General features: G+C 58.5%; 48 protein-coding genes and 1 pseudogene (1 of these 49 running past the window's edge). 26 read left to right on the plus strand and 23 right to left on the minus strand.

The annotated features are described in order from the left end of the window. Window positions 1-199 precede the first annotated feature (199 nt). A complete protein-coding gene (locus ERE07_RS11180) occupies window positions 200-697 on the plus strand; it encodes a hypothetical protein (protein ID WP_130008921.1) in 498 nt (165 codons plus the stop codon). 228 nt (window positions 698-925) lie between these two features. On the opposite strand, the gene guaA is transcribed toward ERE07_RS11180, so the two are convergent. After that, a complete protein-coding gene (gene guaA, locus ERE07_RS11185; RefSeq protein ID WP_130008922.1) occupies window positions 926-2515 on the minus strand; it encodes a glutamine-hydrolyzing GMP synthase in 1590 nt (529 codons plus the stop codon). A 165-nt stretch (window positions 2516-2680) separates the two neighbouring features. On the opposite strand from guaA, the gene ERE07_RS11190 reads away from it, so the two are divergent. Then, window positions 2681-3904 carry a YbfB/YjiJ family MFS transporter gene (locus ERE07_RS11190; RefSeq protein WP_167670848.1) on the plus strand — a complete coding sequence of 408 codons (1224 nt, stop codon included), beginning with the start codon at window positions 2681-2683 and terminating at the stop codon, window positions 3902-3904. After that, window positions 3901-4695, plus strand: coding sequence for an alpha/beta fold hydrolase (locus ERE07_RS11195; RefSeq protein ID WP_130008924.1), 795 nt, complete (start codon window positions 3901-3903; stop codon window positions 4693-4695). Before ERE07_RS11190 ends, ERE07_RS11195 begins: the two co-directional genes overlap by 4 nt. Window positions 4696-4711: 16 nt before the next feature. Here the strand turns inward: ERE07_RS11195 and guaB are convergent, their stop codons facing one another. From guaB to ERE07_RS11240, 9 genes are all read right to left on the minus strand, one after another. Beyond that, on the minus strand, window positions 4712-6172 hold the full coding sequence (guaB, locus tag ERE07_RS11200; protein WP_130008925.1) for an IMP dehydrogenase: 1461 nt from the start codon (window positions 6170-6172) through the stop codon (window positions 4712-4714). Between the two features lie 107 nt (window positions 6173-6279). Further along, window positions 6280-10332 carry a phosphoribosylformylglycinamidine synthase gene (gene purL / locus ERE07_RS11205; protein WP_130008926.1) on the minus strand — a complete coding sequence of 1351 codons (4053 nt, stop codon included), beginning with the start codon at window positions 10330-10332 and terminating at the stop codon, window positions 6280-6282. A gap of 74 nt (window positions 10333-10406) precedes the next feature. Beyond that, the gene (greB, locus tag ERE07_RS11210; RefSeq protein ID WP_130008927.1) at window positions 10407-10964 is read right to left on the minus strand and encodes a transcription elongation factor GreB; all 558 of its coding nucleotides are present in this window, start codon (window positions 10962-10964) and stop codon (window positions 10407-10409) included. Window positions 10965-11013: 49 nt separating this feature from the next. Further along, complete coding sequence (locus ERE07_RS11215) at window positions 11014-11844, minus strand: 3',5'-nucleoside bisphosphate phosphatase (RefSeq protein WP_280634372.1); 831 nt, start codon at window positions 11842-11844, stop codon at window positions 11014-11016. An 89-nt stretch (window positions 11845-11933) separates the two neighbouring features. Beyond that, window positions 11934-12884: an alpha/beta fold hydrolase gene (locus ERE07_RS11220; protein ID WP_245153655.1), complete on the minus strand. Its 951-nt coding sequence runs from the start codon at window positions 12882-12884 to the stop codon at window positions 11934-11936. 98 nt (window positions 12885-12982) lie between these two features. Continuing rightward, the gene (locus tag ERE07_RS11225) at window positions 12983-14479 is read right to left on the minus strand and encodes an FAD-dependent oxidoreductase (RefSeq protein WP_130008928.1); all 1497 of its coding nucleotides are present in this window, start codon (window positions 14477-14479) and stop codon (window positions 12983-12985) included. 7 nt (window positions 14480-14486) lie between these two features. Further along, window positions 14487-15941, minus strand: coding sequence for a dihydrolipoamide acetyltransferase family protein (locus ERE07_RS11230; RefSeq protein WP_130008929.1), 1455 nt, complete (start codon window positions 15939-15941; stop codon window positions 14487-14489). Window positions 15942-15943: 2 nt separating this feature from the next. Beyond that, window positions 15944-17032, minus strand: coding sequence for an alpha-ketoacid dehydrogenase subunit beta (locus tag ERE07_RS11235; RefSeq protein WP_130008930.1), 1089 nt, complete (start codon window positions 17030-17032; stop codon window positions 15944-15946). A gap of 2 nt (window positions 17033-17034) precedes the next feature. Beyond that, the gene (locus tag ERE07_RS11240) at window positions 17035-18270 is read right to left on the minus strand and encodes a 3-methyl-2-oxobutanoate dehydrogenase (2-methylpropanoyl-transferring) subunit alpha (RefSeq protein WP_130008931.1); all 1236 of its coding nucleotides are present in this window, start codon (window positions 18268-18270) and stop codon (window positions 17035-17037) included. A 400-nt stretch (window positions 18271-18670) separates the two neighbouring features. Between ERE07_RS11240 and ERE07_RS11245 the strand changes: the two genes are divergently transcribed. From ERE07_RS11245 to ERE07_RS11275, 7 genes are all read left to right on the plus strand, one after another. Next, window positions 18671-22495, plus strand: coding sequence for a nitrate reductase subunit alpha (locus tag ERE07_RS11245; protein ID WP_130008932.1), 3825 nt, complete (start codon window positions 18671-18673; stop codon window positions 22493-22495). Next, window positions 22492-24033 carry a nitrate reductase subunit beta gene (narH, locus tag ERE07_RS11250; RefSeq protein WP_130008933.1) on the plus strand — a complete coding sequence of 514 codons (1542 nt, stop codon included), beginning with the start codon at window positions 22492-22494 and terminating at the stop codon, window positions 24031-24033. The genes ERE07_RS11245 and narH overlap by 4 nt, the downstream gene beginning before the upstream one ends. Beyond that, the gene (narJ, locus tag ERE07_RS11255; protein ID WP_130008934.1) at window positions 24034-24723 is read left to right on the plus strand and encodes a nitrate reductase molybdenum cofactor assembly chaperone; all 690 of its coding nucleotides are present in this window, start codon (window positions 24034-24036) and stop codon (window positions 24721-24723) included. A 66-nt stretch (window positions 24724-24789) separates the two neighbouring features. Next, on the plus strand, window positions 24790-25476 hold the full coding sequence (narI, locus tag ERE07_RS11260; RefSeq protein ID WP_130008935.1) for a respiratory nitrate reductase subunit gamma: 687 nt from the start codon (window positions 24790-24792) through the stop codon (window positions 25474-25476). A gap of 16 nt (window positions 25477-25492) precedes the next feature. Beyond that, entirely contained in the window at window positions 25493-26290 is a 798-nt protein-coding gene (locus tag ERE07_RS11265) for a peptidylprolyl isomerase (RefSeq protein WP_130008936.1), read from the plus strand. A gap of 72 nt (window positions 26291-26362) precedes the next feature. Further along, window positions 26363-27601: an MFS transporter gene (locus tag ERE07_RS11270; protein WP_130008937.1), complete on the plus strand. Its 1239-nt coding sequence runs from the start codon at window positions 26363-26365 to the stop codon at window positions 27599-27601. 117 nt (window positions 27602-27718) lie between these two features. Further along, the gene (locus tag ERE07_RS11275) at window positions 27719-28126 is read left to right on the plus strand and encodes a ribonucleotide reductase subunit alpha (RefSeq protein WP_130008938.1); all 408 of its coding nucleotides are present in this window, start codon (window positions 27719-27721) and stop codon (window positions 28124-28126) included. Between the two features lie 33 nt (window positions 28127-28159). Here the strand turns inward: ERE07_RS11275 and ERE07_RS11280 are convergent, their stop codons facing one another. The 4 genes from ERE07_RS11280 to ERE07_RS11295 form a co-directional block, all read right to left on the minus strand. After that, window positions 28160-30859, minus strand: coding sequence for a DNA internalization-related competence protein ComEC/Rec2 (locus tag ERE07_RS11280; protein ID WP_130008939.1), 2700 nt, complete (start codon window positions 30857-30859; stop codon window positions 28160-28162). A 116-nt stretch (window positions 30860-30975) separates the two neighbouring features. After that, complete coding sequence (locus ERE07_RS11285; RefSeq protein ID WP_130008940.1) at window positions 30976-31782, minus strand: TatD family hydrolase; 807 nt, start codon at window positions 31780-31782, stop codon at window positions 30976-30978. 78 nt (window positions 31783-31860) lie between these two features. Beyond that, the gene (gene lolD, locus ERE07_RS11290; protein ID WP_130008941.1) at window positions 31861-32574 is read right to left on the minus strand and encodes a lipoprotein-releasing ABC transporter ATP-binding protein LolD; all 714 of its coding nucleotides are present in this window, start codon (window positions 32572-32574) and stop codon (window positions 31861-31863) included. After that, complete coding sequence (locus ERE07_RS11295; RefSeq protein WP_167670850.1) at window positions 32567-33838, minus strand: lipoprotein-releasing ABC transporter permease subunit; 1272 nt, start codon at window positions 33836-33838, stop codon at window positions 32567-32569. Before ERE07_RS11295 ends, lolD begins: the two co-directional genes overlap by 8 nt. 39 nt (window positions 33839-33877) lie before the next feature. On the opposite strand from ERE07_RS11295, the gene ERE07_RS11300 reads away from it, so the two are divergent. Together ERE07_RS11300 and recJ are read left to right on the plus strand one after the other, a co-directional pair. Beyond that, on the plus strand, window positions 33878-34807 hold the full coding sequence (locus ERE07_RS11300; RefSeq protein WP_130008942.1) for a hypothetical protein: 930 nt from the start codon (window positions 33878-33880) through the stop codon (window positions 34805-34807). Next, window positions 34789-36504: a single-stranded-DNA-specific exonuclease RecJ gene (gene recJ, locus ERE07_RS11305; RefSeq protein ID WP_130009089.1), complete on the plus strand. Its 1716-nt coding sequence runs from the start codon at window positions 34789-34791 to the stop codon at window positions 36502-36504. Before ERE07_RS11300 ends, recJ begins: the two co-directional genes overlap by 19 nt. A 27-nt stretch (window positions 36505-36531) precedes the next feature. Here recJ and ERE07_RS21685 read toward each other — a convergent pair whose 3' ends face one another. Then, entirely contained in the window at window positions 36532-36993 is a 462-nt protein-coding gene (locus tag ERE07_RS21685) for a VOC family protein (protein ID WP_167670864.1), read from the minus strand. A 96-nt stretch (window positions 36994-37089) separates the two neighbouring features. Further along, window positions 37090-37482, minus strand: a pseudogene (locus ERE07_RS22175) (YybH family protein); the annotation flags it as partial. 190 nt (window positions 37483-37672) lie between these two features. On the opposite strand from ERE07_RS22175, the gene ERE07_RS11315 reads away from it, so the two are divergent. Together ERE07_RS11315 and ERE07_RS11320 are read left to right on the plus strand one after the other, a co-directional pair. After that, entirely contained in the window at window positions 37673-38359 is a 687-nt protein-coding gene (locus ERE07_RS11315) for a winged helix-turn-helix transcriptional regulator (protein ID WP_130008944.1), read from the plus strand. Between the two features lie 140 nt (window positions 38360-38499). Beyond that, window positions 38500-39105: a phosphatase PAP2 family protein gene (locus tag ERE07_RS11320; RefSeq protein WP_167670852.1), complete on the plus strand. Its 606-nt coding sequence runs from the start codon at window positions 38500-38502 to the stop codon at window positions 39103-39105. Window positions 39106-39139: 34 nt separating this feature from the next. Here the strand turns inward: ERE07_RS11320 and ERE07_RS11325 are convergent, their stop codons facing one another. Continuing rightward, window positions 39140-39355, minus strand: coding sequence for a putative signal transducing protein (locus ERE07_RS11325; RefSeq protein ID WP_130008946.1), 216 nt, complete (start codon window positions 39353-39355; stop codon window positions 39140-39142). A gap of 111 nt (window positions 39356-39466) precedes the next feature. Here ERE07_RS11325 and epsC point away from each other — a divergent pair, with 111 nt between their 5' ends. Beyond that, window positions 39467-40399 (plus strand): serine O-acetyltransferase EpsC, encoded by a 933-nt coding sequence (gene epsC / locus ERE07_RS11330; protein ID WP_130008947.1) that lies wholly within the window; start codon window positions 39467-39469, stop codon window positions 40397-40399. Window positions 40400-40402: 3 nt separating this feature from the next. Here the strand turns inward: epsC and ERE07_RS11335 are convergent, their stop codons facing one another. From ERE07_RS11335 to ERE07_RS11355, 5 genes are all read right to left on the minus strand, one after another. Continuing rightward, entirely contained in the window at window positions 40403-41098 is a 696-nt protein-coding gene (locus ERE07_RS11335) for an aspartate/glutamate racemase family protein (RefSeq protein WP_130008948.1), read from the minus strand. Between the two features lie 122 nt (window positions 41099-41220). Further along, window positions 41221-42060 (minus strand): type 2 periplasmic-binding domain-containing protein, encoded by an 840-nt coding sequence (locus tag ERE07_RS11340; RefSeq protein WP_245153657.1) that lies wholly within the window; start codon window positions 42058-42060, stop codon window positions 41221-41223. 2 nt (window positions 42061-42062) lie between these two features. Then, on the minus strand, window positions 42063-42836 hold the full coding sequence (locus ERE07_RS11345) for an ABC transporter permease (RefSeq protein WP_130008949.1): 774 nt from the start codon (window positions 42834-42836) through the stop codon (window positions 42063-42065). Between the two features lie 97 nt (window positions 42837-42933). Further along, a complete protein-coding gene (locus ERE07_RS11350; protein ID WP_130008950.1) occupies window positions 42934-43929 on the minus strand; it encodes an ABC transporter substrate-binding protein in 996 nt (331 codons plus the stop codon). 147 nt (window positions 43930-44076) lie between these two features. Further along, complete coding sequence (locus ERE07_RS11355) at window positions 44077-44937, minus strand: ABC transporter ATP-binding protein (RefSeq protein ID WP_130008951.1); 861 nt, start codon at window positions 44935-44937, stop codon at window positions 44077-44079. A 289-nt stretch (window positions 44938-45226) separates the two neighbouring features. Here ERE07_RS11355 and ERE07_RS11360 point away from each other — a divergent pair, with 289 nt between their 5' ends. The 11 genes from ERE07_RS11360 (at window position 45227) to lysS (ending at window position 56870) form a co-directional block, all read left to right on the plus strand. Further along, the gene (locus tag ERE07_RS11360) at window positions 45227-45784 is read left to right on the plus strand and encodes a hemerythrin domain-containing protein (protein ID WP_130008952.1); all 558 of its coding nucleotides are present in this window, start codon (window positions 45227-45229) and stop codon (window positions 45782-45784) included. 150 nt (window positions 45785-45934) lie between these two features. After that, complete coding sequence (locus tag ERE07_RS11365) at window positions 45935-47059, plus strand: ABC transporter ATP-binding protein (protein ID WP_130008953.1); 1125 nt, start codon at window positions 45935-45937, stop codon at window positions 47057-47059. Continuing rightward, window positions 47056-48120, plus strand: a complete 1065-nt coding sequence (locus ERE07_RS11370) for an ABC transporter substrate-binding protein (protein ID WP_130008954.1) — start codon at window positions 47056-47058, stop codon at window positions 48118-48120. The genes ERE07_RS11365 and ERE07_RS11370 overlap by 4 nt, the downstream gene beginning before the upstream one ends. Continuing rightward, entirely contained in the window at window positions 48105-49433 is a 1329-nt protein-coding gene (locus ERE07_RS11375; RefSeq protein WP_245153659.1) for an ABC transporter permease, read from the plus strand. The genes ERE07_RS11370 and ERE07_RS11375 overlap by 16 nt, the downstream gene beginning before the upstream one ends. 6 nt (window positions 49434-49439) lie before the next feature. After that, a complete protein-coding gene (locus ERE07_RS11380) occupies window positions 49440-50285 on the plus strand; it encodes an ABC transporter permease (protein ID WP_130008955.1) in 846 nt (281 codons plus the stop codon). Window positions 50286-50426: 141 nt separating this feature from the next. Next, window positions 50427-51428: a TRAP transporter substrate-binding protein gene (locus ERE07_RS11385; protein WP_130008956.1), complete on the plus strand. Its 1002-nt coding sequence runs from the start codon at window positions 50427-50429 to the stop codon at window positions 51426-51428. 78 nt (window positions 51429-51506) lie between these two features. Next, the gene (locus tag ERE07_RS11390) at window positions 51507-52055 is read left to right on the plus strand and encodes a TRAP transporter small permease (RefSeq protein WP_130008957.1); all 549 of its coding nucleotides are present in this window, start codon (window positions 51507-51509) and stop codon (window positions 52053-52055) included. Continuing rightward, a complete protein-coding gene (locus ERE07_RS11395) occupies window positions 52052-53329 on the plus strand; it encodes a TRAP transporter large permease (RefSeq protein WP_130008958.1) in 1278 nt (425 codons plus the stop codon). Before ERE07_RS11390 ends, ERE07_RS11395 begins: the two co-directional genes overlap by 4 nt. A gap of 148 nt (window positions 53330-53477) precedes the next feature. Continuing rightward, window positions 53478-54582, plus strand: a protein-coding gene (gene prfB / locus ERE07_RS11400) for a peptide chain release factor 2 (protein WP_130008959.1) whose coding sequence is annotated in 2 segments (ribosomal slippage) — window positions 53478-53558 and window positions 53560-54582 — 1104 coding nt in all. Because the reading frame shifts where the segments join, the coding sequence is not laid out codon by codon here. 2 nt (window positions 54583-54584) lie between these two features. Beyond that, complete coding sequence (locus ERE07_RS11405; protein ID WP_130008960.1) at window positions 54585-55337, plus strand: SDR family oxidoreductase; 753 nt, start codon at window positions 54585-54587, stop codon at window positions 55335-55337. A gap of 12 nt (window positions 55338-55349) precedes the next feature. Further along, window positions 55350-56870, plus strand: coding sequence for a lysine--tRNA ligase (gene lysS, locus ERE07_RS11410; protein WP_130008961.1), 1521 nt, complete (start codon window positions 55350-55352; stop codon window positions 56868-56870). Between the two features lies 1 nt (window position 56871). Here the strand turns inward: lysS and ERE07_RS11415 are convergent, their stop codons facing one another. Further along, window positions 56872-57671, minus strand: partial view of an alpha-2,8-polysialyltransferase family protein gene (locus ERE07_RS11415; RefSeq protein WP_130008962.1) — the 3' end only. 2815 nt of this gene lie beyond the right edge of the window; only the last 800 of its 3615 coding nucleotides appear in the window; the start codon falls outside the window, past its right edge; the stop codon is at window positions 56872-56874.

Raw genomic sequence — 57671 nt, forward strand, 5'->3', positions numbered from 1 at the left:
GCCATGATCGATGGCCAGCGAAGCCAACGCGACATTACCCTCCAGACATTGGGCGACCAGCTCTGCCTTGAACTGCGGGCTGTAAGTGCGCCGCACCGGACGCGGGGGAAGAGAGTTTATGACCATATCGTGTCCACGATAAATAAGCGGATGCTTATCCTCTCTTATTCAGGCAGTCGACTCAATGTGTGTTCACCGGATGCATACCGTTGAGAAACGAGGCTTCTACTTTCATGGGAACATCAAACGGAAGGACGCTTGGAAGCCCCACGAGCAAGGCAAGGCTGAATCGCTAGCCCTTCTCGCATTAAGCATCGCCACAAAAATTTCCATGAAGGCAGCAGAGCCAATATTCGCTCCGGAATTAAAGAAACGCCACTTTGAAGACGCAATGCGCACGGGAGCCAAAATCGTGTTCGAGATAAAATTCAAATTCCGAGAACCAGAGGAAGTGTTCGACCGAGAGAATGAAATCAACATCAATATGCCTGGAACAAAAGTAACACCTCGATCTGCATTCGCGGTTGCTCAGCATTTTCTCCATGTATTCCAACACAATCAGCCCGTATCAGCTCTACGCGAGGCGGAATGTTCGGTTCAGGGAACCGGGGAAAAGGTATTCAACCTTACATTTCATCCCATCAGGGATGGTGCCGGAAAGGCCACATCAGAAAAATCTGCTGATGCTTCAGGCTGATGAACTGTCGGTCTTCTCAATCCAACACTTCCTTCTGTTGTTGGGTTAGACGTGCGCTCGGGTAAGAAATCTAGATGCCATGCCCGTACTCCTCGCCCAGACATGGTATCGGAACATATTGTCATGATATTGCTTTCTACATACCATGAAAAATGCCATTGATAATGCAAAAAGCACCATCAATGGCATTTATTTTATTTAATTAAATCAATTAGTTAAGAAACACCCTCACTCCCACTCAATCGTAGCAGGCGGCTTGCTCGACACATCGTAAGTCACTCGATTGATTCCCCGCACTTCATTGATAATGCGTGAAGACACCTTCTTGAGCAGTGCATAGGGCAGTTCTGCCCAGTCTGCTGTCATGAAATCCGTGGTCTGCACTGCGCGCAAGGCCACCACATAGTCGTAAGTGCGGCCGTCGCCCATGACACCCACGGACTTCACCGGCAGGAAGACAGCAAAAGCCTGAGAAGTAAGGTCGTACCAGTTCTTGCCACTGGCGCTGTCGACCGTATTGCGAAGCTCTTCAATGAAAATGGCATCGGCGCGGCGCAGCAAGTCGGCGTATTCTTTCTTGACTTCGCCCAAGATGCGCACGCCCAGGCCAGGCCCGGGAAAGGGATGGCGATAAACCATGGCCGGCGGCAAGCCTAGCGCGATGCCCAGCTTGCGTACTTCGTCTTTGAAGAGTTCTCGCAAGGGCTCGAGCAGCTTGAGGTTCAGCGTGTCTGGGAGCCCGCCTACATTGTGGTGCGATTTGATCGCGACGGCTTTCCCTGTCTTGGCGCCGGCCGATTCAATCACATCCGGATAGATTGTGCCTTGAGCAAGCCAACGAGCGTTGGACAGTTTGGCGGCTTCAGACTGGAACACCTCAACGAACTCTCGACCGATAACTTTACGTTTGGCTTCTGGATCAGACACACCGGCAAGCTTGCTCATGAAGGCATCTGTGGCGTCTACATGGATGACCTTGATGCCGAAGTGGTCGGCAAAGGTGGCCATGACTTGCTTGGCTTCGTTCAGGCGCAACAGACCATGATCGACGAACACGCAGGTAAGCTGGTCTCCAATGGCCTTGTGGATGAGCGCTGCGGCAACCGAGGAATCGACACCCCCCGACAGCCCAAGGATGACTTCGTCGCTACCGACCTGGGCACGTATGGCGGCCACGGCTTCGTCAACATAATCAGGCATGTTCCAGTCGCGTGTGCATCCACATATTTCGGTGACGAAACGCGCAAGAATGGCTTCGCCCTGGGCGGTGTGCGTGACTTCGGGGTGAAACTGCAGGGCATAAAAACCGCGCGCTTCGTCTGCCATGCCCGCAATGGGGCATGGCGCGGTGGACGCCATCAGCTTGAAGCCTGGTGGCAGCGCCGTAACCTTGTCGCCATGGCTCATCCAGACTTTAAGCATGCCGTGGCCTTCGTCTGTGGAGAAATCCTGCAGGCCTTCGAGCAGACGCGTATGGCCGTGCGCGCGGACTTCGGCGTAGCCGAATTCGCGATGATCGGACCACTCTACCTTGCCGCCCAGTTGCGACGCCATCGACTGCATGCCGTAGCAAATGCCTAGCACAGGGATGCCTAACTCGAACACCGCAGAAGGCACCTTCAACGACGCTTCGGCGTAGGCCGAAGCATGGCTCCCCGACAGAATAATGCCTTTGAGCCCCTCGCGTTGGGACTCGAAAAACGCGTTGTCAATGTCCCCGGGGTGAATTTCGCAATAAACGCCCGCATCGCGAACGCGACGGGCAATAAGCTGTGTGACCTGGGAGCCGTAATCGAGGATAAGAATGCGCTGGTGCATGATGAACAGAAAAAAGGGAAATCAAGGCGTTAATGTACCGTATCGGGCGGGATTACGCTGGCGCGCCAGGGCGACTGACGTTACAGTATCTCTCAGGCGGAAATGGTGCGATGCCTCAATATGCACTGCTCAGCGTCCTCCATCCTGTACACGGCAAAACCAACAATGCATCAACAAACGCAATCCTCAACAACCGCTCTCGCCCTGGCCGGCTTTATCGCACTGGCAGTTTGCATGGGCATAGGCCGATTTGCTTTCACGCCCCTTCTACCCATGATGCAGCAAGACGCTGACCTGCAGATCGCTCAGGCAGGTTGGCTGGCCAGTGCCAACTACTTCGGCTATCTTGCTGGCGCATTGGTGGCTGGCGCAATTCCGTGGGAAACCAGAACGCAATTGCGGGTAGGGCTTTGGCTGGTCGTCATTACGACAGGACTGATGGCGCTGGGCCATTATTGGCCTCTCTGGGCGGTCTGGAGATTCATTGCGGGCGTGGCCAGCGCCATTGGTCTGGTCGCCGTGTCAACGCTCTGCCTGTCGCGCCTTGCTGCGCTGGGACAACCGCATAAAGCAGGGCTGATGTTTACCGGCGTGGGTTTTGGCATTGCGCTGGCCGGCCTGCTCTGCATGGGGCTCAGTCTCGCTCATGTTTTGTCGGCCACAGCATGGTTGGTGATGGCAGCCGTTGCGCTTCTCGGTCTTGTTTGCACGCGTTGGCTTTTGGCTAAGGCCTCCTTCCATGCCGCTCCCCCAGCAAGTGATCACGCTGTCGCCAACAGCACTACCTCTACTTCTGAAAAACAAAGCATGATCCGACACGCCCGGCTTATTTTCTGCTACGGCTGTTTCGGATTCGGCTATATCCTGCCCGCAACGTTTCTCCCAGCCCAGGCTCGCCTGTTGGTCAGCGACCCCTCTATTTTTGGGTTGGCCTGGCCTTTGTTTGGTTTGGCGGCAGCGGCCTCCACACTGATAATGAGCCGCATCCGTCGTAACTACTCACGCCGTGCGATGTGGGTTATCACGCAACTCGTCATGGCGTTGGGCGTGTTGATTCCGGCCTTGTGGTCCAGTGTCACAGCCATTGTGATTGCGGCGCTGTGTGTCGGTGGTACGTTCATGGTCGTAACCATGATGGGTATGCAAGAAGCGCAAATCCAGGGCGGCGCTAATGCGCGCCAGCTCATTGCCGCCGTGACCGCTGCCTTTGCTACCGGGCAGCTTGCAGGCCCCGTTGTATTCAGTCTGATGCACGATTACCTGGGCACAAGTCTGGAGGGCGCCCTGGTACTGGGCTGCGCTATTCTGCTGTTAAGCTGCGCCCTGCTGCTGCGTCCCTTTCCCGCACTTAACGGCGCATCGTCACCCATCGACAGGAGCCAGGTATGACCTCCACACACGGCATCGAACGCCAACCAGACACCACCGCCGCAACGTTTGTGCTCGTGCATGGCGCATGGAATGGGGGCTGGTGCTGGTCGCGCGTTGCCGAACAGCTGCGCCAGTCTGGGCATAAGGTGTATACCCCCACCCTCACCGGACTGGGCGAGCGCAGCCATCTATTGACGCCAGACATTGATCTACAGACTTTCATACATGATGTCGTCAACGTACTTGTCTGGGAAGATCTGAACGATGTCATTCTGGTGGGTCACAGCTTTGGAGGGGTGGTAATCAGCGGTGTTGCGGATGTTGCTGCCGACCGAATCCGCCAGCTGATTTATCTGGATGCATTTATTCTGGAAAGCGGTGTGTCAACCATGGACACCCTCTCGCCCGACAACCAGGAAAAGCTTCGACAAGGCATGGAGCGCACAGGCGGCGCGGTGCCAGCCCTGGCGCCACCCCGCCCGCAGAGCCTGGGTATCACAGACGACGATGATGTTGCCTTTGTGCAAGGCCGATTAATGCCGCAGCCTTACAAGAGCTATACCAGCGCGCTGGCATTGCAGCATCCCCTGGGCAACGGCTTACCCTGTTGTTATGTGCAATGCGTCAACCCAGTATTTCCGGCGGTTGCCGCAAGCGCGAACTGGGCGCGAGAACAAGATAATTGGCGCATTGAACCGCTGGTCAGCAGCCATTGCGCAATGGTTACGGCTCCGCGTAAGCTGGGGGATCTTTTGCTTGAACTGGCAGTGGCTGGGCATCAGTCTGATGCTCCAGCCGGTTCAGTATGACAAGGATGGGGCCAGATCAGTCTGCCCGGTAGTTGGGTGCTTCTTTTGTGATCTGAACGTCGTGAACATGGGATTCACGCACGCCTGCCGAAGTGATTTCGACGAATTCAGCCTTGTTGCGCATGTCTTCGATGGTAGCGCAGCCGCAATAGCCCATGGACGCACGTATGCCACCGATCAATTGATAGATGATGGCAATGACACTGCCCTTGTATGGCACACGCCCTTCGATGCCTTCTGGCACGAGCTTGTCGACGTTATTGGCCGGATCCTGGAAATAGCGATCGGCCGAACCCTCGGCCATGGCCCCGAGGCTGCCCATGCCGCGATAAGACTTGTAGGACCGCCCCTGAAACAGGACAACTTCACCGGGGGATTCTTCGGTGCCGGCAAACATGCCGCCCATCATGCAGGTGGAGGCGCCCGCCGCCAATGCCTTGGCCACGTCGCCCGAGTATCGGATACCGCCGTCGGCAATCAATGGAACACCAGACCCTGCCAGCGCCTTGGCAACATCGGCGATGGCGGTGATCTGCGGCACACCGACACCAGCCACGATACGCGTTGTGCAGATGGAGCCTGGACCAATGCCTACCTTGACGCAATCCGCACCCGCCTCGACCAGCGCCTTGGCCGCGGCTGCCGTAGCGATGTTGCCCCCAATGACCTGGATGTTGGGGTAGTTCTTCTTGACCCAGCGCACGCGTTCGATGACCCCTGCGGAATGGCCATGGGCGGTATCGACGACGATGACATCGACGCCCGCGTTGGCGAGCTTTTCGACTCGATCTTCAGTGCCATCGCCCACACCGACTGCAGCGCCGACACGAAGCTGGCCATGGCTGTCTTTGCTGGCGCTGGGGTGTTCGGTATTCTTGACGATATCCTTGACGGTGGCCAAGCCACGCAGTTGGAAATGGTCATTGACGATGAGTACGCGCTCAAGGCGATGCTTGTGCATCAGGGCCTGGGCTTCGTCCAGCGTGGCGCCCTCTTTCATTGTGACCAGGCGTTCCTGCGGCGTCATGATGTCGCGCAGCGGAAGATCGAGCCTGTCTTCGAAACGCAGGTCGCGATTGGTGACAATGCCGACCAGCTTGCCGCCTTCTACCACCGGCAAGCCCGAAAAACCATGCTGGCGTTGCAACGCAATGGCGTCGCGCACTTTCATGGTGGGGGTGACCGTGACGGGGTCGATGACGATGCCGAACTCATGGCGCTTGACGCGGGCAACTTCGCGCGCCTGTTCATCGGCGCTGAGGTTTTTATGGATGATGCCGATCCCGCCTTCCTGTGCCATGGCGATCGCGAGGCGTGATTCGGTGACCGTATCCATGGCCGCCGATACCAGCGGAATATTCAGCGTGATGTCGCGCGTAAAGCGGGTGCTGAGAGAAGTGTCGCGAGGGAGGACATTTGAGTACGCCGGCACCAGCAACACATCGTCGAAGGTGAGCGCTTTTTTGATGAGACGCATAAAGACAGGCTCCGTGCAAAGCAAGATTATACGCCAACCGAGGGTATATACCTAGCCATGCACGCAAAATTATCGAACGCCCGTCTATCAGGGAACACTGTCACGCACTAACCCAGCCAGACCCGCGCATTGCGGAACATGCGCAGCCATGGGCTGTATCCACCATGCGGACTATCCAAACCACCGCTGTCCAGGGGGCCCCAGCGCTCCGGCGCCCAAGACAGCATCACGTTGCGTGTGACGCGCTCTGGATGCGGCATCATGACCGTGAAACGACCATCTGCCGTTGTGACGCCCGCCAAACCGCCCGGGCTGCCATTAGGATTGTGGGGATAGCGTTCGGTGCGCGCGCCGTGATGATCAAGATAGTACAGCGCGCCTGCCACCTGGGCCGGGTTGCCCTGCGTTGCGAAGTTGGCGTAGCCTTCGCCATGCGCCACCGCTACCGGCACATGGGTGCCGGCCATGCCCTGCATGAAGAGCGATGGCGACTCGGGTATCTCTACCAGCGAAAGCCTGGCCTCGTATTTTTCTGACAGGTTGCGGGTGAAACGCGGCCAGTGCTCCGCCCCCGGTATCATCCCCGACAAGGCCGCCATCATCTGGCAGCCATTGCAGACGCCCAGCGCGAACACATCGGGTCGCGCGAAGAAAGCAGCAAACTGATCTGCCAGTTGCTGGTTGAAGCGGATCGTACGCGCCCAGCCCTCGCCAGCCCCCAGCACGTCGCCATAGCTGAACCCGCCCACCGCCACAAAACCCTGCATATCCTGAACGCTGACACGGCCTGCCAGCAAGTCAGTCATGTGAACATCGACAGATTCAAAACCTGCTTTGTCGAAGGCCCAGGCCATCTCGACCTGACTGTTGCAGCCCTGTTCGCGCAACACTGCGATACGCGGGCGAACGCCGGTCGAAATAAAAGGCGCAGCAAGGTCTTCTTGGGGGTCGAAGGCTACACGGGGTGTGAGACCAGGGTCGTTCTTGTCGCGCCACAATTCGAACTCGGCCTGCGCGCAGGCCGGGTTATCGCGCAAGGCCATGATGCGTCGCGTGACTTCAGCCCACTGCTGGCCAAGGTCGGCGCGTGCTTTCTGGTAGATGCATTTGCCGTCGCGATAGATCTGGACTTCGTCCAGCGCATTAAGGCTGCCAAGCACGTGTGCGTGCGCCGACAGTCCGGCCTCTCGAAACGCCTGCAACACCGCGTCGCGCTGGCCCTGGGGCACCTGAATGACGGCGCCGGCCTCCTCGGCAAACAAGGCCTTGACGGTGGCTTCGTCGCGTTGCACGGCGACCTGCTCCGGCCGTATCTTGTAGTCGCCCCAGTCAGCAGTATTGGGATCAATGGTCAGCATGTCCACGTTGATGGACACGCCAACATGCCCCGCGAACGCCATCTCGCAGATGGTCGCCAGCAGACCGCCATCGGAACGATCGTGGTAGGCCAGAAGGTGCCCTTGCGCGGCCAACTGACGCACAACCTGGAAGAAAGCCTTGAGGGCAGCCGCATCGTGCATGTCAGGCGCTTCTTCCCCGACTTGACCAAACGCCTGCGCAAGCACCGAGCCGCCCAGACGATGCCGTCCAAAACCGAGATCGATCAGGATGAGCGAGGTAGCGCCCGCATCTGTGCGCAGTTGCGGCGTGAGCGTTTTGCGGACATCGCCGACCGGCGCAAAGGCCGTGACAATTAGCGAGACCGGTGCCAGCACTTCACGCGCGGCGCCATCCTGCTGCCAACTGGTTCGCATGGACAGAGAGTCCTTGCCTACAGGTATGGAGAGGTCCAGTGCCTGGCACCAGTCGCTGACGGCCGCCACAGTGTCATACAAAGCGGCATCCTGACCAGACGCACCGCAGGCGGCCATCCAGTTCGCCGATAACTTGATGTCCTTGAGCGATTGCACATCGGCGGCCGCCAGATTGGTCAGCGCTTCGGCAACGGCCATGCGGCCGGAAGCCGGCGCGTTAATCACCGCGAGCGGCGTACGCTCGCCCATGGCCATGGCCTCGCCACGCACGCCCTCATAATCTGCCAGTGTCACGGCGCAATCGGCAACGGGAACCTGCCAAGGTCCGACCATCTGGTCACGGCTGCTCAATCCGCCGACTGTGCGATCGCCAATGGTGATGAGAAAATTCTTGCTCGCGACCGTGGGATGACGCAAGACGCGGTCTATGGCTTCGCTCAGATCAATACCCACCACGTCGATGCCATCGTGCAAGTATTCAGCACGGGTAACATCGCGCACCATGCGGGGCGGTTTGCCAAGAATGACGCCTACCGGAACATCCACTGGCCGAGGGAGCTCGCCGGCCTTGGTCTGGGTCGCGGACTCGGGCAATCCCTCACCAAAGGTGACACGCAGCTGGCGCTCTTCCGTGGCAATCCCCACGACTGCATAGGGACAACGCTCGCGACGCGCAATCTGATCAAAGCGTGGCAAGTCTTCTGGCTGAACCGCAAGGACATAGCGTTCCTGGGACTCGTTGCTCCAGATCTCTGCGGCAGACAGGCCGGACTCCTCGACGTGAACCTGCTGCAGCTCGAAAATGGCGCCCCGGCCGGCATCGTTGACCAGTTCAGGAAAAGCGTTGGACAAACCGCCAGCACCGACATCATGTATGGCCAGGACGGGATTGCGCTCACCCTGCTGCCAGCAACGGTCTATGACCTCTTGTGCCCGGCGCTCGATTTCGGGATTGCCCCGCTGCACCGAATCAAAGTCAAGCTCGGCGCTGTTGGTGCCCGCGCTCATGCTGGACGCGGCGCCTCCCCCCATGCCGATGCGCATGCCGGGGCCGCCCAACTGGATCAGCAAGGCGCCAGGAGGAATGGGATCCTTGTGCGTGAGCCGGGCATCAATGGAACCCAGGCCGCCCGCAATCATGATGGGTTTGTGATAGCCCCAGTGCACGCCTGCCGAAGTCTGTTCGAACGTACGAAAATAGCCCAGCAAATTGGGACGCCCAAACTCATTGTTGAAGGCCGCGCCGCCGATGGGCCCTTCGATCATGATGTCCAGGGGACTGGCGATGCGGTCGGGCATGCCATAAGGATTGGCTTCCCACGGCTCGACCGCATCCTTGAACGCCAGGTTGGATACCGTGAACCCTGTCAGGCCTGCTTTGGGTTTGGAGCCCCTGCCTGTCGCGCCTTCATCGCGAATTTCCCCTCCCGCGCCCGTGGCCGCGCCCGGAAAGGGAGCGATGGCCGTGGGGTGATTATGGGTTTCGACCTTCATCAGCGTGTGAACGGTGGCCGGATGATGGCGATATACAGGCTCGCTGGCTGTCTGGCCTGCGTGAAACAACGTGGCCTGGCCGCCGCGCATGATGGCGGCATTGTCGGAATAGGCCACCACGGTGCCCTCTGGCTGCGCGGCGTGCGTGGCGCGTATCATGCCGAACAGCGTATTGGGCTGTTCCTGACCATCGATCACCCAGCGTGCATTGAAAATCTTGTGGCGGCAATGCTCGCTATTGGCCTGCGCGAACATCATGAGTTCGACATCCGTCGGGTTGCGGCCCAACTGACGAAACGATGCGTCGAGATATTCGATTTCGTCGATGGACAAGGCCAGCCCGAGCTCCCGATTGGCGCGTTCCAGCGCAGGCTGCCCCTGGCCGATGACGTCAATCGTCTGGATGGGCTTGCCGGGCAACGACGCAAACAGCTCACTGCCGTCGAACGACTCGTCCACCACAGTTTCGGTCATCCGATCGTGCAGGCAGGCGGCGATCCCCGCGAGTTGACTTTCATCCAGCGACTTGGCGCCCAACAGACCCCGCGAAGGTGTTATCAGATACCGTATACCGCGCTCAATACGCCTGACGGCGTTCAGGCCACAGTTGTGGGCGATGTCGGTCGCCTTGCTAGCCCACGGAGAAACCGTGCCCAGGCGCGGAATCACGCGCAGCACGATCGTGGTGCGGCCTTCTTTGGGTGCCTGGTCAGGCAAGGCGCCGTAACGCAGCAACTGCTCCAGACGCTGCTGGCCATCCTGGCCAAGCGCAGCATCCAGCCACACAAAATGCTCATAACGCGCGTCGATATCGCCGACGGGCAGGCCCAATTGAGAAAAACGCTGGAGCAGACGCTCGCGGCGAAAAGAGGATAGGACCGAGGAACCTGGAAAATGCTGGATGGAGTTCACGATACAACGCAGGCAAATGAAGGGAATGAACGCGTCATTTTACCTGTTTGGCGGCTTATGGCCCGCAAGCCCGCCTAAGCATCCGGATAAATGACTTCAATAACGTCCAGTTCATCCAGCCCGGCGGGCGTGCGCAGCGCAATCGTATCGCCCTCACGCGCCTTGAGCAACGCCCTGGCCACGGGAGAAATCCAGCTTATGCGGCCCTGCAGCGGCTCGGCTTCGTCGACGCCGACAATGGTCACGCGGAACTCCTCGCCCGCCTTGTCACAATACACGACCGTGGCCCCGAAGAAGACTTGGTCGCGGTTGGGCTGCAGGGCCGGATCCACCACCTCGGCAATCTCCAGCCTTTTGGTCAGAAAGCGCATGCGTCGGTCGATTTCGCGAAGCCGCTTCTTGCCGTAGAGATAATCGCCATTCTCTGAACGATCGCCATTCGAAGCAGCCCACGATACGACCTGCACGACGGAAGGCCGCTCGACATTCATCAGATGGGCAAGCTCGGCACGAAGACGCTCATAACCCGCCTTGGTGATGTAGTTACGGGTGCCCTCTGGCAACGCAACGGCCTCGGGACCGAGGTCGTCTTCGTCGTCATTGTCGGATTCTTTGACAAATGCCTTGTTCATGTCGTACCACTATCAATAAAATGCACCGGACGCGGGGCAGGCGACAGGTTCAGAGCCAGTCGTGCCAGACGGGAGTCAGTCCCGCAGGCAACGGCGGAATGCCGCCTAAGTCCAGCTTACCCTCTTTTGGGCTGTGAAAGTCGGATCCGGCCGACGCCAAGAAGCCAAAACGCTTGGCAACGCGCGCGTACTCGCTATATTGATCCGGAGTATGGCTGCCTGTGACAACCTCTATGCCCTCGCCACCCAGGTCCTTGAACTGCTCGAAGAGCGCATCGAACTGCATGGGCGTATACAGATATCGGCCAGGATGCGCGATCACGGCACGGCCACCTGCCCCGGTAATCCACCCCACTGCCTGTTCCAGCGTAGACCAGTGCACAGGCACGTAGCCGGGTTTGCCATCTGCCAGATACTTGTTGAACACATCCTGCATGGTCTTGCAATAACCCTGTTCAACCAGAAAACGGGCGAAATGCGTGCGACTGATCAGATCGGGATTGCCCGCGAAGGGCAGCGCACCTTCGTAGCTGTCAGGAATGCCCAGGCTGGCCAGCCTGTCGGCCATTTTGCGGGCGCGTATTGCCCTGCCTCCGCGTATATCAGCGAGCCCGGCATTAAGGGCTTTATCGTGCTCGTTGAGATTGAGCCCAACAATATGCACTGTATGTCCGGCCCAGGTGACGGAGATTTCCACACCGGTAACATATTGCATGCCCAGCGCCCGGGCGGTCTCCCGAGCCTCTTTCAGGCCGGCAAGCTCGTCGTGATCGGTCAGTGCCCAGAGCCCCACCCCGTTATCATGGGCGCGCGCAGCCACTTGCGCCGGCGTGAGAACGCCGTCGGACATCAGGGAATGACAGTGCAGATCAACCTTCAATAATGCTCTCTTGTAGTTTATTTAGCTGTATTTTGATTTATTTCGTTATTTTTTAATTTTTGCTAGTTTACCGGACTTACGCCCGGACGCTACGCCGACAATAGAAACCGGGCCACAGGATCGATCTCGATCGGGTCGCGCAACGTTGGCGCATGACCCACGCCAGCCACTGTATGCAGGCTGGCCCCAGCATTTCGGCGCACCATCTGTTCCGCAGTCTCGGCCGAAAGCAGGTCGGACAATTCGCCGCGCACGATCAGGATAGGATTATTGATACTCTCGTATGCCTGCCAAAGCAAGGCTTCTGAAGCCATCAACATGGCTTTGGACTGCGCAGCCATCGCCTGGGCGATCCGCAGATCATAGTGCTTTACCCATTTATCGCCCTGTTGCACGAAAACGTGACGAGTCAATGCCTGCCAACCCGCCTGATCGTGTTCGCCAAAGCCCTGCGACACGCTATGCACATAGTCTACCGCCTGGTCGAACCGATCAAAAGACATGGGTTCGCCCACGTACTCGCTGATGCGGGCCAGGCCATTGAAATCGAGCGCCGGGCCAATATCATTCAGTACGAATTTCCCGATGGGCAGGCGCAAGTCAGTGGGCAAACCCGCGTCGCCGCGCGCAGGCCGGACACTTGATGACATCGCCAATGTACCCGCCATCCCCATGCCGATCAACCCGCCCATCGACGTCCCAACCCAATCCAGGCTGGCAGGCCGCAAGCGGGCAATCAGAGTGAGTATATCGGCAACATACTGTGGCACCGCATACGTCGCGGGATTAATGAGCCAATCGGACTTGCCGCGGCCAACGATGTCCGGGCAGACAACCCGGTAGTCCCCTGCCATCCGTTGCGCCAGCAAGTCAAAATCCCTGCCTGTGCGGGTCAGACCGTGTACACACAGCAGCACCCTGTCGTTGTTCGGATCGCCCCACTCCCAATAGGCCATGCGGTGTGTTCCAGCAGGGCTGGCGCACATCACGTAATCGAGACGGGGCGCGCAGGCAGTAGTCGACGTAGAGGCTTCAGGCATAAGAGACTCGCATTTGGGTCGCCGGACACCGGCATATTGTCGATTGTACGGCCTTGCGGGACGGGATCCCGCAAGGGCAAATGACGCGCCATGCTGTGCTAGATGTGCAGCGCGTGACCCAACGCCCTGAGCGCCGCCTCCTGCACCGCTTCACCCAGGGAGGGATGCGCATGAATAGTGCCTGCCACATCCTCCAATCGCGCGCCCATTTCGAGCGACTGTGAGAACCCGGCGGCCAACTCTGAAACACCGCGCCCCACCGCTTGCCAGCCGACAATCAAATGGTTGTCACGCCGTGCGACAACGCGCACAAACCCAGCACTCGACCCCAGCGTCAGGGCGCGCCCGTTCGCCGCAAACGGGAACATTGCGGTGATGCAGTCCTGCCCCTGTTTTTTTGCTGTTTCTGGGTCCAGACCGGCGATGACCACTTCCGGATCCGTAAAGCACACGGCGGGTATGGACGCCGGCATGAAATGACGGCGTTTGCCTGCGATCACCTCGGCCACCATCTCGCCCTGCGCCATCGCACGATGCGCCAGCATAGGTTCGCCCGTCAGGTCGCCAATTGCCCAGACATTTCTCATCGAGGTGCGGCACTGGTCGTCGATCCTGAGGGCATGTCCATTGCGGTCCAGCCCCAGCGTTTCCAGACCGAAGCCCTCGGTACGCGGCCTGCGCCCGACTGCGACCAGCACCAGATCAGTCTTCAGTTTTTTCTCGACCCCACCTTCGTCCTCCAGCAAGAGCGCCTCGCCATTCTCGTCCAGGCCCTTCACGGTGCAGGACAAATGCAGATCAACGCCCAGCTTAATGAGAGCATCGGCGACAGGCTTGGCAAGCTCGGCGTCATAGGCGGGCAAAATGCGCGCCTGGGATTCAATGACGCTCACCGCCACACCCAGCTTGCGATAGGCCATCCCCAGCTCCAGGCCGATGTAGCCGCCGCCCACCACAGCCAGATGAGCGGGAAGTGAGCTGGGGGACAGCGCCTCGCTGGACGAAATCACCTTGCCGCCAAAAGGCATGAACGGCAACGCCACCGGCACCGACCCGGTCGCCAGCAGCAGATGCTCGCAATGGATGCGCACCGGTTTGCTGAGGGGCTTTCCCGGGTTTTCGGCCGCGTCATCCCCGGGTATTGCCTGTGTCGCTGGCTGCCCTTCCGGCTCATCCGGCGAGATGCCTGGTATTGGACCATCTCCAGGCTGAAACACCTCCACATTTTTGCCATCGATAATCCGGGCCCAGCCCTTGATCACCTTCACATGATTTTTTTTCAGCAGCGCGCCCACGCCGCCCGTCAGGCGCTTGACGATGCTGTCCTTCCACGCGACGGTCTGACCGATATCAATACTGGCCTGGCCAGCCATGCTTATACCCAGCTCGGACGCACCGCCTTGGGCTGACATGGCATGAAACTGTTCGGCCGCATGAATCATGGCCTTGGAGGGAATGCAGCCTATGTTCAGGCATGTTCCGCCCACATTGTCCGCCTCGACCAGTACAGTGGGGATGCCCAACTGCCCGGCACGAATTGCGGCCACATACCCGCCAGGGCCGCCGCCGATAATCAATAAAGTGGTTGATTGCATATCCGCTCTACTCCACAAACAACATCGCCGGGCATTCCAGGCAGCCTCGTATCCGCTGTATGAACTGTGCAGCATCCATGCCGTCTACCACGCGATGGTCAAACGATGACGATAGATTCATCATTTTGCGCGCAACCACTGCGCCCTCAAGGATCACAGGCCGTTCAACGATACGGTTCACACCCACAATGGCAACCTCCGGGTAGTTGATCACGGGGGTGGACACGACGCCGCCCAGTGCACCCAGACTGCTCAATGTGATCGTGGATCCGGAAAGTTCATCACGTGTGGCGCGGCCCGTGCGCACAGCCTCTGCCAGCCGTGCAATTTCTGCGCCGCAGGCCCACACGTCCATGGCTTCGGCGTGCCTGATGACAGGCACCATCAAGCCGGCATCCGTCTGCGCCGCAAAACCAAGGTGGACAGCGCCATACCGGGTGACGACCCCTTCGTCGTCTTCGTAGCGCGCATTGATCTGCGGAAACTCACGCAATGCGATAACCATTGCCCGCGCCAGGAACGGCAGCATGGTCAGCTTGCCGCGCTGCCCCCCCCATGTCGCGTTAATGCGGGCGCGCAGTTTCTCCAGCTCCGTCACATCCACTTCCTCAACATACGTAAAATGAGGAATGCGGCGTTTGGATTCCTGCATTTTCTCGGCGATCTTGCGCCGCAGGCCAACCACTTTTACTTGCTGCTCATCTTCACGCCGCCCATATACGGACATCCTTGTATTGCCAATGCCCGTTCCCGTGGCGCGCTCCAGATGGCGGTCCAGGTCGGCATGCGTAACCTGGCCGGCAGGCCCTGTGCCCGGGATGTATTGCAATTCAATGCCCATTTCCCAGGCACGCTTGCGCACAGCCGGCGAAGCCAGCGGTTTTTCGCCGTGTGGGCGCGCAATGCCGCCGCCAACACTCTGCGCCGTTTGCGCAGCTGGAGCAGGCGCAGCTGGAGCAGGCGCAGCGGCAACAGGCTGCTGCGTAGGCGCAACCTTTGCCGTGGCCGCATCAGCACTGTCGCTGGGGGCCGAGGGTTGTGGTCCTGCGTTGCCTTGCTCAGTGTCGTCGCGATCGCTCCCCGCGGTCGGCACTGTCTCGGCAGCACCGTCCTTGTCTGTCGCGCCCATCCAATCAGATGGCGTCGGTTGCGATTCAATCGCGCCGCCTGCCCTCTCGGCATGGCCCTTGCGCTGCCGGAACAGGTGCTCGTTGCCCTCGCCCTCGACTTCCAGGCGAATAAGCTCTGCGCCCACCGACATGACCTCGCCGACGTCGCCGCCCAGCGCAAGCACCTTGCCATCAACCGGCGACGGCACCTGAACGGTGGCCTTGTCCGTCATGACATCGGCCAATACCTGGTCTTCAGTCACGGTGTCGCCAGGTTGCACATGCCATTCGACAAGCTCGACCTCAGCAATGCCTTCGCCAATATCCGGCATCTTGATGATATGCGTACCCATGGTCAGCCTCCCCTGCTGTGATTGACGACAAAGCCGCTGTCAGGCTGCCCTGGGGATCCATCCATGACCCGGCGATAAGCATCGCCCACGCGTTGGGGGCTGGGGAAGTAAGCCCACTCGTGCGCATGCGGATACGGTGTATCCCATCCCGCCACACGCTCGACCGGTGCTTCGAGGTGATAAAAGCAATGCTCCTGTATCAGGGTAGTGAGCTCCGCGCCAAAGCCGCTGGTCTGTGTTGCCTCATGCAACACGACGCAGCGTCCTGTCTTGCGTACAGACGTCACGATCGTATCCAGGTCCAGTGGCCACAGGCTGCGCAGATCGATGATTTCTGCGTTGACACCGGTTTCGCGGGCGGCGACTTCGGCGACATAGACCATGGTTCCGTAGGTGAGGACGGTCAGGTCAGTGCCTGGCCGAAAAACCGAGGCCGACTCCAGGGGAATCGAATAATAGCCATCCGGCACATTGCCCAGCGGATGCTTGGACCAAGGCACGACAGGCTGATCATGATGTCCGTCGAAAGGCCCGTTGTACAGACGCTTGGGTTCCAGGAAGATCACAGGATCATCGGATTCAATGGCGGAGATCAACAAACCCTTGGCGTCATAAGGATTGGAAGGCATAACCGTACGCAGGCCGGTAACGTGCGTAAATAAAGCCTCCGGACTCTGACTATGGGTCTGGCCGCCGTAAATGCCGCCCCCGCAGGGCATGCGTATGGTGAGCGGCGCGATGAACTCGCCCGCAGTGCGGTAGCGAAGGCGAGCCGCCTCTGACACAATCTGGTCGGTAGCCGGATAGAAGTAATCCGCAAATTGGATTTCGACTACCGGGCGCAAACCATAAGCCCCCATGCCGACCGCCGCGCCCACAATCCCGCCTTCGGAAATAGGCGCGTCAAACACGCGCTCGCGGCCATACTTGGCTTGCAAGCCTTCCGTGCACCGGAAAACGCCGCCAAAATAGCCGACGTCCTGGCCAAAAACAACCACATTGCTGTCACGCTCCAGCATGACGTCCATGGCCGAGCGCAAGGCCTGGATCATGGTCATGGGGCGTGAACTGGAAGAAGTATGTCTGCTCATGTTCATATCCCCGCCTGCTGGCGCTGCCGGCGCAGATGCCAGGGCATCTCTTTGTAGACATCCTCGAACATGGTGGCGACACTGGACGATTGCCCATTGGCAAGTGTTCCAAAAGCTTCTGCCTGTTTCTGTGCGGCGATGACTTCGGCTTCGATCTGCTTTTGTATGTGGATGTGCTCTTCTTCTGTCCAGGCCCCCACTCGCATCAAATGCTGCTTGAGACGTTCGATGGGATCGCCTAGCGGAAAGCGCGACCAATCATTGGCAGGCCGATACTTGGATGGATCGTCTGACGTGGAATGCGGGCCAGCCCGGTAACTGACCCATTCGATCAACGTAGGGCCCAGATTGCTGCGTGCCCGCTCTGCTGCCCACTGTGACACCGCATAGACTGCAAGAAAGTCGTTGCCATCCACGCGCAGCGACACAATGCCCGTACCAGTGCCGCGCGCCGCGAACGTGGTGGCTTCACCGCCGGCTATAGCCTGGAAGCTGGAAATTGCCCACTGATTATTAATAACATTGAGAATGACGGGTGCCTGATAGACGTGCGCAAAAGTCAGCGCCGTCTGGAAATCGGCTGCGGCAGTCGCGCCATCGCCTATCCAGGCCGATGCGATCTTGGTATCCCCTTTGATGGCAGAAGCCATCGCCCAGCCTACCGCCTGGACAAACTGCGTGGCCAGATTACCGGAAATCGAGAAAAACCCATGCTCGCGCATGGAATACATCACTGGCAACTGGCGCCCTTTAAGTCTATCCCGCTCATTGGAAAACAGCTGGCACATCATGTCCACCAAGGGCACGTCCTGCGCAATCAGCAGGTTCTGCTGGCGGTAGGACGGAAAGCACATGTCACCCTTTTGCAAAGCCAGCACCTGCGCCGTGCCGATGGCTTCTTCGCCCAAGCTTTGCATATAGAAGGACATCTTCTTTTGCCGCTGCGCGATCAACATGCGCGCATCATAGATGCGGGTCTTGATCATGGCTATCAGCCCCTTGCGCAACAGCTCTGTGTCGACGGCTGGCTCCGCCCAGGGGCCAACGGCGTTCCCTTCATCATCCAGCACACGGACGAGAGAGTAGGCGAGATCGGCGGTATCGGAAGCGGTGGCGTCCAGCGCTGGCTTTCGCGCTTTGCCGGCGGGAGCGAGCCTCAGATAAGAAAAGTCGGTAGCGTGGCCTGGCCGACCTGTGGGCTCCGGAACGTGAAGCCTCAGTGGGGATGTTTGTCTCATGTCTGCTTCTTGAAAATGTCTTGTGGAATTTTCTTTGCTACTTGTCTATGCCCGGCCTTTTGGGCCAGAAATACCCGCCTTGTGAGTGGGTTAAAAGTATTATCGCCGATTCCGCACGATGTGCAAGCTGGCCCGAGGCAGCTCCATCCGGATAGTCCCAGCAATATTGATATTTCTCAAATAACGGTCGACTCAAAGTATTGATAGTTGATATGAGTGGTCCTATCATGGCTACACGCTACGTTGCTGGATCTGCACATCATTGGATGTAGCGCCAGTCAGTGCGCAGGCTGAAGCAAGTCCTGGCATATCCTGTTTGCGGCACCGGAGGAGCTATGGTTTTCAAGTGTTGTCCGCCGAACGCGGCCCCCGTACAAACCTGTCATAAAAAGGCCGCACCATGAGTCATTTCATCGACCGGCTCAAGTATTTTTCCACGGCGCGGCCCGAATTCTCAGACGGCCACGGCGTAACCCTCAAAGAAGACCGCAAGTGGGAAGAGGCCTACCGGCAACGATGGCAGCACGACAAGATCGTGCGTTCCACGCACGGCGTAAACTGTACGGGCTCCTGTTCCTGGAAGATTTATGTCAAAGGCGGCATCGTCACCTGGGAAACGCAGCAAACAGATTACCCGCGCACACGCCCCGACATGCCCAATCACGAACCCCGGGGCTGTTCGCGCGGGGCTTCCTATTCCTGGTATCTTTACAGTGCCAACAGACTCAAATATCCGCTCGTTCGTAGCGCCCTGCTCAAACTATGGCGCGACAGGCGGACAACACTGTCACCGGTCGACGCCTGGGCCGCGATCGTCGACGACGCCGAGTCGCGGTCATCGTATACCCGACGTCGAGGTCTAGGCGGTTTCGTCCGGTCCACCTGGGACGAAGTCAACGAAATCATCGCCGCATCCAACGTACATACCATCAAGCGCCACGGGCCGGATCGCATCGTCGGCTTTTCGCCCATTCCGGCCATGTCGATGATCTCATATGCCGCAGGCAGCCGTTATCTTTCGCTGATTGGCGGGGTCAGCCTCAGCTTTTACGACTGGTATTGCGATCTTCCGCCCTCCTCCCCACAGACCTGGGGGGAACAGACCGATGTCCCAGAATCCGCAGACTGGTACAACTCAACCTTCATTATCATGTGGGGCTCCAACGTCCCGCAGACGCGTACACCCGATGCGCATTTCATGACAGAAGTGCGCTATCGCGGCACCAAGGTCGTATCCATCTTCCCGGACTACGCCGAAGGCGCCAAGTTCGGCGACCTCTGGATGCATCCCAAGCAGGGAACCGATGCGGCATTGGGCCTGGCCATGGGACACGTGATTCTCAAAGAGTTTCATGTCGCCGGCAAAAGCGATTACTTCGCCGATTACTGCAGGCGCTACACCGATATGCCCATGCTGGTACGCATCGTCAGGCAAGGAGACCACTACGTGCCCGAACGGATGCTGCGGGCCGATGAGTTCGAGGATGCGCTGGGGCAGCAGAACAACGCAGCCTGGAAAACGGTCGTACTGGACGAAATCAGCGGCGAGCCTGTCGCGCCCGTGGGATCGATCGGCTTTCGCTGGGGCCAGAAAGAAGGCGGCGACGCGGGCAAGTGGAATATCAAACAAGAAGACGCACAAGGCAACCCAATTCGCCCGCAGCTGTCGCTGACACACACTCATGACGAAGTCATCGAGGTTGCCTTTCCTTACTTCGGCAACACCGAAACCACCCACTTCACCCATACCGGCCACGATAGTGTGTTGCCACGCCGGATAGGCGTGAAAAGGATGGCCACGCGCAACGGCGAAGTGCTTGTCGCCACGGTCTATGACTTGTTTATTGCCAACTATGGTGTGGACCAAGGATTGGGCGGCGAGAACGTTGCCGCCAGCTTTGACGATGATCTCCCCTATACCCCCGCCTGGCAGGAAAAGATCACCGGCGTAAAACGGCAGGACGTCATCGCCGTCGCGCGCGAGTTCGCGGAAAATGCGCACAAGACGGAAGGCAAGTCGATGATTATCATCGGTGCCGGCCTGAACCATTGGTTCAATATGGACATGAGCTATCGCTCGGCCATCAACCTGCTGGTCATGTGCGGCTGCGTAGGCAAATCGGGTGGCGGCTGGTCTCATTACGTTGGGCAGGAGAAACTGCGCCCGCAAACAGGATGGCTGCCCCTCGCTTTTGCCACAGACTGGCATCGCCCTCCGCGATTCATGAATGGCACATCGTTTTTCTATGCCCACACCGATCAGTGGCGCTACGAAACCATGAAGGTATCCACGCTGTTGTCGCCCCTGGCCGACAAACAGGCCTTCCCTGAAAACCCGATCGACTATAACGTGAAGGCCGAACGCATGGGATGGCTGCCGACTGCGCCGCACTTCTGTACCAATCCGCTGGACATCGGCAAGGCATCAGCAACCGAGGATGCCGCCGCCTATGTCGCCAACGGACTCAAGAGCGGCGCCATCAGGATGGCCTGTACCGATCCCGACGCACCGGAAAACTTTCCGCGCAATCTGTTTGTCTGGCGCTCCAACCTGCTGGGCTCTTCCGGCAAAGGCCATGAATATTTTCTCAAACACTTGCTCGGCGCGGAGCATGGCGTACAAGGCAAGGATCTGGGTACCAGCGGGGGCATACAGCCACAGGAGGTGGTGTGGCGCGATCCTGCCCCCCAAGGCAAACTCGATCTGGTTGTGACACTGGATTTCCGCATGTCTACCACCTGCCTGTACTCGGACATCGTGCTGCCGACCGCCACCTGGTACGAAAAAGATGACATGAACACTTCCGACATGCATCCGTTCATTCATCCCTTGTCCACCGCCGTCGATCCAGCATGGCAGTCAAAAAGCGACTGGGATATCTACAAAGGCATTGCAAAGCGTTTTTCCGAACTAACGCAAGGCCATCTTGGCGAGGAGCGCGATGTGGTGCTCTTTCCGCTTCAGCACGACAGTGCGGATGAAATAGCGCAGACAGGCAATATTGCGGATTGGGGTTGCGGCGAATGCGAACCCGTGCCCGGCAAGACCATGGCCAATGTCGTGACTGTCGTACGCGACTACCCGAACACCTACAAGAAGTTCACATCCGTAGGGCCCTTGCTGGACAAGCTGGGCAATGGCAGCAAAGGCATAAGCTGGAAAACGGGCGAAGAAATCGAATTGCTGCGCGGCCTGAATCATGTCGTGCAGGAAGAAGGCATATCAAAAGGCCGGCCGCAGATTTATTCTGGCATCGATGCAGCGGAAGTGGTGCTGTCCCTCGCTCCCGAGACCAACGGCGCGGTCGCCGTCAAGGCCTGGCAGGCCGTGTCCAAAGTGACCGGGCTGGATCATACTCACCTGGCCCGCAGCCGCGAAGACGAAAAAATTCGCTTTCGCGATATACAGGCTCAGCCGCGCAAAATCATTACTTCACCCACCTGGAGCGGTATCGAGTCCGAGCACGTTTCCTATAACGCAGGCTATGTGAATGTGCATGAGTACATTCCATGGCGCACGCTTTCCGGTCGACAGCAACTCTATCAGGATCATCGCTGGATGCGCGATTTCGGCGAATCGCTCTGCGTCTACAAACCGCCTCTGGATACGCGCAGTACGCTGGGCATGGAAGGCACGCGATCGAATGGCAACCCCGAGATTGCACTGAATTTCCTGACGCCACATCAAAAATGGGGCATACACAGCACCTACACCGATAACCTGTTGATGCTGACGCTGTCGCGTGGTGGGCCTATTGTCTGGATGTCCGAAATCGATGCGCAGAAAATTGGCGTCGTCGACAACGACTGGATTGAGGCGTTCAATGTCAACGGCGCGCTCACTGCTCGAGCTGTTGTCAGCCAGCGCATCCCCAAGGGGGCTGTGCTCATGTACCACGCTCAGGAGAAAATCATCAACACGCCTGGATCCGAGGTCACGGGCGTGCGCGGTATTCACAACTCCGTTACCCGCATCATTCCCAAACCTACCCACATGATCGGCGGCTATGCCCAGTTGGCCTATGGCTTCAATTACTACGGCACGGTCGGCTCAAACCGGGACGAGTTCGTGATCGTGCGAAAAATGAAGACCATAGACTGGAAGGATGAGTCCACTCCCGCGTCTGTACTGTCGGACAGCGCAGCGGCCAGGCATGCGCATACACTGGCGCACGGCGCGCCCACGCTGGCCATGGCCGAGAAAGAACAGGGAGACGAAAAATGAAGATCCGCGCACAGATCGGCATGGTCATGAATCTGGACAAGTGCATTGGGTGCCATACGTGCTCAGTGACCTGCAAGAACGTCTGGACCTCGCGGGAAGGCGTGGAGTATGCCTGGTTCAACAATGTGGAAACAAAACCAGGGGTGGGCTACCCGCAAGACTGGGAAAACCAGAAGCGATGGCATGGCGGCTGGCGGCGCAAGGCCAACGGCAGAATAGAACTGGCGGCGGGCAACAAATGGAGAGTGCTGTCCCGAATATTCGGCAATCCCGACCTGCCCGAAATCGACGATTATTATGAACCTTTTACTTTCGACTATGCGCATCTGCACGATGCACCCGAAGTGAAGGTGGGTCCCGTGGCTCGGCCACGCTCGCTGATCACCGGCGAGCGCATGGAGAAAATCGAATGGGGTCCAAACTGGGAAGAAATACTCGGCGGAGAGTTCGAGAAGCGCAAGGCTGACTATAACTTCGACCAGGTGCAAACAGACATCTACGGCGAATTCGAAAATACGTTCATGATGTATTTGCCGCGCCTGTGCGAGCACTGCCTGAACCCGGCATGTGTCGCGTCCTGTCCATCCGGCGCGATCTACAAACGCGAAGAAGACGGCATCGTACTGATCGACCAGGACAAATGCCGCGGCTGGCGCATGTGCGTATCAGGCTGTCCCTACAAGAAAATCTACTATAACTGGCAAAGCGGCAAATCTGAAAAATGTATTTTTTGCTACCCACGCATAGAAGTGGGCCAGCCCACGGTGTGCTCTGAAACCTGTGTGGGGCGCATTCGCTATCTGGGTGTATTACTGTACGATGCGGACCGCATAGAAGAAGCGGCCTCTGTTGAAAATCCTCAAGACCTGTACGAAGCCCAGCTTGCCATTTTTCTGGATCCCCACGATCCTGCGGTCTGTGAACAAGCGCTGCGCGATGGCGTGCCCGAGAACTGGCTGGAAGCTGCCAGGCACTCACCCGTCTACAAGATGGCGATGGACTGGAAAGTCGCCTTTCCGCTGCATCCGGAGTACCGCACGCTGCCCATGGTATGGTACGTGCCGCCCCTCTCGCCCATCAGCACCGCCGCCAATGACGGCAGGCTGTCAACCAACGGCTTGTTGCCTGATGTTGATGCCCTACGCATTCCTCTGCGCTATCTTGCCAACCTGCTGACCGCCGGAAAAGAAGCACCGGTACGGCTTGCGCTCAAACGCATGCTGGCAATGCGTGCCTTCATGCGGGGCAGGCATGTCGACAAGCATGATGACCCGGCGCTGCTCGATGAAGTGGGTCTGACGATTGCGCAGATCGAGGATATGTACCGCTACATGGCGATCGCCAATTACGAAGACCGCTTTGTCATTCCCACCACCCACCGTGAATATGCGGAAGATGCTTTTGACTTGCGTGCTTCCTGCGGCTTCTCGTTCGGCAACGGCTGTTCCGACGGCACCACGGAAACCAGCCTGTTTGGCGGACACAAGGGAATAGGCAAGGAACGCAAAACTATCCCGATACGAGCTGCGGGGGAATAAATGAAAGATCATGGCATCCTGCTGAGCATGCTCAGCGCCCTGCTTGACTACCCCGATCAACCGCTGCTTGATGCTTTGCACGAAATCCGGGAAACAGTCGCCACCCATCCCGCGCTGCCCTCCCCTTGCCGGTCCGCACTGTGCGCGCTGATCGACTATCTGGACAACACGGATTTGCTGGATTTGCAGGAAACCTATGTCGCCACGTTCGATCGAGGACGGGCTGGTTCACTGTATCTGTTCGAGCATGTGCATGGCGAATCGCGCGATCGCGGACAAGCAATGATAGACCTGTTGGCTATGTATGAGAAAAGCGGTCTGTTTCTGGACGCCAGGGAACTGCCCGATTACCTGCCCGTGCTCCTGGAATTTGCCGCGCACGAGCCGGTGGATCGCGCACGCCGCCTGCTCGGTGAGGTTGCTGACATCAACCGCACCATTGCCGCGCACCTTGCGCAACGCGGTAGTGGATATGCCGCCGCGGTGGCCGCGCTGCTTCCCTTGGCCGGAGAGCCCTATCCGTCAAACGATCTACGCACGGCAACCTCCGAAAAAAACAGTACAGCCATTGATACGGAAGCGCTTGACAGAGAATGGCAGGACGAGCCCGTCAGTTTTCTGAATGCGCAGTCGCCGATATCTCCGCAAGAGCAACCAGTCAGGTTTTATTCCAAGCGCCCATCCCGATAGCCGTGAGGGGCCCGACACCGATCTTTATCCCGACGTTCTGGCCAAAAGTATTCTGGGAGTCAATGTATGAATCAAAGTACGACAAATGCGCTGCTGTTCGGTGTGTATCCTTACATCTGCATGACCATCTGGCTGCTGGGCAGTCTGATACGGTTTGACCGCGAACAGTACACATGGAAAAGCGATTCGTCGCAATTGCTTCGCCGCAGGCAACTGCGTCTGGGGAGCAATCTCTTTCACTTTGGGGTGCTGATTGTGATCGCGGGCCATTTTGTGGGATTTCTGGCGCCCCACTGGATGGTGTCGCCCTTCCTGAATGCATCACAACATCAATTGCTGGCCATGGCGGGGGGCGGCGCGGCGGGCATCGTCGCCATTGTTGGCCTGAGCATTCTGTTCTATCGACGACTGGCGGACCCCCGCATACGGATAAATAGCGCCAACGCGGACATTCTTGTGCTGGCGCTGCTGTGGGTACAGCTTGCCCTGGGCCTGCTGACCGTGCCGATGTCCTTGCAGCACATGGACGGTGTGATGTTTGAAACGCTCACCAGCTATGTCAAGGGCATTGTCACCTTCAACCCGGGCAGCGCGGCGCTGATCGCCACCGTACCTTTTGTCTACAAAGCCCATATCTTTCTGGGTTTCACGATCTTCCTGATTTCGCCCTTTACCCGGCTGGTGCATATCTGGAGTGGCTTTGCCACGGTCGGCTATCTCGCCCGCCCGCATCAGATCGTCCGCAAACGCTGATACAAGGAAACCTCGCATGCTGAAGGCCTTCACAAATGCAGAGAAATCTCCGGACACAGGCTCGCTTCGCGTTAATGGCGTATTGATTGACGATGACGCGATCGCTGCCGAAACCGCCTCTCATCCCGATGAAGCGGACCCGGGCTTTGCCGCGCGACGCGCCTTGGTGCTGCGCGAGCTGCTGACACAACAAGCCCGTGCCAAAGGATTGCTGGACGACGGCGCGGCGATAGACGACGCCACGATAGACCGCCTTCTCGACATGGAATGTCCCATGCCCGAACCTACCGAAGCAGAATGCAGGCGGTACTACAGCGCCAATGCCTCGAAATTCCGGAGTCCGGATATCGTCCACGCCCGGCATATCCTGTTTGCACTCACAGAAGGCGTCGCCATGTCCAGGCTGCGCGCGCGGGCCGAGGAAGTTCGTCGTGATCTCGCAAGGCATCCCGACAAATTCGACGCGCTTGCCCGCAGCCTCTCAAACTGCCCTTCTGGCAAGGTCGGTGGCAATCTTGGTCAGCTCACCCGCGGTGAAAGCGTGATCGAATTCGACAAGGCGCTGTTCGACACCAGGCAGACAGGCCTGCTGCCTGGATTGGTCAGAACACGCCATGGCTTTCATATCGTGTTGATAGAGCGCAGGCTGGATGGCGCCGAACTGCCCTTTGAGGCGGTCTCACAAAGAATTGAACAATATCTTCGTGATTACGTCAGTCACAAGGCCATTCAGCAGTACTTGACCTTGCTGGTCTCCAGAGCGAAGGTTCAGGGCGTTTCACTGGATGTTCCTCATGGGCCGCTTCTGCAATAGCGCACACGTGGCGGACCCATCCTCATTCAGGCTATTCCACCCCAAGCCGGCATAGACTCACCAGGAGCAGCGATGGCAGCGCATAGATCCCCTTTCTTTGTATTATGTGTAACCACCTTCGCTTTCATGGTGTGTTTTGTCGTCTGGATGATGTTTGGCGTGGTCGGTATCGCGCTGCGCGAAGAGCTTGCGCTGAGCAGCGCCGAGTTCGGGCTGCTGACCGCCACGCCCGTACTGACGGGTGCCCTGCTGCGCCTGCCGCTAGGCATGTGGACCGACCGTTACGGAGGCCGTATCGTCATGACGGCGCTGTTGGTCGCCTGCGCAATTCCCGTCTATCTCGTCTCGTATGCCACCGCCTTATGGCAGTTTCTGCTCATCGGTTTGTTTCTCGGCGTAGTGGGCGCATCGTTTGCGGTGGGCACACCTTACGTTGCCAGACTATTCCCTCCCGACAAACGCGGATTTGCGATGGGATTCTTCGGCGCAGGCACCATTGGCGCCGCCGTCAATCTGTTTGTGACACCTGCGCTGCAATCCGCACTGGGCTGGCGCGCCGTCCCCAAGATCTACGCTATCGCACTGTTGGCCACTGCTATCGTTTTCTGGTTCGGCTCAGTCAAGGACCCCGGCGTCAAGAAGTCCACGCTCTCGCTGAGCAATCAGCTCAGCATCATCAGGGATCCGCGCGTCTGGCGCTATTGCCAATACTATTCCATCTGCTTCGGCGGCTTTACCGCGCTTTCGCTCTGGATTCCGCAGTACATGATGGCCGAATTCGGGTACTCCATCGTACTGGCCTCCGCGTTGGCCGCGGGTTTTTCCTTGCCTGGCGCGGTACTGAGAGCCGTCGGAGGAAGCCTGGCCGACCGCTACGGAGCGCACAAGATTACATGGTGGGGGCTATGGGTCGCCTGGGTGTGTCTGTTTATCCTGTCCTATCCTGACACCACCTTTGTCATCAACACCATCAATGGTCCGCGCAGCTTCCATATCCACATCGCGGCACCCGTCTTTACCGTCCTGCTGTTTATTCTCGGTTCGGTATTCGCTTTCGGCATGGCGTCGACCTTCAAGTATGTAGCGGATGACTTCCCCAATCAAATGGGCATTGTCACCGGCATTGTCGGACTGGCCGGCGGTGTGGGTGGCTTTCTGCTGCCTGTGATGTTCGGCGCCGCCCTTGAAATTTCAGGCATACGGTCCAGTTCCTTCATGCTGCTGTACGGTATCGTCTGGGTATCCCTGATCCTGCTTTATCAGTCCAATGTCCGGCGCGTGAGAATGGATGGCCAGCTCAACAACGGCTGAACGCCATATTTACTGCTACGGCCAGACATACCGCAGGCATTGTGCCCCTTTGCCCGCCACACCGTTGTGGCCTCTCGTTCGATCAGTACCAGACACATCAACGCAAGGAAACCTCTAGTGAACATCTCCTGTTTCGATGACCTTCTCGCCGCAGCGCGCCAGCAAAGCGTGCCTCAGCGGCTGCTGTTCGTTTTTACGGCCGTCGAACTGCCCGAGGACTGCACACCGGCACAGCGCAAGGCGTTCGATGCCGGCGCAGGCGGCGCGCTCACGCCACTGGCATGCCTGGACAAATCCGCAGACGAACTTGATAGCTTTGAAGCCCTATGCGCCGAATCCCGTCTATACATACCGGCGTGGACACTGGTTTTTGCAGCCGCCCTGTCTGGGAAAACAGGCCAACCCCTAAGCAGCGAAGACGCCGAAGCACCGTTGAACAAAATGGTGGACATGATCAAAACAGGCGCAGTCGGGCCGCTTATCCCTTTTGACACGAGCGGGCACGCGGTCGTGCTGACAGCATGACCTTTGACCTTGACCAGCGCGATCACACCGGCCTCAAAATCGAGTGTGCGACGAGCTTGCAGGCACGCCCGTTGTCCAGTACCGCCGCCTCGACATCCGTTCAGTGCTGACCTTCAGCCCTGACGCCTCAGACCGCGCAATAATCGCGCCATGCCTATCCGTCCGCCAAAACCTTGCGCCACTACGCTGCCATCGTTTTTCCACAGTGGCGCTGGGATGGCCGTGGCGGTTCCAGGGCCCCGCCTGGGCAATAACATGCTTTGCCTGCATCGCCATCACGAACAAAGGAGTGGAAGCGGTTTTGGAACCATGATGAGCGGCGGTCAATACGTCTGTTTTGCCCAACCCGCCCCGTACCAATATTTCCTCCTGGCGCGCACCGATGTCTCCCGTCAACACGGCGGTATGGTGCGCACCGGTAATACGCAGCACGCAGCTCTGGCTGTTGCGGTTGTTATGCTTCGTGCCTGCACTGTTATGGTTGCCCGGCGCACTGGCATTGCCCGGCAGCGCGGCGATGGCTTCTTGCGGCCACAGAAACTCAAATTGCACGCCATCCACCTGCCAGCGCAAACCCCGCAAACAAGGTTCACGCTTGTCAGGCAGGCGCAACGCCTCTTGCGAAGGTTGCCCGCTCGCCGCCAGTTTATAGGCTTCGCGTTCAAGAAACTGATCAATGTCGAAACTCCCATAGGCCTGAGTCACCGGTATCGCCGTCAATACACTACGCAAGCCGCCGGCATGGTCCAGATCCGCATGCGACACCACGAGCGTATCCAGCTTGCGCACCCCAAGGGTACGCAGATAGGGAATAACAATCCGCTGGCCATCGTCAGAAACAGGGCTGCGCCGCCCACCCGTATCAAAGAGCAGCGTATGATGTGACGTCTGGATCACAATCGCGCCCGCCTGCCCCACGTCCAGCGCATGCAGTGTCCAGTCTCCATGGTCGGGGCGATCCGGACGCCAGCACAATGCAGGCACCAGCAGCAGCCAGGCCAGATGGCGGCACGGTGCACCGTAGGGCATGAGTGCCAGCACCACCCCCGGCAGCCCCAGTAACGTCAACCACGCGGATGTTGCCGGAACGGGAAAGCTCGCCGCAGGAAGCGACGCCAGCCACACCGTCGGCGCCATCGTAAACTGCAATGCGCCATGCCCCAGCCAGGCCAAGGCACCCGCAAAAGCGCCCAGGCCAGGCAGCAGCGACACGGCCGCGCATAGCAGCGCCACAGGCGTCACGACCAACCCAATGATGGGGATCGCATAGGCATTGGCCAGCGGCGATACCGCAGACATCTCATGAAAAAGCAGTGCCAGGACAGGCGTCAGCACCAGGGTCACGACCAGTTGCACGCGGATGGCTGCGCCCAGGAAACGCCGGACCCGCTGGAAAGGCCCTGTCACGTTGCGGCCAACCGCGCGCCCCGTCCAGCTGCTGCTCGCCAGCAGAACCGCAACTGCCCCGAATGACAACCAAAAGCCACTGGCAAGAACGGCCCAGGGATCAAGCAACGTCACCGCAAACGCCGCCAGGCACAGTACGCTTGATGACGACACGGGCAAACGCAACACGTAGGCGGCCGCCACCACGGCAAGCATCAGAAAGGTACGGCGCGCAGGTACCCCCCACCCGGCCAGCAAGCAGTACAGCCATGCCACAAACAAAGCCGCCAACGCGCCGCAGACCTGAGCGGGCATGCGTTCGGCCAGCGCCCGTCCGCGCCACCGCAGGCGCCGCCACAGCATATTGACTGTAACGCCGCCCAGCGCGGCAATCATGGTGATATGCGAGCCACTGATGGACACCAAATGGGTAATGCCGCTGCGATTGAAAATCTGCCAGTCCTCAGCCGACACGCTGGCTTGATCGCCAATGGCCAGCGCCAACAGCACGGCACCATAACGCATGCCGTCCAGGTGCGGCATCATGGCCGCCCGCACATGATGCCGCGCCCGTTCGGCAACAATGGATAGGCTTGCCTGGCCTGCCTCATGCAACAGACGCGGCGTGCCACGCACCGTCCCGGTTGCCCTGACCCCCTGCGCGAAAAGATGGCGTTCGTAATCGAAAGCATGAGGATTGCGGGGCCCCCAGGGCGGCCGCATCACCACTGCCATGCGCCATGTTTGTCCTGGGATAATCTCAGGAAACTGCGCCGGAGGCTTGTTGCCGCGGCCATAAGGCCCCGCCCCATTCGGCGCGGACCAGTGGACCAATATGCGCGCGGGAACCCCTTCCGGAACCGCCGAAATGACCTCTGCCTCGAATGATCGCCGCTCGGCATCCAGCCTGGGCAAAGACGCCACGCGCAGCACAACGCGGGCGACCTGATTGTAATGAATGGGTTGCAGCGCATCCGCCAGCCGAGCCTGCGCTCGCAGCGATGTCTGTGCGAACCCCACACCGAACGCACACAAAGGCAATAACCAGGATGCCCGCAAGCCTATGCGACGCCGCCCCGGCACGGCGCTGAATCGAACCTTGCGCAAAGCGGCCGACACCTTGGCTTGCTCTGCCCTGTGGCCTCTCTCTCCTGCCTCCGCTTTCGCAGAGCGTGCCATGTTCGCTGGTTCGTCGCGCCAGCACAAGCTGGTCACTATTATGCTGGCCATTATTATGCCCAGCCCGCCCAATGCCATCCACACCACATTGCGGTCTGGCAAATCCGACAAGCCGTGTACTGCCCCACTGCCCAATACAAAAGCGAGCAGACTGATGCGCCCTGTCATCGCTAGCCTCTATCCAGCCATCAAACGAATCAGGATAAGGAATGGGCAAACAATCTGGCGGCTCGTGACATGACAAGCTCACTTCGGAAAACACCGAACTCACGGCGTGCAGACCATTAATGCATCAGGCGCGGCAACACCCGCTGCGCATTGCGGCCTGTCGCGACAATGACCTCTTCGGGAGTCATGCCACGCAATTCAGCCAATACATGGGCGATCCTGCTGACTTCAGCGGGTTGGTTACGCGGCGTGGGTGCGCCCGGCTGTCCCAGCCAGGCAGGAGGAATATCTGGTGCGTCGGTTTCCAGCACCAGGGCGTCCAGCGGGAGCTGCGTCGCCAGGCGGCGTATCTGCAGCGCGCGCGCAAATGTCATCGCGCCGCCGAAACCCAGCGCAAATCCCTGCTCCACGAAGTGTTGGGCCTGCTGAAAACTGCCATTGAAAGCATGCGCAATCCCGGTCACCGATGGCCTGCGCCGCAACTGCTTCAGGATCTGGTCCTGCGAGCGGCGGACATGCAACAGCACCGGCAACGCATAGCGTTGGGCCAGCTCCAGCTGCGCCACATAGAACGCTTCCTGGCGGCGGGCCATCGCTTCCTGCTTAAGTTCTGGTATAAAAAAATCCAGCCCAATTTCACCGATCGCTACAAACCGGGGATCATCCAACGCCTGCACGATCATAGTCTCCAGCACGCGCAAGTCTTGCTCTTGGGCGTCTGGCACACCGATGGGATGTATGCCCAAAGCATAGGCGCCGCCGTCGAAGGAATGTGCAAGGTCCCGGACTACCTGAAAATTCTGCCGACTGACAGCGGGAATGACAATACGCGCAACGCGATGCTCAAACGCTTTCTCAATCACCGCATGGCGGTCGTGGTCGAACTCAGAAGCATCAAGATGACAATGCGTATCGATAAGCATCTACAGTTCCCTTGTGAGCAGTGGTGAGGCGGCGCTCTGGACAAAGCGACGCCTGGCCATTGCCGAGCCGCCCCGTTCTCAGGCCGCGCCCAGCGGTACCGTTTCCGCATCGATCAGCTTGCCTTTTTCCATCGCGAGCTGTCGATGGGCCAGCGCCGCGAGTGCGGGATCGTGCGTGACAATGGCGAATGCAGTACCGAACTCCCGGTTCACCCGCACGAGCAGGTCAAACATGCTCTCGGCCGTGTAACGATCCAGATTGCCCGTGGGTTCGTCTGCCAGCACGCAAGTAGGCCGTGTCACCAGCGCTCGGGCCAGGGCCACGCGCTGCCGTTCACCGCCGGACAACTGGCCAGGATAATGATCCACACGATCGGCCAGGCCAACCTGCTCCAGCACGATCTGCGCCTGCTCGCGGGCCTTGTTGCGTGATTCACGGCGAACGATCAGCGGCATGGCTACGTTTTCAAGCGCAGAAAACTCCGGCAGCAAATGATGGAATTGATAAACAAAGCCCAGGTGCTGGTTACGCAGCCGGCTGCGTGCGGATTCTGACAAACCAGCAACGGAATGGCCATTGACAAACACCTCGCCCGAGGTGGGCTGATCCAGCAAACCCAGCGTATGCAGCAAGGTACTCTTGCCGGAACCCGAGGCACCCACAATCGCCACCATTTCGCCACGGTCAACATGCAGGCTCACATCGCGCAGCACAGAAATCGACTGGCCGCTCTCGGTATAGGTTTTGACCAGGTTCGTGGCTTTCAGGGCATGGATAACAGCATCAGTCATGGCGAAGCACCTGTGCGGGTTGGAGGCTGGACGCGCGCCAACTGGGATACAGCGTGGCAAGCAGGGACAGCACCAGCGAAGTGACCGCAATCGTGACGATATCGGTCATTTGCGGATCGGACGGCAATTCGCTGATGAAATAGATTTGCTGCGGGAGGAATTGCACCCCCAGCATGCGTTCGATAAATGGCACGATCGTCCCTACGTTATAGGCAACCAACATCCCGAATCCCACGCCCAGCAAGGTGCCCACAATGCCGATCAACGAGCCTTGCACCAGAAAAATCCGTGCGACTTCGCGTGGACTGGCCCCCAGCGTTCTCAAAATGGCAATATCCGACCGCTTGTCCTTGACCGCCATCACCAGCGAAGACAGCAGATTAAAGGCCGCAACCGCCACAATAAGGGCGAGAATCAAAAACATCATGCGTTTTTCGGTTTGCACTGCCGCGAACCAGGTACGATTGTTTTCGGTCCAATCCTGCGCAACAAGGTAGGATGGCAGACTTTGACGCAGTTCGTCGGCCACCAGCGGGGCCTTTTGCATATCCTCAATGCGCAGTCTGACGCCGGTATGCGCGCTATCCCGGAATACCTTGGCGGCATCCTCGTAATTGATAAATGCCATGGAGGCATCAAATTCGTAGTAGCCCGACGAAAAAAGACCGGTGATGGTGAACTGCCGCATGCGCGGCGTAAACCCGGCCGGCGAAATGGAACCCTGCGGCGCCAATACCAACACCGTATCGCCCACATCCACACCCAGCGAGTAGGCCAGATAATTGCCCAGGACAATGGCATAGCTGCCAGGGGCCAGCGAAGCCAGCTTGCCCGATTTCATCTGCTCTGCCACATCGGAGACTTCGTGCTCCAGAGCCGGATCAATGCCGCGCACCTGCACACCACTCAGCTTTTCGCCTCGCACAATCATGCCCTGGCCCGATACAAATGGAGCCGATCCTTTGACTTCCGGGTTCTGGGCCGCCTGGTCCGCGATATCACGCCATTGCGACAACACAATTTGCGGCGCCATATTGGGCGCATACAGCTCCACATGCGGCAAAACCGACAGCATGCGGTCGCGCACTTCTTTCTGGAACCCGTTCATGACCGACAAGACAACAATCAGCGCTGCCACGCCCAGGGCAATCCCCACCATGGAACTGGCGGCGATAAAGGACACGAAGCGATCTCCCCCTCCACCCTTGCGTCGGGACCGGGCCAGACCTGCATAACGCGCCCCTATCCAAAACTCATATGACATCTTCAAGCCACCATTTCCCATTGACACTACAATTCCGGAATGCAAATCGTACTACCTGGCGCCTTGCCCGAACCGCGAGAAGCGGGCGAACTGGCTGCCTACGTGATAAAAAATGCGCCAACGCTGGCACAATGGCTGGCTCGCGCTCGCCACAAGGAGCTTGAGGCCGATCCGGCCGACACCGCCTGCCTGCCCCATGAATACTGGCAGTTGGCGGCGCTGGGCTTCCAGCCCACGCCCGAACAGAATTTTGCCACAGGCCTTGCACCATTCCGCGGTGGCGGCAATCACCCCGCAGATCAGCCTATCTGGCTGGCCGAGCTCGTCCATGTGGCGCCTTCACGCGATGGCGCCGCACTGTTGCCGGCTGCCGATCTGGCCATTACACCAGCCCAAAGTGTAGCCTTGTTCGAGTCAGTGCATGGCATGTTCGAGGAAAGCGGTTTTCGGCTGAGCGGATCAGACAACCCGCATTGGCATGTCATCCCGCCCGACGGTTACCAGACGCGATCAGCCAGCCCGGCGCTGGTTGCCATTACATCGGTGAACGACTGGTGGCCGCAGGATATGGCCTCTCGCCCTTGGCGCAAGCTGGTCAACGAGGTACAGATGCTGTGGTTTGAGCATCCCGTCAATAAAGAGCGTGCGCACGAAGGCTTGCCACCGGTTAACAGTCTGTGGCTCTATGGCGGCGCGCGCCCCAATCAACTGAAGGCGCTGACGCTGCCCGACGTTCATATTCACGATATATTGCTGGCGCCGTCTGTTCGTCAGGACTGGTCGGCCTGGCTGGACGGGCTGTCCTGGCTCGAACAGAACATATTTCCCGCCCTCGCTGGTTCTGAGTCCGTGCAATTGGTGCTGACAGGTCGAGACCGCATTATCGAGCTTGCAGCTGGCTCGCGCTGGACGCACTGGCTGCGCCGCAATAAAGAATCCTGGAGAACATGGTGGTCGCCCCAACACTGAGTACACGCACACCCAATCCCGCCGCCGCCCGCCAGCTGGAGGCGGCTGGCATCCATCCTTTGCTGTCCCGCCTGTGGGCCGCGCGCGGCGTCAGCAGCCCTGCCGAAGCACAGCAAAACTGGTCCGCCATGATCCCGCCAGGCCAGCTCACGCATGTGCAGCATGCCGCCGCCTTGCTCGCCGACGCAATTCAGGCGCACAAGCGTCTGCTGATCGTGGCGGACTACGATTGCGATGGCGCTACGGCCTGTGCCGTGGGTTTGCGCGGCCTGCGCAGCATGGGCGCCATCGTGGATTTTCTGGTTCCCAACCGTTTCGAAACCGGTTACGGCCTTTCGCCGGCCGTCGTCGCGCTTGCCGTGGCGCACCCGGCGGGCAAACCCGATATCCTTCTTACCGTTGACAATGGCATTGCCAGCCTGGACGGGGTCGACGCGGCGCAAGCGGTGGGAATCGATGTCATTGTTACGGACCATCATCTGCCTGGAGACACGCTGCCCCGGGCCCTTGCCATCGTCAACCCCAATCAGCCCGGCTGCGGCTTCCCTTCAAAAAACCTGGCGGGCGTGGGCGTAATCTTTTACCTTATGCTTGCGCTGCGCGCAGAACTGCGACGACGTGGCGTTTATGCCAGCGATGGCGGCCCCCGGCTGGATCAACTGGCAGACCTGGTTGCCCTGGGCACGGTGGCCGATGTGGTCAAACTGGATGCCAACAATCGATTACTGGTCACGCAGGGCCTGCAGAAAATGCGCAGTGGGCGCATCCAGGCCGGTATCCGCGCGCTGTTTGCGGTTGCCGGACGTGAGCCGCGACAAGCCAGCGGTTTCGACCTCGGTTTTGCGCTGGGCCCCCGCATCAACGCCGCCGGCCGCCTGGCCGACATGAGCATAGGCATAGAATGCCTGACCACTGATGATGAAAGCCGTGCGCTCCAACTGGCTCGCCAACTGGACGAAATGAATCAGGAAAGACGCGGCATTGAAACAACCATGCGCGAAGAGGCATTGGCCGCAATCGCGGCCACCACGCCCACGATAGGCGCCACCGTCTGCGTTTATCACCCCGACTGGCATCAGGGGGTGGTCGGTCTAGTGGCCTCGCGCCTCAAAGAAACCTATTGGCGGCCTACCCTGGCCTTCGCGCGGTCGGACTCGGGCGAACTGCGCGGTTCCGGGCGCTCCATTCCCGATGTGCATCTGCGCGATGTATTGGATCTGATTTCCAAGCGCCACCCCGGCATCATCCTCAAGTTCGGCGGCCACGCCATGGCAGCGGGTCTGACCTTGCGCGAAGACGCCTATGGACAATTCATACAGGGCTTTGACGCCGCGGTCACCGAGCTTACGGGCCGCAGCAGTTTCGAGCCGGTTATCGAGACGGACGGATCGCTGGAAACCGGGTATGCCAATGCCGAGGTGGCCGGATTACTGCAGCGCCAGGTTTGGGGCGCCGGTTTTCCCGCGCCCGTTTTCCGCGATACCTTTTACGTACGGCAGCAGCGCCTGTTGAAAGACAAGCACCTGAAACTCAGCCTGGAGCGCGGACACCAACGCTTCGATGCCATCTGGTTCAATCACGCGGAAATGCTGCCCGAGCATGTCGACGTCGCCTACCGCCTCGACCAGAACACCTGGAACGGTATCGTATCGGCGCAGCTCATCGTGGAATATGCCTGCGCCGACCTTGGCCAATGACAGCCGCAAAGCCAAACAATACGCAGATCACTCCGCGCTGGCTTTCGAGGGGCAATCCTGCTCCATCATGGTTTTCGCGCCGCGCTCGATCTCAGCCTGCGTAAGATCGCGCACATGTGTGGCCAATGACCATCGATGACCAAACGGATCCTCGACAACACCGTAACGGTCGCCCCAGAACATATCCTGTGGCTGCATGACCACCGTGGCGCCTGCGGCAACCGCCTTGTCAAAGGCCGCATCCACATCGGGCACATATACATGCATGGACACTGGTGAACCGTTGAGCGTCTTCGGCCCCTTGGCCCCCCAATGGGGCGCTTCATCCATCAAAAAGACCGCGGAACCTGCGATACGGACACATGCGTGCGCAATCATTCCTGGCGCCATTTCAAGCTTGCTTTCCTCGCTCGCGCCAAATGCCTTCTTGTAGAATTCGATGGCCTCTGCCGCGCCGGCACACACCAAATGCGGTGTGATCGTGTTCATGCCCAGCGGAATAGCGCGTACCCTTGGCTGGTCGTCTTCGTGTTCGGGCTTGAGATCACACAATGCCCTACCCGTCTGAATATCAAATGGCAGCGAAAAATGCTCATGCGTGGCCAGCCAACCATCCCCAGTGCGACGGTAACTGGCTGTCATGCGAGAATAGCCCGACTCACCCTGCTTGCCGTTTTCGTCCTCCATACCGCAGCGGATAAGCGCATGCGCAACCGCCAAGTCATCCGCCACCTGGATATCCAGTTCATGGACCTGAAACACCATGGATCCATCGCACATATCCATGCAAAACTTCCAGTGCTCCCTATAGGCTTGCATCCCCTTGAACTGCAAGGTCTGAATGGCATCGAATGCCACAATCTCCGGCGCGTAATACGCCATGATGCGATCAACGTCCTTGTCACGAACCGCTGTCGCCCAGTTATGTATGCCAGTCTGAATCGCTTGCGCGGCGCTATTGGACTCTTCCGTAGTCATGTCTATCTCCTCTATCTGGTGGTGTTAAAACACGCTATGCAGCGACTTCCGGAGCCCTGGAAGGTGGCAGCGCGATGTTTCGACGCGCCTAATTTATCACTCGCTAGTCCTAAAAAACAATTAATAAGTATTAAAAAAGTATTTCGGCGTTACACTCTTGCCTAGGTACTGAGCTGACTATGTCAAAACAATGGTGAAAACAGGCAAAAAAAGAAGCTACGAAGACTATTGCGCCGCCGCCCATGCACTGGATATCATCGGCGAGCGCTGGGCGCTGCTGATTGTGCGCGACCTGCTCCTTGGCCCCAAACGGTTTAGCGACCTACGCAACGGGCTGTCGTCCATCAGTCCCAATGTTCTCACTCAACGACTGAACGAAATGGAATCCAGCGGGGTCATCATTCGGCGCAAGCTACCGCGCCCCGCGAGTGCCTGGGTCTATGAGCTGACGCCTTGGGGGCAGGAACTCGAACCGCTGGTCCTGCAGTTGGCGCGCTGGGGGGTAAGGTCGCCCTTTTTCGAGCGTGGCCGGGCGTTGGGGCCCGATGCGCTCCTGCTATCATTCAAAGCCATGTTTGATCCCAGCGCGGCAAGCGACCAGACACTGAGCATAGGCGTGCGCATACAGGGCGAAGACTTTCACGCCCATGTCAAAAACCGGCAAATGACGGTTACCCGCGGCCACGCGCAAGCGCCAGACGCAATGATTGAAGCCAGCACGCAGATTCTGCTGAACCTGGCCTATGGCGGGCTCGACCCTGACACTGCCGCCCAGGCGGGCATGATTCGCTACAGCGGAGATGTCTACGCGCTGCGGCAGTTCTTCGCAGTGCTCAAGCTTCCCGAACTTGCAATGGGCGATCCGGATCACGCTTGACGGCAGCGTGACGCCGCCAACACTCAGCACAAAGGCCTCGGCTTGATTCCTGGCCCGCTACGCCCCGGTTGCATTACACGATCATTACCGTTTCATTACATACTTCTTTTCAAGCTGCATCTTGCAAGAGAATGTCTTCCATGACTGTCTTGAATGCACTGGATCTGAAAGTTTTTCTGTACTTGAATGGGTCGCCCTCCACAGCGCCCTGGCTGCTCGTGCTCGCTTATTTTCTTGCCAACCAGTTGATCTACCTGGTGCCAGTCGGGCTTGTCGGCACCTGGTGCTGGGGCAATGCCACCCAGCGCAAACTCGCCCTCCATGTCCTGTGCGCCGTTCTTGCAGTGCTGGCGATCAACTACCTTGCGGGCCTGGCCTGGCCCAGGGGCCGCCCTTTCGTCCTGGACGTTGGCCACACGTTTTTTGCCCACGCCCCGACGCCAGCCTTTCCCAGCAACCATGCAGGCATCCTGTGGGCGATAGGCTTCACATTGGTGTTGAACAAGCCACGCGTCAGCGCAGGCTGGTTGGTGTTGGCCGCCGGCCTCGGCGTCGCCTGGTCCCGCATTTTCCTGGGCGTGCATTTCCCGCTGGACATGGCCGGCGCGCTTGTGTCGGCAGCGCTGGCCAGCCTGGCGGTCAGCCTGGGCTGGAAACATATCGAGCAACCGCTCGTTAGCGCCGCCATGCGCGTGTACAGGCTGATATTTGCCTACCCCATTGCCTGGAAATGGGTCAGAGACTAGCCACCGATTTCAATACACCCATGGTGCGCAGCAGTTAATCCCCTGCAAAGGGTGCAATCAACTGCATAGCCAGTTCCACATCCGACTCATCAACGAGCAACGCCTGCTGGTTCAGGCTGTTGGTAACCGGCCCTGGATACATGGAGCTGAATGCGCCCCCGCGCATGACATACGGAATATCATAAGCCTGCATCAAAGCCTCAATCACGGCAGCCTCAGACTCCGACTTTGGTGAATAGATTGGTATCATAATTCTTTCCCCCTGTCTGACTGAGTCTACCGGTTTGCGTCCTGGGCAGGCAAGGCGTCATACTGCAGGCTTTACCTGGGGTTTCATTCAGTGTCCGGAGTCACTGCTCACATGGCTGTATTCAATATCCAACCCATTGTCACCTCCCTGAACGCGGTCAGGCAAGACTGGCGTATCGCCCAGCACCGTTCACGCGAACCTGGTGGGCGGGAATTTCCGTCTCCACAGGCTATTGCACGCATTCTTGAAGACCTCAAAGGTGTGCTGTTTCCCATGCGCCTGGGGCCACTGGATCTGCGGCAAGAAAGCGAGGATTTCTACATAGGCCACACGCTTGATTCCGCGCTGCATGCGTTGTTGCATCAGGTTCGCCTCGAACTGTATTACCAGGCACGCCGCCAGAACATCGAAGGCAACGCCCTCGAGGCAAGAGCGGTTTCCGCAGTCCAGGCATTTGCATCGGCGCTGCCCGAAATCCGCCGCCTGCTCGACACCGATGTACTGGCTGCCTATCAGGGAGACCCCGCGGCACGCAGCGTAGACGAAGTATTGCTGTGCTATCCGGGCGTCCTGGCAATGATCCACCATCGTATTGCCCATCAGTTCTACAAGCAGGGCCTGGGGCTGCTGGCTCGCATGTCGTCGGAACTGGCCCATTCGGCCACGGGCATCGATATACACCCCGGCGCGCAGATCGGCCCCCATTTCTTCATCGATCACGGTACGGGCGTGGTCATCGGCGAAACCGCCATCATCGGCGAACGGGTACGCATTTATCAGGCCGTCACCCTGGGCGCCAAGCGCTTCCCTCTCGATGCCAACGGCGAACTGCAAAAAGGCTTGCCGCGCCACCCGATTGTCGAAGACGACGTGGTGATCTACGCTGGCGCCACGATTCTCGGCCGTGTCACATTGGGACGCGGCTGCACCATAGGAGGCAATGTCTGGCTGATTGACGATGTTGCGCCCGGCAGCCATGTAACCCAAGCAGAATTCCTGGGCACGGGTACCTGTGATCCCGCTGCAGAAGGTACTGCGCAATAAGCGCTAGCGGCCCAGCGCCATGCTCACCGCATGGCGCGCGTGGATGCGCGTCGTATCAAATAACGGCACATCGGTATCCTTCTGGCTCACCAACAGGCCGATTTCTGTACAGCCCAGAATAACTGCTTGCGCGCCCTGCGCAGCAAGCCCGCTGATAATGCGCAGATATTCAGCGCGCGACCCCGCCTCCACGCTCCCAAGGCAGAGCTCGCGGTAAATTATGTCGTGAACGATTTTTCTGTCGGCCACGTCAGGCACAATCACCGTCAGGCCGAACTGTGTTTCAAGACGACCGCGATAGAAATCCTGCTCCATGGTAAAGGCCGTGCCCAGAAGCCCAACGGTGCCAACGCCATGCGACGTCAGCTCTTTCGCCGTCGCGTCGGCAATGTGCAGCAACGGGATATCCACCGAACCGGTGATATCATCGGCAAGCTTGTGCATGGTATTTGTGCACAGCACCAGAAAATCAGCGCCCGCTGCCTGCACACGCCTGGCCGCATCCGTCAGAATGCGCCCCGCGCCCTCCCAGTCGCCCTGATGCTGCAGTTTTTCGATGGGCTCGAAATCGACGCTGTACATGACAAGCTCAGCCGAGTGCAGGCCACCCAAGGCGCGTGCTACACCCTGATTGATTTCCCGGTAGTAGTCCGCAGTGCTTTCCCAGCTCATGCCGCCTAACAGCCCGATGGTTTTCATGCGCCCCCCACGTCCAAAGGGATCAGCTTAACGATGCCATGCCGGAAGATCAACCGCCGCCCGCCGCGCCATCACTGCTCAAGCCTGCGCGCGACGGCAAATGAAGCAGGGCCGACAACTGGCTAGTGGCAGTCCGGCACTTCCTGATCCAGATACACTTCAAAAGCTATATCCTGGGCCCGTTTGGCCGTGATCTCGGCCAGATGCCGCTGCCTTCGCCATTCAGCGACCAACTTTCGGGCAGCATCCAGCGTGTCGACATCCTGGGCGGATACAGCAAACACCAGTTTGGCTTGCGGGCCGGGAGGAAGACTGGCGGAGAATTTCTTCCACTCCGGGAACTTGAGCAAGGCCTTGAGCAACGCCTCGTCGTGAACCGCCGCGTCACACTCGCCGACTCGCATTGCCAGCAGAGAATCGGCCGGTGCGCGCATGACTTTCTCCAGCGCACCATAACGGGCGGCCATGCTGCCGACATACAAGCCCCCTTGGGACAGGCATACCGTACGGCCTTTGAGCTGATCCCAAGTGGTGATATCGGTGTCCGTGCGCATAATCGCCATGGGGCGCGATACATAGCCGGTGGGCACGGTTGCAACCTCGCCGTTCGGCACCGTCGCCTTGGCGGGCACGCTGATCAGAGCCGCGTCTATGTCGCCTCGTCTCAACCCTGCCACGGCGCTTTCGGGGTCCCGAGCCGGCGTCGCCACCACCGAACGATTCAGCTTGTGCGCAAGCGCCTCAGCCAGCTCCATATCCGGCGCATCTGGCGTACGAACCTTGGATCCGCCAATGAAGGGCGGAATGACATAGTGCACGCCCAACACCAGTGAGCGTTCCGCCATAGCATGCTCATCGGAATGCGCCACGCTGGCAGCGCCCGCGGATGCCGGGGCCGCCGCGACGCAGACGACGGCCAGCAACATAAAGCGACCAGGCAATATTGGACGGAAGGCGGACATGGTCAAACGTACTGATAGCGCAAGACACGACGCTTCAGGTTTTCGAGCATGAGCTGATCAATCAAGGTCGCCAGCACGGCGATTGTCATGATATTGGCCATGACCCCAATCATATCGGCCGTCTCACCGGAATACGCCAGGGAACGGCCCAGCCCCTGCCCAAAACCAATCAGCATCTCGGCCGATATCAATGCGCGCCAGGCGTTGCCAAACGCCAGCTGTGCCCCGGTAATCAGCTCGGGCATCACCGCAGGCAAATACACCCGTTTGAGCATATCCCAGCGGCTTGCACCCATCACCCTGGCCGCTGATACATGTACTGCCAGGACGCTCTCGGTGGCATTCATTACCGAAAGCGCAGCCGGAAAGAATGCGGACAATGCCACCACCACAATAATGGGCAGATTTCCAAAACCCATCATAATGAGAAAGAGTGGTACCCAGGCTATCGATGGAATGGATTGCAGAATAATGATGGCGGACTTGAGCACTTCGCGGAAAAAGAACAGGATGCCGCCGACTAGCCCAAACCCCACGCCAAAGATCAGCGCAGCCAGATAGCCCGCCCCCAGGCGTCCTAGGCTGCCCGACAGCTGTGCCTGGAAGGCAGACGTTTTAATGTCTTCCACTAACCGCATAAACACCGGCGGCAAACCGGGCATCAGAAAATCGGGCAGTATCCATGCCATGATCTGCCAGAACAAGAGGATGGTCGCCACCGCAAGCGCCATGGCCATTTTTTTTCTACTGGGAGAGAGTCTATTCTGAACGCTCATGCTTGCTGCTAAAAAGAAGAGACGGCCGGTCAGCGCCGGCCAGGAAACACAATCACTGCGGTAAAGTACGCGCTACCCGGGACAGCTCGCCGGCGCCTTACAGTTTGCGCGTTTGTTGCCAATCCAGATCAACAATCTTGCTCACGTCGAAAGGCTTGCCGTCACTTGTCTTGAGCGAACCCTGGGCCTGCATGATGTCGGCGATTTCCTGCATGCGCGCCAGTTCCGGTTCGGTCAGTACCGGGCTGAACGTCTGACTCTTGATGGCATCACGTATGACGTCTTCACGAGCCACCTCGCCCTGGTGCAGCGTCTTGAGCGTCGGTTCGGCGATAAAGTAGCTGGCAATCAGCTTGGCGCCTTCCTCGGGCTTGTTCTGCAACAAATCGATGGCATCGCGCTGGGCATCCAATGATTTCCAGACGTCGTCCTTGCGTTTCTTGAGCGTATCGCCGGAAGTAATGACAACCATGCACGGGAACGGCCAGACCTCGCCGACCTCGTAAATTTGCTTGACGGGCGCTATCAGCTGCGCGATACGAGCTTGCGGTTCGAACAGGAAGGCGGCATCCACCCGCTTGCCGACCAGCGACTGCACGGCAACTTGTGGACTCACGCCCATGATGGAGAGATCTTCCGCCTTGAGCCCGGCGTCCTTGAGTACAACCCCTTTCAGTACAGTATCAGCAGTGCTGCCCTCTTTCTGGGAAGCAAGCGTACGGCCTTTCAGATCCTCAACCTTGTCGATGCCCGCGTCCTCGCGAACGACCAGCGCGTGAAAACCGTGCTGCGCACCGCCGACAACCTTCAAGTCTGCCCCCCGGGAGGACCAGGACGCTGCGTTGGTAAAACCGAGCACGCCGGTATCCAGCTGGCCGCCCACAATGGCTTTGATCAGATCCGTACCAGACTTGAATTCAACCAGCTCGACATCCAGCCCGTGCTTTTTGTAGAACCCGCCTTCGTAAGCGGCGATGGCCTGCGCATCATCCATGACACGCAAATAGCCAATCTTGAATGTGTCTGCCGCCAGAGCCTGGCCGGACAAGGCGAGCGCCGCCAATGCAGGCAGCAATAAACGTGACAGCTTCATCAATAACTCCAAATGCCTCCGGCAGCCTTCTGCCGGATGCTGAACGGCGCGCAACGAGTGTTTCGCGACTTGCTAGGGGTGCTGACCGGTGCGCAAGCGGCTTCCGCGCAACCGGGCCTGCCGGCCCGCGCGGAATACCGACACTGATCAGGCCAGCGCTTCTTCTGTAAATTTTGGTGCGGCGCGGCTTTCTGCGCGATCGGCGGTTAACACACCGCCTGCCGCTGGTGTGCCGACAGAAGGCGGCGCCGTTTCGCGAGGCGGCCCGTTGTCGACCTCGGTGTTGATGCCCAGCAGACCCAGGATTTCCCTTCTCATTGACGCAAACGCAGAAAGGTCATGCGATTTTTCTTGCTGCGACAAGGTAAATTCCTTGAGCACCGTTGCAGGCCTGGCGCTGAACACCAGGATGCGGTCGGCCAGGAACAAGGCTTCGTCGACATCATGCGTAACCAATAAGACCGTGGGGGTGGTCTCGCGGATCAACTGGCGCAGGACATCCTGCAATGTCATGCGGGTCAGGGCGTCCAGCGCGCCAAAGGGCTCATCCAGCAGCAGCGCCTTGGGGTTGGTAATAAAAGCGCGCGCCAAGGCTGCACGTTGACGCATTCCACCGGACACCTGATGCGGAAAATAATCTTCGAACCCTGCAAGATTGACCTTGCCCAACCAGGCTCTGGCGCTGCGCAGCGCGCTGGATTTATCCTGTTTCTGCAGCTCCAGCGCCAGCGCCACATTCTGGACCAGCGTCAACCAGGGATACAGCGCATTTTCCTGAAACATGAGCATGCGCTCAGGGTGCGCGCCCTTGATGGGCTTGCCGTCTGCCAGCAGTGTGCCCGCGCTGGGCTTTTCCAGGCCCGCCACCAAATGCAGCAACGTAGACTTGCCGCAGCCCGACGGCCCCACCAGCGCTACAAGCTCTCCGTCGCCGATATCGCGATCAAATCCCTTGATAACCGGCAAGTCGGAAAACTGCTTATCTATATTCTTGAATGAGAGTTTCATTTTGGTTCAATTAACCAATTAGTTATATCGAACTGTACTTTTGGACTTAATATCTCACAAGAATTTTTCTGCTCTTTATATATAACTCAACAACATATGCAACTGGCATTGCTCAACGACAGCGATCCCCCTGAGCGTGGGCGCTCGAAGGCGCCGCGCCATACAATGGTGTTTATCCTTGTCATACAGACATGGCTGCAAAATGCCCGCCAGAAGATCGTACCGTCTGTATTGCAGCGGAAAGCCAAGCGATTTCGCCCAGGGAGCCTACAAACAGGGAGCATATCAAATGAGCAGTACTGCATTTCCGGGGTTTTCTGGCCCCGCAGCAAGTACCGAAGCGCCACTGGAAATGCTGGCGGCCTGCCATGTTCGTATCGAGCGCTATTGCGCCACGCTCAGCCGGCTGAGCGGTCATGCGCTCGAGCAAGGTAGCGATGCCGACGCCCAACGCGCTGCGGCCGGCATCATCCGCTACTTCGACACGGCTGCAGTGCTTCATCACGCCGATGAAGAAGAAGACCTTTTTCCGGCACTGCTTGAATCCATGGCAGGCTCCGACGCAGTCTGTATTCGCGAACTGACCAGCGCCCTTTCCGCCGAGCATCGCTTGCTTGAAAGCGCCTGGCGTACGCTGCGCGCGTCCTTGCAACGCATTGCCGCGGGCAAGCCGGCGCTGCTGCCTGACGCCGCGGTCATCACTTTTACCAGCACCTACGCGCGCCATATGCGTATCGAAGAAGACGAAGTGCTGCCCATGGCAGCGCGCCTGTTGAGCGACCACGATATCGATCGTATAGGTCGGGCCATGCGCAAGCGGCGCGGCATCAGCGACGATCTGATCTGACGGCGCCCGGCTGGCAAGGCACCCCTGGCTCAAGAAGGGGAAACCCCGGTTTCCCGCCCCAATAGGGAATGCTATTCTTGCCGGCAAAGCAACCAAAGGGGGCGATTCGCACACCGGCTCCTTCCCGGCAGCCAGTAGAACAGGACAACCATGGAACCATCGCGCGTCGAAAATTTCCTGCAGTTCGTCAACGTCAAAAAAACCTATGATCAGAAAACGCTGGTCGTAAAGAACTTCAATCTGGACGTCAAGCAAGGAGAATTCGTCACCCTGCTGGGCCCTTCGGGATCGGGCAAAACCACGGTATTGATGATGCTAGCCGGATTCGAGAACGTGACCAGCGGCACGATTACCGTAGGCGGTAAGTCCATTACGACCACCGCGCCCTACAAGCGCAACATAGGCATGGTGTTCCAGAACTATGCACTGTTTCCGCATATGACAGTGGCAGAAAACCTGGCCTATCCGCTCAAGGTACGAAACCTGCCCAAAACGCAGATCAGGGAGCGCGTCGACCGCTATCTGGCGCTGATAGAGCTTGGTCATTTTGGCGACCGTCACCCCGGGCAACTGTCAGGTGGACAGCGCCAGCGGGTTGCCCTGGCGCGCGCCCTGATTTTCGAGCCCACCCTGGTCCTGATGGACGAACCCTTGGGCGCGCTGGACAAAAAGCTGCGGGAACAGATGCAGTTTGAAATTACGCGTCTGCACAGCCAACTGGGGTTTACGGTCATCTACGTGACGCACGACCAGGTAGAAGCGCTGACCATGTCCAGCCGTATTGCCGTTTTCAACGAAGGCGTGGTACAGCAGTATGCCTCGCCGGATGATCTGTACGAGCGCCCCGCCAACGCCTTTGTCGCCAACTTCATCGGAGAAAACAATCTCATTCCGGCGCTCGCGCCAGAAATCGACGGCAAAATGGCGCGCAGCAGCCTTGAGGGCGGCGCACGCATCACGACCTTCAACGGCAACTGTCTGGTTGGTGCACAGCGCTGCATCGTGTCGGTCCGGCCTGAGAAACTCACCATTCAAACCGATGCAAGGACACTGGATAACCAGGTCGGCGCGCGCTTCATCACCCGGCATTACGTGGGCGACTTCATCCGCTATTACTTCGAGCTGGACAACGGCTGCAAGGTAGCCGTCAAGACGCTCAACGATACGCGCGCGCCAGACCTGGCAAACGGCCAGTCCGCCGTACTGGCCTGGCGCGCAGAAGACAGTTTTGCTTTCCGTAGTGACACCAATCCAGTCCAAGGAGACACGCCATGATAAAACTCAATAAAACGCTGGGGCCCGTTCTGGCGCTCAGCCTGGGGCTGTGGGGCGCAGCACAGGCTCAGGAAACGCTGACGGTCGTCTCGTTCGGCGGCGCCTATGGCGCGGCGCAGAAGGTGCATCAGATCGATCCCTACATGAAAGCCACCGGCAACAATGTGCTGTTCGAAAACTACACGGGCGGCGTGGCGGAAATCAAGGCACAAGTGGAGGCCGGCAAGATACAGTGGGATGTGGTCGACATCGAAACCATAGACCTTGAACGCGCCTGCTCCGAAGGCCTGCTCGAAGTCATTCCGCACGACATCCTGCAGGCGGGCGCCGACGGCACGCCCGCTGAAGAAGATTTCATCCCCGAGGCCCTGAGCAACGAATGCGGGATCGGCGAAATTATCTGGAGCACCGTTTACGCGTATAACAACAAGACGATCGGCGAGAACAAGCCAAGCACCATACAGGATCTTTTCGATCTCAAGAAGTTCCCCGGCAAGCGGGCGCTGCGCAAACGCGCACAAGTCAATCTCGAATGGGCCTTGCTGGCCGATGGCGTCAAACCCGAGGACGTCTACACGGTGCTGGCCACCCCTGAAGGCCAGGACCGCGCATTTGCCAAGCTTGACAGCATCAAAAGCGATATTGTCTGGTTCGATAGCTGGTCCCAGGCGCCGCAACTGCTCAACGACGGTGGCGCCATTATGGTGCAGTCGGCCAACGGCCGCTTCTTCGAAGCGATCAAGAAAGAAGGCAAGCCGTTCACCATGGTATGGGACGGCAATCTGTACGATCTTGATGCCTGGGGCATTGTCAAAGGCACACCCAAACTGAAAGAAGCACTGAACTTTGTCGCCTTCACGACCAGTACCAAAGCGCTGGCCGGGTTTCAGGATGTCGCTTACGGTCCGCCGCGCAAGTCCTCCATGGCCCTTGTTGACAAAGACGTCATCGAGCACTTGCCCAGTTCCCACGTGGACGAGGGACTGAAGGCCGACGGCATCTTCTGGGCGGATTATGGAGAAAGCCTCGGCGAAAAATTCAATGAATGGCTGCTCAAATAAGCAACACCGCCACAAAGATGCAGGCAACAAGCACACCAGGCAACACCTCGGCCCACCTCGCCGCAGCACCGTCGGTGCACGAAGCCGGTACACTGACGCCTGATGAAGTTCGCACCGAAAGGCGCGAACTTCAGCGGCGCAAACGCATTGCGTTTCTGCTTGTCGTACCGTTGCTTGCTTTTATCTTCTTTGCCTTTGTAGCCCCGATTGCGTCCATGCTTTATCGCAGCGTCTACAACCCTGCGGTTGCTGAACTGATACCCGAAACGGTTGCTGCGCTGTCGGACTGGAAAACCGGACTGCCCGACGACGACGCGTTCAAGGCCTTTGCCGGCGAGCTCAGAACTCTGGCGAATGAGCGCAAGTCGGGTACTCTGGCAGCGGCCGTGAACAGGATTCAGCCTGGCTCGTCCAGCCTGATCAACGCCACTGCGCGAAAAATGCGACAGCTTTCGACTGAGGACATCGCATCAAACGGGGCCGCAAAGCTGCGCGAAGCCGATGCCCGCTGGACGCAACCGGGGTTATGGCGCGCCATCAAGGAAGTCGGCCAGCCGTATACCGACGGCTTTTACCTGACCGCCGTCGATCTGGAGCGCAGTGCGGAAGGCGAGCTGCACTGGCGAAAATCCGCGCGCATTTATCTCCAGCTTTATGGCAAGACACTGGGCATCGCCCTGACCATCACGGTATTGTGCATCGTGCTCGGATACCCGCTCGCCTACTACCTTGCCCATGCGCCTCGTCGCATCGCCGGCATGCTGATGGTTCTGGTGCTGCTCCCGTTCTGGACATCGCTGCTGGTCAGAACAACGGCATGGATTGCGCTGTTGCAAACCCACGGTGTCATCAACTCCATACTCGAGGCCATCGGCTTGATTGGGCAACCTCTCGAGATCCTTTATACACGCATGGCCACCGTCATCGCGATGACCCACATCCTGCTGCCGTTCATGATCCTGCCGCTCTATAGTGTCATGCGCGGCATAGACCCAAGCTATGTGCGCGCCGCACTTTCTTTGGGCAGCCGCCCTTGGTCGGCATTTCTTCATATCTTCATGCCGTTGACCTTACCGGGGCTGAGCGCGGGTTCGTTGCTGGTCTTCATTATTTCCGTGGGCTACTACATCACCCCGGCGCTGGTGGGCGGCACAGACGGACAAATGATTTCCAATATCATCGCCTTTCACATGCAGCGTTCCAACAACTGGGGCCTGGCCGCCGCATTGGGCACTTTGCTGCTGGTGCTCATCCTGACGCTGTACTGGATTTACGATCGCCTGATTGGCGCCCGCAATATAAAACTGGGGTAATCGGTCATGGATAGATACCCGGCTTACTATACATGGCGCCAGAAGTCAGGCGCCTATGCGCTCAAGCTTACTGCTTGGGCCGTGCTGTTTTTTCTGATATTGCCTATCCTCATCATTATCCCGCTTTCCTTCAATGCCGAGCCATTCTTCAGCTTTACGCCCGGCATGCTGAAACTGGACCCGGAAGCCTATTCCCTGAAATGGTATGCATCCGTTTTTCATAGCCAGAACTGGCTGCTGGCCATACGCAACAGCTTTGTCATTGGCATTTTCGCGACCCTGATCGCCACCACTCTCGGCACGCTTGCCGCAGTCGGACTGGCCAGCGAGCATATGCCGCTAAGACGCCTCATCACCGCCCTGCTGCTGTCGCCCATGATCGTTCCGCTCATCATTGTCGCCGCCGGAATGTTCTTTTTCTATACGCGCTTCAATCTGGTAGGAACTTATGCCGGCATCATCATCGCCCATGCCGCGTTGGGCGTTCCCTTTGTAATCATTACCGTCACCGCCACCCTGACCGGTTTCGATCAATCGCTTTACCGGGCAGGACTCAGCATGGGCGCGTCGCCGTTGCGGGTTTTCCGCGATGTTGTCATTCCGCTGATCCGGCCAGGCGTCATCTCTGGTGCGCTCTTCGCCTTTGTCACCTCCTTCGATGAAATTGTGCTGGTACTGTTTCTGGCCGGCCCAGAGCAGGGAACCATTCCGCGCCAGATGTTTGCTGGCCTGCGCGAGCAGATCAACCCGGCGATCCTGGCTGTTGCCACCCTGCTCACGGCTGTATCCATTCTTTTGCTGGCAACGCTTGAGCTGCTGCGCCGCCGCGCCGAAAAAATACGGCACGCATAACGCACGCATCAACAACAAGACGCAGCAAATGCCATTATGAGAAACCCTTAATCTCGATTTTTGACTTGACACATGACCATCAGTAAAGTGGCCTAACCCCGCAGAGCATAGCGGATACAACAAAATCAGGAGACAAAACGCATGATTAAGAACACGTCACGCATGTTAGGTATTCTGGGTGCGAGCATCGCCATGGCTTTCTCTGCCAATGCGCTGGCCCAAAGCCCAATTGTCGTCAAATTCAGCCACGTGGTTGCCGACAAGACGCCAAAAGGCCAGGGTGCGCTTAAATTCAAGGAAGTCGCCGAGAAATTATTACCCGGGAAGGTCGAGGTACAGGTATTTGCCAACTCGCAGCTGTTCGGCGATGCCAAGGAAATGGAGGCCCTGCTGCTGGGCGATGTCCAGATGATCGCCCCGTCCTTATCCAAATTCGACCGCTACACCAAGAAACTACAGCTTTTCGATCTGCCATTCCTGTTTGACGACATGGCGGCTGTGGATCGTTTTCAACAAAGCGATCAAGGCAAGGCACTGCTGAACTCCATGACCGACCGTGGTCTCAAAGGCCTGGCCTACTGGCACAACGGGCTCAAGCAGTTGTCCACCAACCGGGACAAGCTGACGCGGCCGGAGGACGTCAAGGGCCTGAAGTTCCGCATTCAGGCATCCGATGTACTCGAAGCGCAGTTCCGGCAGCTTGGCGCCAATCCCCAAAAACTGGCATTCAGCGAGGTTTATCAGGCCCTGCAAACGGGCGTTGTCGACGGCCAGGAAAACACTTGGTCCAACATCTATTCGCAGAAATTCCACGAAGTTCAAAAAACCATTGCGAACACCAACCACGGTGTGATCGACTATATGGTCGTCACCAACGCCAAGTGGTGGGACGGGCTGCCGGACGACGTTCGCCAGGGGTTGGAGCAAGCCATGGCCGAAGCCACCAAGTACGCCAATGATGAGGCCGCCAAGCTCAATGAGCGGGATCGCCAGCTCATCGTCGACGCGAACAAGGCCAAAGTTCAAACGCTGACCAAGGAAGACGTTGCCGCATGGCGCGCAGCCATGGAGCCAGTCTGGAAGAAATTCGAAGACGGCATCGGCGCCGACCTCATCGAAGCGGCCCAGAAAGCCAACAGCTAAGCCGCTGCCTCGCGCACAAGCGGGCCACCTGACCAGGTGGCCCCCTCCTATTCGCATATCCGGCGCACGGAGCCCTTCATGAAACTACGCTGGTTTGAACGCTTCGAAGAGTGGATGATTGCCGCCCTTCTGGCAGCCATCACGCTGATCACCTTCGCGCAAGTCGTTGCGCGTTATATATTCAACTACAGCTTCGTGTGGGCTTTGGAGCTTGCGACCTTTCTGTTCGGCGGGCTGATTTTTCTTGGCATTTCTTACGGCGTTCGCGTTGGCGCGCATATTGGCGTGGATGCCCTGGTCAAGGTATTGCCGCGTAAAGTTGCCTATGTCGTCGGCATCGTTGCCACCCTGCTATGTCTGATCTACACCGTGATTGTGTTTTACGGCAGCTGGATCTACGTAGACAAAATGTACGAAATCGGCATTCTGGCGCAAGATTTGCCCATCCCGCAATGGATCCCGCGGCTGGTCATGCCGATTGGATTTCTATTGTTCTTCATGCGCCTGTTCAAAATTCTTATCGATCTGCTGCAAGGCCGGCGCGTGCAATTGTTGGGCGATGAGGTAGAAGATGCGCTCAAATACAGCAGCGATGATACGTCTGTAATAAGCGGGGAACAAAAATGACAACAACCGCCCTCTTCATCATGCTGTTCGTGTTCATGTTCCTGGGCACGCCTGTGGCCGTTGCGTTGGGCCTTTCTTCGTTGCTGACCATTCTTTTCTTCGGCCACGATTCGCTGGCGTCATTGTCATTGAAAATGTTCGAAACGTCGGAACACTTCACATTGATGGCCATCCCGTTCTTCGTGCTCGCCGGCGCATTCATGACGACCGGCGGCGTGGCCAGGCGAATGATACGTTTCGCCATTGCAGTTGTCGGCCATTTTCATGGCGGCCTGGCGATTGCCTCGGTCATGGCTTGCTGTCTTTTCGCTGCAGTATCCGGCTCATCGCCAGCCACCGTCGTGGCCGTCGGCTCCATCGTCATCGCGGGCATGGTGCGCTCCGGTTATCCCCAGCCATTTGCAGCCGGCGTGGTCTGCAATGCCGGAACCTTGGGCATCCTGATTCCGCCATCCATTGTGATGGTGGTCTACGGCGCCGCCACGGAAACATCGGTGGGGCGGCTGTTCATGGCAGGCGTCGTCCCGGGGCTGACGCTCGGCCTGTTGCTCATGATTGCCATCTACATCGTGGCGCGGGTCAAGAACTACCCACGCCAGCCTCGTGCATCCCTGAAAGAAACCCTGGTAGCCGGCCGCGATTCTTTCTGGGGCCTGATGCTTATTTTCATTATTCTCGGCGGCATTTACGGTGGCGTATTCACACCGACTGAAGCGGCCGCCGTATCCGCCGTCTACGCCTTCTTTGTCGCCGTCTTCATCTATCGCGACATTGGCTTTAAAGAAGTGCCTGACGTGCTGCTGGATGCTTCCAAGGTGACCATCATGCTGATGTTCATCATCGTCAACGCGCTGCTGTTTGCCCATGTATTGACGACGGAACGCATCCCCCAGGCTATCGCCGAGCAAATTGTGGCCTGGGACATGGCAACCTGGCAGTTTCTGATCGTGGTCAATATTCTGCTGCTTGTGGCGGGCATGTTCATGGAGCCCACAGGCATCATTCTTATCCTGGCGCCTATTCTCTTTCCCATCGCCACCCAATTGGGGGTCGACCCGGTACATCTGGGCATTATCATTGTGGTCAACCTCGAAATCGGCATGGTCACCCCGCCCATCGGGCTGAACCTGTTTGTAACCGCCGGCATCACCAAAATGACCATCGGGCAAGTGGTACGCGCCGCATCGCCCTGGCTGTTGCTGCTGCTGAGCTTCCTGATCCTGGTTACCTACGTGCCGGCGGTATCGCTCTGGCTCCCCGATCTGCTGGGCTGATCGCCCTGGACGTCCGCCCCGGCGATTTCCCGCCTGAACGCCGCGCAGCCCCCCTACCCCCTCGCCGTCGGCAACGGCGTCCAGGGGGTGGCGCGCAACAGGTTAAAATAGCAGGTTAGCTCAAGAAATTACCCATTCAGGAACACACATGGAAGCCGAACGCCATAACCAACTCGCCGCCCATCTCGAAGACTACGCCGAGCGGCAAGCTGCCCTTCGGGGGTATCTTTGACTACGATGCCAAGTTTGAACGTCTTCAGGTTGTAAACGCAGAACTCGAAAGCCCCGAAGTCTGGAACGACCCGAAACATGCCCAGGACCTGGGCCGCGAAAAGAAAAGCCTGGACACCATCGTCGGCACGCTCTCCGAGATCGCCGCCAGCCTCGCAGACGCGCGCGAACTCTTTGAATTGGCCGAACTCGAAGACGACGACGACATGATGCTTTCCATTGAACGCGATGCGCAGGCCATTGCTGTGCGCCTCGAAGAACTGGAATTCCGTCGCATGTTTTCGAACCCGGCCGATCCGCTCAACTGTTTTGTCGACATTCAGGCCGGCGCAGGCGGCACCGAGGCCCAGGACTGGGCCTCCATGCTGCTACGCCAGTACCTGCGCTATTGCGAACGCAAAGACTTCAAGGTCGATGTCCTCGAAGAATCCGAAGGTGAAGTCGCAGGTATCAAATCCGCCACCCTCAAAGTCGAGGGCGATCACGCCTTTGGCTACCTGCGCACCGAAACCGGCATTCACCGCTTGGTCCGCAAAAGCCCTTTCGATTCAGCAAATGGCCGGCATACCTCCTTTGCGAGTGTCTTTGTCTACCCCGAAGTCGATGACTCCTTCGAAATAGACATCAATCCCGCGGATCTGCGTGTCGATACCTATCGTGCCAGCGGCGCGGGCGGTCAGCACATCAACAAGACCGATTCTGCCGTGCGGATCACGCACGAACCCACTGGCATCGTGGTGCAGTGCCAGAACGATCGCTCCCAGCACCGCAACCGCGCCGAAGCCATGCAGATGCTCAAATCGCGTCTCTACGAAAAAGAAATGCGCGAACGCATGGCCGAGCATCAAAAAATGGAAGATGCCAAGACCGACGTAGGCTGGGGCCACCAGATCCGCTCCTACGTACTGGATCAAAGCCGGATCAAGGATCTGCGTACCAACGTCGAAATCTCCAACACCCAGAAAGTACTGGATGGCGACCTCGACGCGTTTATCGAAGCCAGTCTCAAACAAGGGGTATAAGCATGCAAGCCACTACCGTTGCCATCGTGACAGGTGCTTCGCGCGGACTGGGCCAGGCACTGGCGATGGGCCTGCTCGGCCCCGACACCTACCTGTGCACCGTTGCCCGCACCCGCAACACGGAACTGGCCGCCCGCGCCGCCCAGTCAGGCGCGCAATTGCAACAGATACAGTGCGACCTGGCCGACCCGGCAGCTGCAGAACAAACCGCAACACGCATCATGGGCAGCCTCCCGACCGACGCCCAGCGCTATCTCCTCATCAACAATGCAGGCATTGTGGATCCTGTCGGCCAGGCAGACCAGCTCCTGCAGGCATCAGCGATCACCGCCGCCCTTACCCTGAACATTACAAGCGTGATGCTGCTGACAGCGGCCTTCGTTCAGGCGTCCAAGCCGCGGCAGGCAGACAGTCGGATACTCAATATTTCATCCGGGGCCGGTCGCAACCCCACCCCTGGCTGGAGCGTCTATTGCGCGAGCAAGGCGGCGCTGGATCATTACACGCGTGTACTGGCCTGCGAAAACCATGGCGTACGGGCGGTTGCGCTCGCCCCCGGGGTGATCGACACAGCCATGCAGCATGCCATACGCGGCGCAGCGCCTGCCGATTTCCCCAATGTGGCCAAGTTCCAGCAACTGCACGAACAAGGCCAGCTATCCAGCCCAGAAGCCACCGCCGCTCGCATACTGCGTTACATTGTCCGCGATGATTTCGGCGACACTGTGCTGGACGACATCCGAAATTACGATTAAGCCTCATCACTCATGAACGACTCAACGCCCAATACGCCCGCCACCGACGAAAACCATTTGATTGCAGAAAGGCGCGGCAAGCTCGCTCGCCTGCGCGCTGAAGGCGTCGCTTATCCTAATGATTTTTGCCCTGATGCACGTGCCGCACACCTGCATCAGGCCTACGACAACCTCGACAAAGACGCGCTTGCCGCTCAGGAAACGCAGGTACGCGTCGCAGGGCGCATGATGCTCAAGCGCATTATGGGCAAAGCCAGTTTTGCGACCTTGCAGGATGGCTCAGGCCGCATTCAGATTTTCCTGGATCGCAACAAACTGGGCGAAGCGTGCTACGCAGATTTCAAAACATGGGACATCGGCGATATCGTTGGCGTGGAAGGCACCATGTTCAAGACCAACAAAGGAGAGCTGTCGGTTCATGCCAGCGCCATCAGACTGCTGTCCAAGTCGCTAAGGCCCCTGCCCGACAAGTTCCACGGCCTGGCCGATCAGGAAATGCGTTACCGGCAGCGTTACGTCGACCTCATCATGGCCGACGATACTCGCCGTACCTTTCTTGCACGAAGCAAGGCCATGGCCAGCATCCGGCAATTCATGGTAGAGGCAGACTTCCTTGAAGTCGAAACACCCATGCTGCATCCCATACCCGGAGGCGCGGCCGCCAAGCCTTTTACGACTCACCACAATGCGCTGGACATGGATATGTACCTCCGCATCGCCCCAGAGCTCTATCTCAAGCGCCTGATCGTGGGCGGCTTTGACCGCGTGTTCGAGATCAATCGCAATTTCCGCAACGAGGGAGTCAGCCCGCGCCACAACCCCGAATTCACGATGATGGAGTTCTACGCTGCCTATACGAACTACCACTGGCTGATGAGCTTCACGGAATCGCTGCTGCGCCAGGCTGCCACAGATGCAACAGGCAGCGCGGTACTTACCTACCAGGGCGAAACAGTCGATCTCTCCCAACCATTTGATCGCCTGACCATTGTTCAGGCCATACAGAAATATACAGAGGGCTACACAGACACCCAATTGCATGATGCAGTATTTCTGCGCCATGAACTGCGCCGCCTGGGCGCCGATATCGATGGACCTGTTCTCGGGCGAGCAGGAACCGGCGCCCTGCAGCTCGCGCTGTTCGAAGAAACAGCCGAAGCGAAGTTGTGGAACCCCACCTTTATCATCGACTATCCTGTCGAGGTCTCGCCACTGGCTCGCGCGTCGGACAAGCAAGCCGATATCACCGAACGCTTCGAACTATTCATCACCGGTCGCGAGATCGCCAACGGTTTTTCAGAGCTGAACGACCCCGAGGATCAAGCCGCGCGTTTTCAGGCGCAGGTCCAGGCCAAAGATGCAGGCGACGAAGAGGCCATGTACTACGACGCAGACTATATTCGTGCGCTGGAGTATGGCATGCCGCCTACGGGCGGCTGCGGCATCGGCATAGATCGACTGGTCATGTTGCTCACCGACAGCCCCAGCATCCGAGATGTCATTCTATTTCCGCATCTGCGGCGGGAAGACTGATTCAAAGCTGGATCTTCCGATCGGCAAGCAATAGATTTGCCTGCCATCGGTCCATCGCGTAGGCGGGTGTGCTGTCTGGGTAGCGTATCAGCAAGGTATGCCAGCATCGCGCCGCCTCGCGAAACCGACCCGACAACTGATAGACTTCAGCCATCAGCTCATACTCGGCGGGGTTTTCCGGGCCTCGCACACCCGGCTTACCGAACACTGACACAGCGCGACGCATATCACCCAGCATACGATAGACATACGTTAGCCTGCGCAGCCCATCCTCCAGGCTCATCGCATGCGCTTCAAGCAAATGAACAGCCGACGACCAATCGCGCAGCGCAAAAGCGCAACGTACCCGCAGATCAATGGCATCAAGATCCTTGTCATCCGCAGCAATCAGCGTATCGCACACCCGGGCACTGGCCGTATAGCAGGAACGCATTGCCAGCGCATGCGCATACAGGCGGCCCAAACACGCAGGCATGCTCACGATGGGGCTGATCTCAGTGATCTCGCCGGCCCTGGCCCACGCGGCAAAAGAAGGATAGCCTTCAGTCAGCAATCGGATAAGCTCTTTCCAGTCTTTTTGCGCAAACGCCAACTGCGCTCCTTCTGACCTGACCAGCCAGGCTGTCCTGCCATGCCGTGGAAGCTTGTTCAACCAAGCGTTGGACTTTTCAAAGTCATGGCACATCCTATAGGCTTTGCTGATGGCCAGTTCTGGCAAAAGCGAGCCCAACTCAGCGCGATCAAGCTCTGAGGCACACGCTTGTGCGATAGCAATCACATCGTCCCATTGCTGGTGGGCGC

The sequence above is a fragment of the Allopusillimonas ginsengisoli genome (assembly GCF_004153455.1).
GTDB lineage: Bacteria > Pseudomonadota > Gammaproteobacteria > Burkholderiales > Burkholderiaceae_B > Allopusillimonas > Allopusillimonas ginsengisoli.

What these genes read in the sequence shown, in the direction of transcription:
- epsC (WP_130008947.1), top strand. Translation starts at nt 39,467, where the DNA reads ATGGCTGTATTCAATATCCAACCCATTGTCACCTCCCTGAACGCGGTC.
- ERE07_RS11375 (WP_245153659.1), top strand. Translation starts at nt 48,105, where the DNA reads ATGGCTGCTCAAATAAGCAACACCGCCACAAAGATGCAGGCAACAAGC.
- ERE07_RS11220 (WP_245153655.1), bottom strand. Translation starts at nt 12,884, where the DNA reads ATGCCTGAAGCCTCTACGTCGACTACTGCCTGCGCGCCCCGTCTCGAT.
- ERE07_RS11190 (WP_167670848.1), top strand. Translation starts at nt 2,681, where the DNA reads ATGCATCAACAAACGCAATCCTCAACAACCGCTCTCGCCCTGGCCGGC.
- ERE07_RS11265 (WP_130008936.1), top strand. Translation starts at nt 25,493, where the DNA reads ATGCTGAAGGCCTTCACAAATGCAGAGAAATCTCCGGACACAGGCTCG.
- ERE07_RS11280 (WP_130008939.1), bottom strand. Translation starts at nt 30,859, where the DNA reads ATGACAGGGCGCATCAGTCTGCTCGCTTTTGTATTGGGCAGTGGGGCA.
- ERE07_RS11300 (WP_130008942.1), top strand. Translation starts at nt 33,878, where the DNA reads ATGCAAATCGTACTACCTGGCGCCTTGCCCGAACCGCGAGAAGCGGGC.
- guaA (WP_130008922.1), bottom strand. Translation starts at nt 2,515, where the DNA reads ATGCACCAGCGCATTCTTATCCTCGATTACGGCTCCCAGGTCACACAG.
- narH (WP_130008933.1), top strand. Translation starts at nt 22,492, where the DNA reads ATGAAGATCCGCGCACAGATCGGCATGGTCATGAATCTGGACAAGTGC.
- ERE07_RS11235 (WP_130008930.1), bottom strand. Translation starts at nt 17,032, where the DNA reads ATGAGCAGACATACTTCTTCCAGTTCACGCCCCATGACCATGATCCAG.
- ERE07_RS11355 (WP_130008951.1), bottom strand. Translation starts at nt 44,937, where the DNA reads ATGAAACTCTCATTCAAGAATATAGATAAGCAGTTTTCCGACTTGCCG.
- ERE07_RS11370 (WP_130008954.1), top strand. Translation starts at nt 47,056, where the DNA reads ATGATAAAACTCAATAAAACGCTGGGGCCCGTTCTGGCGCTCAGCCTG.
- narI (WP_130008935.1), top strand. Translation starts at nt 24,790, where the DNA reads ATGAATCAAAGTACGACAAATGCGCTGCTGTTCGGTGTGTATCCTTAC.
- ERE07_RS11315 (WP_130008944.1), top strand. Translation starts at nt 37,673, where the DNA reads ATGGTGAAAACAGGCAAAAAAAGAAGCTACGAAGACTATTGCGCCGCC.
- ERE07_RS11395 (WP_130008958.1), top strand. Translation starts at nt 52,052, where the DNA reads ATGACAACAACCGCCCTCTTCATCATGCTGTTCGTGTTCATGTTCCTG.
- ERE07_RS11385 (WP_130008956.1), top strand. Translation starts at nt 50,427, where the DNA reads ATGATTAAGAACACGTCACGCATGTTAGGTATTCTGGGTGCGAGCATC.
- lolD (WP_130008941.1), bottom strand. Translation starts at nt 32,574, where the DNA reads ATGACTGATGCTGTTATCCATGCCCTGAAAGCCACGAACCTGGTCAAA.
- ERE07_RS11380 (WP_130008955.1), top strand. Translation starts at nt 49,440, where the DNA reads ATGGATAGATACCCGGCTTACTATACATGGCGCCAGAAGTCAGGCGCC.
- ERE07_RS11270 (WP_130008937.1), top strand. Translation starts at nt 26,363, where the DNA reads ATGGCAGCGCATAGATCCCCTTTCTTTGTATTATGTGTAACCACCTTC.
- ERE07_RS11405 (WP_130008960.1), top strand. Translation starts at nt 54,585, where the DNA reads ATGCAAGCCACTACCGTTGCCATCGTGACAGGTGCTTCGCGCGGACTG.
- guaB (WP_130008925.1), bottom strand. Translation starts at nt 6,172, where the DNA reads ATGCGTCTCATCAAAAAAGCGCTCACCTTCGACGATGTGTTGCTGGTG.
- ERE07_RS11350 (WP_130008950.1), bottom strand. Translation starts at nt 43,929, where the DNA reads ATGAAGCTGTCACGTTTATTGCTGCCTGCATTGGCGGCGCTCGCCTTG.
- ERE07_RS11320 (WP_167670852.1), top strand. Translation starts at nt 38,500, where the DNA reads ATGACTGTCTTGAATGCACTGGATCTGAAAGTTTTTCTGTACTTGAAT.
- ERE07_RS11390 (WP_130008957.1), top strand. Translation starts at nt 51,507, where the DNA reads ATGAAACTACGCTGGTTTGAACGCTTCGAAGAGTGGATGATTGCCGCC.
- ERE07_RS11180 (WP_130008921.1), top strand. Translation starts at nt 200, where the DNA reads ATGCATACCGTTGAGAAACGAGGCTTCTACTTTCATGGGAACATCAAA.
- ERE07_RS21685 (WP_167670864.1), bottom strand. Translation starts at nt 36,993, where the DNA reads ATGAACACGATCACACCGCATTTGGTGTGTGCCGGCGCGGCAGAGGCC.
- ERE07_RS11345 (WP_130008949.1), bottom strand. Translation starts at nt 42,836, where the DNA reads ATGAGCGTTCAGAATAGACTCTCTCCCAGTAGAAAAAAAATGGCCATG.
- ERE07_RS11335 (WP_130008948.1), bottom strand. Translation starts at nt 41,098, where the DNA reads ATGAAAACCATCGGGCTGTTAGGCGGCATGAGCTGGGAAAGCACTGCG.
- ERE07_RS11225 (WP_130008928.1), bottom strand. Translation starts at nt 14,479, where the DNA reads ATGCAATCAACCACTTTATTGATTATCGGCGGCGGCCCTGGCGGGTAT.
- ERE07_RS11365 (WP_130008953.1), top strand. Translation starts at nt 45,935, where the DNA reads ATGGAACCATCGCGCGTCGAAAATTTCCTGCAGTTCGTCAACGTCAAA.
- ERE07_RS11325 (WP_130008946.1), bottom strand. Translation starts at nt 39,355, where the DNA reads ATGATACCAATCTATTCACCAAAGTCGGAGTCTGAGGCTGCCGTGATT.
- ERE07_RS11245 (WP_130008932.1), top strand. Translation starts at nt 18,671, where the DNA reads ATGAGTCATTTCATCGACCGGCTCAAGTATTTTTCCACGGCGCGGCCC.
- ERE07_RS11360 (WP_130008952.1), top strand. Translation starts at nt 45,227, where the DNA reads ATGAGCAGTACTGCATTTCCGGGGTTTTCTGGCCCCGCAGCAAGTACC.
- ERE07_RS11285 (WP_130008940.1), bottom strand. Translation starts at nt 31,782, where the DNA reads ATGCTTATCGATACGCATTGTCATCTTGATGCTTCTGAGTTCGACCAC.
- greB (WP_130008927.1), bottom strand. Translation starts at nt 10,964, where the DNA reads ATGAACAAGGCATTTGTCAAAGAATCCGACAATGACGACGAAGACGAC.
- lysS (WP_130008961.1), top strand. Translation starts at nt 55,350, where the DNA reads ATGAACGACTCAACGCCCAATACGCCCGCCACCGACGAAAACCATTTG.
- ERE07_RS11340 (WP_245153657.1), bottom strand. Translation starts at nt 42,060, where the DNA reads ATGTCCGCCTTCCGTCCAATATTGCCTGGTCGCTTTATGTTGCTGGCC.
- ERE07_RS11195 (WP_130008924.1), top strand. Translation starts at nt 3,901, where the DNA reads ATGACCTCCACACACGGCATCGAACGCCAACCAGACACCACCGCCGCA.
- ERE07_RS11295 (WP_167670850.1), bottom strand. Translation starts at nt 33,838, where the DNA reads ATGTCATATGAGTTTTGGATAGGGGCGCGTTATGCAGGTCTGGCCCGG.
- ERE07_RS11240 (WP_130008931.1), bottom strand. Translation starts at nt 18,270, where the DNA reads ATGAGACAAACATCCCCACTGAGGCTTCACGTTCCGGAGCCCACAGGT.
- narJ (WP_130008934.1), top strand. Translation starts at nt 24,034, where the DNA reads ATGAAAGATCATGGCATCCTGCTGAGCATGCTCAGCGCCCTGCTTGAC.
- ERE07_RS11230 (WP_130008929.1), bottom strand. Translation starts at nt 15,941, where the DNA reads ATGGGTACGCATATCATCAAGATGCCGGATATTGGCGAAGGCATTGCT.